This window comes from Enterovibrio gelatinilyticus, assembly GCF_028683095.1.
In the GTDB taxonomy this organism is placed as follows: domain Bacteria; phylum Pseudomonadota; class Gammaproteobacteria; order Enterobacterales; family Vibrionaceae; genus Enterovibrio; species Enterovibrio gelatinilyticus.
This window is the reverse complement of sequence record NZ_JAJUBC010000003.1, coordinates 230,687-288,357: the sequence shown is the minus strand read 5'-3', so window position 1 is coordinate 288,357 and position 57,671 is coordinate 230,687. Positions and strand designations below refer to the sequence as shown.

39 protein-coding genes (2 of these 39 running past the window's edge) are annotated in these 57,671 nt (G+C 45.4%); 19 read left to right on the top strand and 20 right to left on the bottom strand.

The features are described 5' to 3' along the window. The 5 genes from LRP50_RS04355 to doeA form a co-directional block, all read right to left on the bottom strand. Positions 1–841, bottom strand: partial view of an aspartate aminotransferase family protein gene (locus tag LRP50_RS04355; RefSeq protein ID WP_274163266.1) — the 5' portion only. 572 nt of this gene lie to the left of the window's left edge; 841 of the gene's 1,413 nt are visible here — the first part of the coding sequence; it begins with the start codon at positions 839–841; its stop codon lies beyond the left edge, outside the window. 89 nt (positions 842–930) lie between these two features. Next, complete coding sequence (locus LRP50_RS04350; RefSeq protein WP_274163265.1) at positions 931–2,445, bottom strand: NAD-dependent succinate-semialdehyde dehydrogenase; 1,515 nt, start codon at positions 2,443–2,445, stop codon at positions 931–933. Positions 2,446–2,655: 210 nt separating this feature from the next. Then, on the bottom strand, positions 2,656–3,135 hold the full coding sequence (locus tag LRP50_RS04345; protein ID WP_274163264.1) for an Lrp/AsnC family transcriptional regulator: 480 nt from the start codon (positions 3,133–3,135) through the stop codon (positions 2,656–2,658). Positions 3,136–3,259: 124 nt separating this feature from the next. Continuing rightward, entirely contained in the window at positions 3,260–4,267 is a 1,008-nt protein-coding gene (gene doeB, locus LRP50_RS04340) for a N(2)-acetyl-L-2,4-diaminobutanoate deacetylase DoeB (protein ID WP_274163263.1), read from the bottom strand. 78 nt (positions 4,268–4,345) lie between these two features. Next, on the bottom strand, positions 4,346–5,533 hold the full coding sequence (doeA, locus tag LRP50_RS04335; protein WP_274163262.1) for an ectoine hydrolase DoeA: 1,188 nt from the start codon (positions 5,531–5,533) through the stop codon (positions 4,346–4,348). Between the two features lie 348 nt (positions 5,534–5,881). Between doeA and ehuR the strand changes: the two genes are divergently transcribed. Then, positions 5,882–7,294 (top strand): MocR-like ectoine utilization transcription factor EhuR, encoded by a 1,413-nt coding sequence (gene ehuR, locus LRP50_RS04330; RefSeq protein ID WP_274163261.1) that lies wholly within the window; start codon positions 5,882–5,884, stop codon positions 7,292–7,294. 495 nt (positions 7,295–7,789) lie between these two features. Beyond that, positions 7,790–9,820, top strand: coding sequence for an EAL domain-containing protein (locus LRP50_RS04325; protein ID WP_274163260.1), 2,031 nt, complete (start codon positions 7,790–7,792; stop codon positions 9,818–9,820). Positions 9,821–9,941: 121 nt separating this feature from the next. Here LRP50_RS04325 and LRP50_RS04320 read toward each other — a convergent pair whose 3' ends face one another. Beyond that, positions 9,942–10,412 (bottom strand): BamJ family beta-barrel-assembly machinery protein, encoded by a 471-nt coding sequence (locus tag LRP50_RS04320; protein ID WP_274163259.1) that lies wholly within the window; start codon positions 10,410–10,412, stop codon positions 9,942–9,944. Between the two features lie 740 nt (positions 10,413–11,152). Between LRP50_RS04320 and LRP50_RS04315 the strand changes: the two genes are divergently transcribed. Both LRP50_RS04315 and katG read left to right on the top strand, forming a co-directional pair. After that, the gene (locus LRP50_RS04315; RefSeq protein WP_274163258.1) at positions 11,153–13,495 is read left to right on the top strand and encodes a glycosyl hydrolase family 18 protein; all 2,343 of its coding nucleotides are present in this window, start codon (positions 11,153–11,155) and stop codon (positions 13,493–13,495) included. A 359-nt stretch (positions 13,496–13,854) separates the two neighbouring features. Continuing rightward, positions 13,855–16,029 carry a catalase/peroxidase HPI gene (katG, locus tag LRP50_RS04310; RefSeq protein WP_274163257.1) on the top strand — a complete coding sequence of 725 codons (2,175 nt, stop codon included), beginning with the start codon at positions 13,855–13,857 and terminating at the stop codon, positions 16,027–16,029. A 278-nt stretch (positions 16,030–16,307) separates the two neighbouring features. Here katG and LRP50_RS04305 read toward each other — a convergent pair whose 3' ends face one another. Next, entirely contained in the window at positions 16,308–16,481 is a 174-nt protein-coding gene (locus LRP50_RS04305) for an ATPase (protein WP_274163256.1), read from the bottom strand. A gap of 474 nt (positions 16,482–16,955) precedes the next feature. On the opposite strand from LRP50_RS04305, the gene LRP50_RS04300 reads away from it, so the two are divergent. The 6 genes from LRP50_RS04300 to LRP50_RS04275 all read left to right on the top strand — a co-directional run bounded on the left by LRP50_RS04300 (position 16,956) and on the right by LRP50_RS04275 (position 28,039). Then, the gene (locus LRP50_RS04300; RefSeq protein ID WP_274163255.1) at positions 16,956–17,843 is read left to right on the top strand and encodes a PhzF family phenazine biosynthesis protein; all 888 of its coding nucleotides are present in this window, start codon (positions 16,956–16,958) and stop codon (positions 17,841–17,843) included. 176 nt (positions 17,844–18,019) lie between these two features. Further along, positions 18,020–19,228: an EAL and HDOD domain-containing protein gene (locus LRP50_RS04295; protein ID WP_274163254.1), complete on the top strand. Its 1,209-nt coding sequence runs from the start codon at positions 18,020–18,022 to the stop codon at positions 19,226–19,228. Between the two features lie 4 nt (positions 19,229–19,232). Beyond that, positions 19,233–22,574, top strand: coding sequence for an ATP-binding protein (locus tag LRP50_RS04290; protein ID WP_274163253.1), 3,342 nt, complete (start codon positions 19,233–19,235; stop codon positions 22,572–22,574). Between the two features lie 211 nt (positions 22,575–22,785). Beyond that, complete coding sequence (locus LRP50_RS04285) at positions 22,786–23,817, top strand: efflux RND transporter periplasmic adaptor subunit (protein ID WP_274163252.1); 1,032 nt, start codon at positions 22,786–22,788, stop codon at positions 23,815–23,817. 2 nt (positions 23,818–23,819) lie between these two features. Further along, positions 23,820–24,974, top strand: coding sequence for an efflux RND transporter periplasmic adaptor subunit (locus LRP50_RS04280; RefSeq protein WP_274163283.1), 1,155 nt, complete (start codon positions 23,820–23,822; stop codon positions 24,972–24,974). Further along, positions 24,971–28,039 (top strand): efflux RND transporter permease subunit, encoded by a 3,069-nt coding sequence (locus tag LRP50_RS04275; RefSeq protein ID WP_274163251.1) that lies wholly within the window; start codon positions 24,971–24,973, stop codon positions 28,037–28,039. Before LRP50_RS04280 ends, LRP50_RS04275 begins: the two co-directional genes overlap by 4 nt. A gap of 518 nt (positions 28,040–28,557) precedes the next feature. Here LRP50_RS04275 and nhaA read toward each other — a convergent pair. The 3 genes from nhaA to LRP50_RS04260 form a co-directional block, all read right to left on the bottom strand. After that, complete coding sequence (gene nhaA / locus LRP50_RS04270) at positions 28,558–29,763, bottom strand: Na+/H+ antiporter NhaA (protein ID WP_274163250.1); 1,206 nt, start codon at positions 29,761–29,763, stop codon at positions 28,558–28,560. A 132-nt stretch (positions 29,764–29,895) separates the two neighbouring features. Then, the gene (locus LRP50_RS04265; RefSeq protein WP_274163249.1) at positions 29,896–30,372 is read right to left on the bottom strand and encodes a PaaI family thioesterase; all 477 of its coding nucleotides are present in this window, start codon (positions 30,370–30,372) and stop codon (positions 29,896–29,898) included. Between the two features lie 193 nt (positions 30,373–30,565). Next, a complete protein-coding gene (locus LRP50_RS04260; RefSeq protein ID WP_274163248.1) occupies positions 30,566–31,087 on the bottom strand; it encodes an NUDIX hydrolase in 522 nt (173 codons plus the stop codon). 247 nt (positions 31,088–31,334) lie between these two features. Here LRP50_RS04260 and LRP50_RS04255 point away from each other — a divergent pair, with 247 nt between their 5' ends. Together LRP50_RS04255 and LRP50_RS04250 are read left to right on the top strand one after the other, a co-directional pair. Further along, positions 31,335–32,657 (top strand): DEAD/DEAH box helicase, encoded by a 1,323-nt coding sequence (locus tag LRP50_RS04255; protein ID WP_274163247.1) that lies wholly within the window; start codon positions 31,335–31,337, stop codon positions 32,655–32,657. Between the two features lie 321 nt (positions 32,658–32,978). Further along, positions 32,979–36,614 (top strand): glycosyl hydrolase, encoded by a 3,636-nt coding sequence (locus LRP50_RS04250; protein ID WP_274163246.1) that lies wholly within the window; start codon positions 32,979–32,981, stop codon positions 36,612–36,614. A 69-nt stretch (positions 36,615–36,683) separates the two neighbouring features. On the opposite strand, the gene LRP50_RS04245 is transcribed toward LRP50_RS04250, so the two are convergent. The 10 genes from LRP50_RS04245 to aceB all read right to left on the bottom strand — a co-directional run bounded on the left by LRP50_RS04245 (position 36,684) and on the right by aceB (position 48,734). Continuing rightward, entirely contained in the window at positions 36,684–36,905 is a 222-nt protein-coding gene (locus LRP50_RS04245; RefSeq protein WP_274163245.1) for a hypothetical protein, read from the bottom strand. Positions 36,906–37,004: 99 nt separating this feature from the next. Beyond that, complete coding sequence (locus LRP50_RS04240; protein WP_274163244.1) at positions 37,005–37,307, bottom strand: membrane lipoprotein lipid attachment site-containing protein; 303 nt, start codon at positions 37,305–37,307, stop codon at positions 37,005–37,007. Positions 37,308–37,409: 102 nt separating this feature from the next. Beyond that, entirely contained in the window at positions 37,410–38,390 is a 981-nt protein-coding gene (locus tag LRP50_RS04235; protein ID WP_274163243.1) for a hypothetical protein, read from the bottom strand. A gap of 647 nt (positions 38,391–39,037) precedes the next feature. Beyond that, positions 39,038–40,363, bottom strand: a complete 1,326-nt coding sequence (gene guaD, locus LRP50_RS04230; protein WP_274163242.1) for a guanine deaminase — start codon at positions 40,361–40,363, stop codon at positions 39,038–39,040. A 4-nt stretch (positions 40,364–40,367) separates the two neighbouring features. Then, positions 40,368–41,270: a xanthine dehydrogenase accessory protein XdhC gene (gene xdhC, locus LRP50_RS04225; RefSeq protein WP_274163241.1), complete on the bottom strand. Its 903-nt coding sequence runs from the start codon at positions 41,268–41,270 to the stop codon at positions 40,368–40,370. A 35-nt stretch (positions 41,271–41,305) separates the two neighbouring features. Then, on the bottom strand, positions 41,306–43,693 hold the full coding sequence (gene xdhB / locus LRP50_RS04220) for a xanthine dehydrogenase molybdopterin binding subunit (protein WP_274163240.1): 2,388 nt from the start codon (positions 43,691–43,693) through the stop codon (positions 41,306–41,308). Then, a complete protein-coding gene (gene xdhA, locus LRP50_RS04215) occupies positions 43,683–45,137 on the bottom strand; it encodes a xanthine dehydrogenase small subunit (protein WP_274163239.1) in 1,455 nt (484 codons plus the stop codon). The genes xdhB and xdhA overlap by 11 nt, the downstream gene beginning before the upstream one ends. A 388-nt stretch (positions 45,138–45,525) precedes the next feature. After that, positions 45,526–46,260 (bottom strand): GntR family transcriptional regulator, encoded by a 735-nt coding sequence (locus tag LRP50_RS04210; RefSeq protein WP_274163238.1) that lies wholly within the window; start codon positions 46,258–46,260, stop codon positions 45,526–45,528. 331 nt (positions 46,261–46,591) lie between these two features. Next, positions 46,592–47,032, bottom strand: coding sequence for a GlcG/HbpS family heme-binding protein (locus LRP50_RS04205; RefSeq protein WP_274163237.1), 441 nt, complete (start codon positions 47,030–47,032; stop codon positions 46,592–46,594). A 55-nt stretch (positions 47,033–47,087) separates the two neighbouring features. Continuing rightward, positions 47,088–48,734 carry a malate synthase A gene (gene aceB / locus LRP50_RS04200; protein WP_274163236.1) on the bottom strand — a complete coding sequence of 549 codons (1,647 nt, stop codon included), beginning with the start codon at positions 48,732–48,734 and terminating at the stop codon, positions 47,088–47,090. 288 nt (positions 48,735–49,022) lie between these two features. Here aceB and gcl point away from each other — a divergent pair, with 288 nt between their 5' ends. The 7 genes from gcl to LRP50_RS04165 all read left to right on the top strand — a co-directional run. Further along, on the top strand, positions 49,023–50,810 hold the full coding sequence (gcl, locus tag LRP50_RS04195; RefSeq protein ID WP_274163235.1) for a glyoxylate carboligase: 1,788 nt from the start codon (positions 49,023–49,025) through the stop codon (positions 50,808–50,810). Between the two features lie 41 nt (positions 50,811–50,851). Further along, positions 50,852–51,640 carry a hydroxypyruvate isomerase gene (hyi, locus tag LRP50_RS04190; RefSeq protein ID WP_274163234.1) on the top strand — a complete coding sequence of 263 codons (789 nt, stop codon included), beginning with the start codon at positions 50,852–50,854 and terminating at the stop codon, positions 51,638–51,640. Positions 51,641–51,644: 4 nt separating this feature from the next. Further along, positions 51,645–52,535, top strand: coding sequence for a 2-hydroxy-3-oxopropionate reductase (locus LRP50_RS04185; protein ID WP_274163233.1), 891 nt, complete (start codon positions 51,645–51,647; stop codon positions 52,533–52,535). Between the two features lie 182 nt (positions 52,536–52,717). Next, positions 52,718–53,332 (top strand): TetR/AcrR family transcriptional regulator, encoded by a 615-nt coding sequence (locus LRP50_RS04180; RefSeq protein WP_274163232.1) that lies wholly within the window; start codon positions 52,718–52,720, stop codon positions 53,330–53,332. Positions 53,333–53,819: 487 nt separating this feature from the next. After that, entirely contained in the window at positions 53,820–55,892 is a 2,073-nt protein-coding gene (locus LRP50_RS04175) for a hypothetical protein (protein WP_274163231.1), read from the top strand. A gap of 241 nt (positions 55,893–56,133) precedes the next feature. Continuing rightward, positions 56,134–56,715 carry an NAD(P)H-dependent oxidoreductase gene (locus tag LRP50_RS04170; RefSeq protein ID WP_274163230.1) on the top strand — a complete coding sequence of 194 codons (582 nt, stop codon included), beginning with the start codon at positions 56,134–56,136 and terminating at the stop codon, positions 56,713–56,715. A 339-nt stretch (positions 56,716–57,054) separates the two neighbouring features. Beyond that, a protein-coding gene (locus LRP50_RS04165) for an alpha/beta hydrolase (RefSeq protein ID WP_337992899.1) crosses the window boundary here: on the top strand, positions 57,055–57,671 show its 5' portion. It continues 202 nt past the right edge of the window; the window shows 617 of its 819 coding nt (coding positions 1–617); its start codon is at positions 57,055–57,057; the stop codon falls past the right edge of the window.

Below are 57,671 nucleotides of genomic sequence, written 5' to 3'. Positions count from 1 at the left end.
CATACATGATGGAACCAAAGTCAGCACCCAGGCGACCAAAGCCACATACCACTTCATCTGAAATCAATAGCACGTCGTATTTGTCCAACACCTTACGAATTTCCTGCCAGTAACCTTCTGGTGGTGGCACAATGCCGCCTGTGCCTAATACTGGTTCGCCAATCATGGCAGCCACGGTTTCAGGGCCTTCTGCGAGGATCATTTTCTCTAGTTCATCGGCACAGTGTTTGGAAAACTCACGTTCTGTCATGCCGTCGTCTTCGCGTCGATAATAGTACGGAGCAAGAGTGTGTTTGATGCGCTCCAAAGGCAGATCAAAATGAGCATGAAACAGTGGCAAACCTGTCATTGAACCAGACGCGATACTTGAACCGTGGTAACCACGATCACGTGAAATCACTTTCTTCTTCTCAGGTAGACCACGGGCATTGTTGTAGTACCACACCAACTTGAGCTGGGTTTCGTTGGCATCGCTTCCCGACATACCGTAGTACACCTTGCTCATGCCTTGGCCTGCCATTTTTAGAATGCGTTCTGACAGGGAAATCAGGGCTTCATTGGTGTGCCCGACATAGGTGTGGTAGTAGGCAAGTTTCTTGGCTTGTTCGTAAATGGCCTCTGCCATTTCTTCACGTCCGTACCCGATGTTGACGCAATACAGCCCTGCAAAGCCGTCAATCAGTTCAATGCCTTCAGAGTCCTGAATGCGAATCCCTTTTGCACTGGTAATGATCCGGCCAGGAAGGTCACCATCGGCGTATTGCTTTAAATGTGTCGATGCATGGAATACATTCTGGCGATCGACTTCAAGCAGTGCTTTGGTATCAATTTTCTGTGTCATAACAAACTCCTTTTCTGCCATGTGCGTTAAGCGCAGGCTTGATATTCTTAGTCTTCAGATACTTAGTCTTCAGATTCTTAGGCTAAGGCTTAACAGCCGCTGGCTGTCGGTAGCCCGCCGAGGCAGTAGTATTTGATTTCGCTGTATTCATCGAACCCGTGACGGCTACCTTCTCGCCCAAGTCCGGATTGTTTCATCCCACCAAAGGGGATGGGGTGACCTGTCATCTTCACGCTATTTACACTCACCATGCCAAACTCTAATCCGCGCATGAGCTTCCAAATGTCGCGAATGTCGTTGCCATAGATATAAGCGGCCAGGCCATATTCGGTGTCATTGGCGGCGATGATTAGCTCATCCAGATCGTCATAGGCAATCACGCCTGCGACGGGGCAGAAGTTCTCTTCGCGATACACAGACATTTCTGGAGTGACGTCTGCCAATAACACCGGATTGAAGAAGTTGCCCTTCAGGGCATTGTGTGGAGAACCCATCACCAAGGTTGCGCCTTTCTCTAAGGCGTCATCAACGAGTGATTGTGCTTTTTCAACGGCTTGATGATTGATAAGCGGGCCAAGGTCGATACCCTTTCGCATACCATCGCCGACGCGCAATTTCTTCATGCCAGCGGCAAAGGCTGCGATGAATTCATCATGCTTGTCTCGTGGCACAAAGATGCGGTTGGCGGCAAGACAGTCTTGCCCGGAGGTTTGAAACTTGGCATCAATGGCTGCGCTAGCCGCCTCTTGAATGTCCATGTCTGGTAGCACGATGAACGGCGCGTTTCCGCCTAACTCCATGCTGCATTTCTTAACGGTGTCGGCACATTGCGACAGCAATAGCTTTCCGACTCGTGTCGAACCGGTAAACGAAAGGGCTTTGACTTTGTCTGATGCACACAAAGTCGCTGAGATCATCGGCGCATCACCCGTGACGACATTGAAAACGCCTGCTGGGATACCTGCTCGTTCCGCAAGCTCTGCCAAAGCCAATGCTGAAAACGGCGTTTCATTTGCTGGCTTAACAACCACGGTGCAACCGATCGCCAGTGCGGCGGCTGCCTTTCGCGTGATCATTGCATTGGGGAAATTCCAAGGTGTGATTAACGCGGCGACACCAATAGGTTCTCTGAGAGTTGCCAGTTGTGCATTGGGGATATGACTAGGAATGGTATCTCCGTATGCACGACGTGCTTCTTCGGCAAACCAGCGAACAAATGACGCGCCGTAATCAATTTCGCCCTGCGCTTCATTGAGTGTTTTGCCTTGTTCTAGCACCATGAGGCGTGCCAAATCTTCTTTGTTGGCAAGCAGTAAGTCATGCCAAGCCATGAGCAGCGTGGCGCGTTGTTCTGCCGATAAAGCACGCCACTTTGTAAAAGCCTTGTCAGCAGCATTTATTGCATTATCGATTTGAGATTTCTTTAACGAGGTTACATAGCCAATCACGCGATCGTCTGCGGGATTGATAACGGGAATATCTTCGGTGCCTGTCACCCACTTCCCATTGATGTAGGCGAGTTGACGTAGCAGTCGGGCATCTTCAAGGTGCTCAAGTACTGTATCGCTCGCTTTTCCTTCGTAAGGTAGATTTAGTGCGGCCATTTATGACCTCCCATTCAGGTTTTTGTTGTCCTAGTGATAAATGTAAGTCACTTACTGCGAGGGAGTTTTCTGTTAAAGGAGGTGTTGGGTGGTGTTTTTTTCAATTAAACAGCTTAAGACTTGGTGTTTTTTCTGTATCGAGTAAATGGGGTGCGTTCGAAAGAGCAAAACGGAGGAAGGGCATAAAACGTGGCACTGTGAAAGAGTGATTTACCGCAATAGATTTTCATCGATTTCTAACTCATCACCCTGATGCTTAATGGTTTTAGTCACGATGTAGGTGTAATAGCGTTCTATGCAGAGATCTGAAATTAACCAACTGTCGATCAGACGCTGATATTGGTCAATGTCTTGCACCATGACTCGCAAGATGTAGTCGATGCCCCCACCAGTGGCAAAACAGTCTGCTACATCTGGGCATGCTTGCATGGCTTCTTCAAAGCGTTGAAAACTGGCTGCGTCATGCTTACCCAGCGTGACCTCAACCAAAACAGGGGTTTTCTTGTTCAGAAAATGGGGGTTAATTTTTGCGCCATAGCCTTCGATAATGCCCGCTTCTTCGAGACGCTTTACCCGTTCCCAGCAGGGGCTAATTGATAAGTTGATCGCTTCGGCGAGGTGTGACTTTGTGATACGACCTTGCGTGCTGAGGATTTGAAGAATTTTCGTGTCATATCGGTCAAGTCGCATTCATGACTCCATCAAAGAATTGATTCACCCATTAAGCGTGGCACAGAGTTGTCGTGATAGCCTTTTGCGTTTCATTTTTTGTGTAATGGACTTTCAGAGCATCAGGGCTATGTGAGAAGCAGGCTTATGCGATCGCCTTTGCCAACACAGCAAAAGTGTCTCCAAGGGAGATTTTTGATGAGTGACGACGAGCAGCAATGATGCCACTGGTTTCTGCGTGATATTGAGCAGGTTGCTGTCCAGTGCGCTCGGTGGAATATATTCGGGCGATGAGGTCACCTTTCTCAATGGTGTCGCCTAATGCAACGCAGAGTTCTAAAATGCCATTGTGCTCGCTTTGCAGATAACACTCGGCGTGAGGAATCTCCAATTCGATTGGAGAAGAAGATGGGGGGAGGTAATGACTTTTCAATATGCCGCTGTAAACCAGAAAGTTGTGTATCCCACGATCGGCCATTTGTATTGTCTCTGGTGTCGTTGTTCCGCCTCCACGAAGCTCTGTAGTCACAAACACTTTACCTTGGCTTTCTACTGCCGTGTCATAAAGCTGCGTTGGGTCCATTTCTTCCATATAGAAACAAAAGGGCGCACCAAATAACTTCGCGCCTTCGATACAGCGAGATTCTTGGGCTTTGTCGCTCAAGCGATGAGCCGCAGCAAAGGGTAAAATGTCGAGTGTTTTGCCACCGGAGTGGATATCGAGTGCAGTATCACAAAGGGGGATCAAATGGCGAGTAAAGTAATCTGCCATTCGCTCAGTCATGCTGCCGTAAGGATGTCCGGGGAAGGCGCGGTTCATGTTTCCATTATCGATGGGAGAAACGCGACTTCCTGCGTCCACGGCGGGTTGGTTCATCATGGGAATAACGATCACTCTGCCTTGAATGTTTTTTGTTGAAAGCGTGTGGGTGAGTTTCAGTAGCGAAGTTATGCCTTCGTATTCGTCACCATGGTTGCCGCCGGTTAATAATGCCGTTGGACCGTCACCATTTTTTATCACCGTGATAGGGGTCATGACCGCCCCCCATGCGGAAGCATCATGTGAAAACGGCAGTTTTAAGAAACCGTGTTGTATTCCGTCTGCATCAAAATCAACAGTGGCTGATACTGAGCTTGGCGGGAGTTTTTCCATGTGATGCTTTTCCTCGGCTTTGTTGTTATATGTGTAGCTGTGAATGATATGCAAGGCTTAGGCTTAACGATTAGCAGTTCAATGTTTAACAAACAATTGTCGTGGAAAATTACACAAGGTTTCTGCGCCATATTGTGTGATGACAATACTTTCTGTTGTCTCCATACCCCAATTATCCATCCAAAGACCTGGCATGAAATGAAATGTCATGCCTTCTTTCAAGATCGTTGAGTCGGTTTCTCGTAAGCTCATTGTGCGCTCGCCCCAATCGGGAGGGTAACTCATGCCTATCGGGTATCCGCAGCGCGAGCCTCCACGGTCAAAGCCGTACTTTTCCATGATGGCGTTTAACGCACTGGCAATATCGCCGCAGGTGTTACCAGGGCGAGCAACGGCTAAACCCGCTTCTAAGCCTTCGTTGAGCGCTTCATTGGCACGTTTAAAATGATCCGCAGGCTCGCCAAGGTAAATGGTACGAGATAGAGGGCAGTGATAACGTCGATGTACCCCCGCCATCTCGATAAATGTTCCTTCTCCTTTTTTAAAGGGACGATCGTCGTAGGTAAGATGGGGCGCAGAGGCATCGATTCCTGAGGGAAGAAGGGGAACGATCGCGGCGTAGTCGCCAAAGTGTCCATCATGACCAATCACAGAGTGCTTGTTTATTTCTGCAACCAGTATGTGTTTTGGCAGACCGGGTTCAATCAAATCAAAGGCGACGCGGTGCATGTTTTCGACGATACGAGCGGCAGCCCGCATGTAATACAATTCTTGCTCGGATTTCTCTGCTCGACACCAGTTGACCAGCCCTGTTGCATCGACAAAAGACGCAAAGGGAAGATTGTCGCGAAGTGCCTCATAGGCCGTGGCGCTGAAATAGTAATTGTCTTTTTCGACACCGATACGTCCACGATCCCACAGCTTTTCAGTGAGTACTGAAGTGGCAAGAAACTCCATCGGATGAAGTGGCGGATTCATGACATAGTGGTCAGGATAACCCACTACATGGTCATGATGCATGTGGACGGTTCGTCGTGCGCCATTAGCGTCTTGATTACGACCGAACCACAATGGTTCGTCTTCGTGACCAATAACGACACATTGCGGAACATAAAACGACCAGCCGTCATAACCTGTTAGCCACGCCATATTGGAAGGGTCGTGAACGATAAGCAGATCAATCTCGTTTATTTCCATGGCTGCACGGACTTTCGCCAGCCGGACGCCGAACTCTTCGAGCGTAAAATTTAGCACAACGTCACTCATGCCCCTTTCTCCTAAACATACCGCCCAATTGGACGAACGTTGACATCACAAGAGTCATCGCCAGTCATCAGCAAGAGGAATTCGGGGTCGATATTCCGTCTTTAGTGCAAGATGGCTGTTTTGCCTCCCAGCTTTGCTTCATGTTTAGCTCCGAATTAAGGAACGTACATGTCGCGCGTTTTGTTCAGTGGTCTGTCTCCTTTGCATTTCAATTTCGAAGGACTACAGTTTTTATATGACAAGGCAGTTCAATGCAGATCAATGTAAAGCCAATGTCATGAAACCTTTCATTAACATATATTACACATACACCATCGGTTAAATTTTGGTCAATAAAAACTTTGAACTATGACAATTAACTTACACCTCGAATTAGCCTCAGGGCTCCCGAAATATCTAGCGATCTCAAAAGCGATAATCGAACAAATTTCTGCTGGCATATTGGTGTCAGGCACGAAGCTACCGCCTCATCGCGAACTCGCTGATCAACTGTCTGTGAGCGTACAGACGGTGAGCAATGCCTATGCACATGCTGAAAAGCAGGGGGCGGTTGAAGCGTGGGTGGGAAGTGGTACGTTTGTACGCAGTTTTGCGCAGGGTAGGGAGAGCGAATTTTTACTGACACAAGATGTCAAAAGCGAACATTCTGTTGACGATGTGATAGACATGTCGATAGCGCATCCGGTTTACACCAATCAGATAACGCAGTTATTCAACGAAACACTAATGACCATTGCGCAAAGCGGTGATACCGCGCATCTTCTGAATTCACCACGACCCGTACCCGGCCAACGACGTCATATCGAGGCGGCATTGCACTACTTGTCTCAGCAAAAACTCAATGCGGAAGCTGAATGTGTATTGCTCACGAACGGCGCATGTCATGGCTTGGTACTTGCACTGGGTACAGCGATCTCCTCCGGTGATACTGTTGCTTGCGAAAGATTGGTTGATCATGGGTTGATTGCCCGCTCTAAAATTTTCAATTTTAAGTTGTGCGGCATTGATATGGATGAGCAAGGCATCATCCCTGAAGCACTGGAAAAAGCCTGTCAGCAAAGAGATATCAAAGCGCTAGCCTGTACCCCAAGCATGAGTAACCCGACCAATGCACACATGGGTCTTGAGCGTCGCATAGCAATTGCTGACATTGTGCGACGATACAATCTGACTCTCATTGAAGATGATGTGTATGGAGCACTTGAGCCTCATCGCGTACCACCAATTTCGAGCATTATTCCTGATCAAAGCTTCTATGTGACGAGCCTGACAAAGACTGTTGCTCCTGGTTTACGTGTAGGTTATTTGGTGGTGCCTCGTCACCTTAAGCACCATGCGGTAGGCCGCTTAGCGGCAACGAGTTGGATGGCAACGCCTTTGCCATTTGAAATCGCGAGCCATTGGATTGTGAATGGTTCTGTTGAGCGCATTGAAGCGTTTCAAAGGCAGGAATTTGCTGCAAGACAGCGCTTAACTGCAAAGTGCCTTTCGGATCTGTCGTTTTCGGCGCACCCATACGGTCAGCATGTGTGGCTAACATTACCGAGTGAGTGGCAAGCCGACAATTTCTTGGAAGCAGCACGGCAAGCTGGAGTGCAATTGACTGGGTACCAACCCTTTAGTTTGGATGCAGACAGTAAGATAAATCATGTGCGAATTAGTCTGGGCGTGGAAGCAAGTCGGTATCGCATAAAACGCGGTCTGCAGATTGTGTCCGACTTGGTGAAAAGCGAACCACCGCCACCTCATTTCCTCCTGTAATTGACCTAATGTGACATTCACGCCGACGTATTTTTCGATAAAATTGAGATGACGACCCATGTCAATTGAATTGATTGCACTGATTGACGGGTTAACGATCCATATGCAATTGGATTGGTTGGTTGAAATTAGCGCAGGTTTGTTGATGGTTTTACGCTGTTTTGTAGTCTTTTGGTGACTTTTCGTATTGGTGTGATTCTGCTTACAATAAAAAGATATATTTCAATTGAGTGGCGATATTCTCACATATATACTGCGCGAAAAATTTATCAATCATACCGAAACAACGTTTGGAAACAGCCTTTCGTAAGCCGTTGACTGAGTGACACTGAGTTAGCGACGAAAGCCACTAATCTCCCGTTATCATTACTCATAAAGATACGCTTTTCTGGAAACGGAAAATGGCGTTTTCCTTGGGTCTGTCAAAAAAACGGAGTTCGATTAGCTTTCTGATTTCGACGATTGAATCGTATATAACGAGATCCGTCATTATATATGCGAGTATTTCCGTCACTCCGATCTTATTACGACACGTATGTACGTGACATATCGATCGTATTTTTATTGATTCTGCCCTTAACGATTTGTAACGCGATGTCGATATTCGTTGGGCATGCTCTGAATTTTTCAAATTTCCCTTCGGTGGCAAAACAGTTTTTTGATTTCTCCAACATGTTGATAGGGGTATATCCGACTGTCCTGTGCTTGATTTCTACGTATTATTTGTCGTCCAAACATAGTGTTAACCCCATGGTGGTCACGCCCTATGCGCTCGCGATGTTCGTTACTATCTCATTAGCGAATGGCTTGGTCTCTGGACAAAATGGGTTACCAAATAATCCGTTAGTGGCAATATTAACTTCGGGTGTCGCTGCTGCTTCTTGCGTGTCTTTCCGTTTGTATCCGCTGAATCCGTTACGAGTGGATTTCGTTAGTTCTCTTTATAAACAAGTTGCACATTTTTTCGGTTTTTTGCTACTCACAATGGCGTTTTCCGAGCTGACTAGAGCTGTCATCTCGTATTTTGATAAATACCGCGATTTACTGATGATTGACCCGCTCACGTTTGATGGCGGTGTTGTTTATCTCTTTATACTTGGTGCGCTTGGTTCTGTGGGCATAAATGGCCATAATTTCCTATTTAGAGTCAAGCAACAACTGTTTGAAGATACTCAACTCAACCTTTCCGCGTGGGAAGCGGGTGAGGCGAGTCTAAACATTCTAGGGCAAGGATTCTATGATGCGTTTTTGTCTATTGGTGGGTCGGGAAATACCCTGAGCTTACTTTGCTGCATTTTGTTGTTTTCAAAAGATCGACGTCATACTGCGTTGGCGCTATCCGCTTTACCGTTGGTGATTTTTAACATAAACGAGCTACTGCTATTCGGTTTGCCGATTGTGTTTAACCCAATCCTCATTGTGCCTTTTATTCTCGTTCCTATTCTGAGTTTTGTGACTGTTTATGGCGTTATGTCATTAGGGTGGGTAAACCCAGTTAGCACAATAGTAGATTGGATGACGCCCCCATTTTTGAGCGGATATATCGCAACGCAAGACAGCGTGGGTGGGGTGTTACTTCAAGTTGTGGTGGTGGCTCTTGGCGTTATAGTGTATCGCCCTTTTTACTTGCTCTATGCTGGCAATAGTGGCATTGACGATAAGGCGCTTATCCGCAAAAGCGAAATTGAAAATAGCACCATGAAGTCATTTCTCGGCGATGTGAACAATTCGATGGGTAGCTACATCAACATGCATGAGGTTAGTCAGCGTGTTAGTCGCATGCTGAGTAACGGCGAATTTGTGATGTTCTATCAGCCTCAAGTACATCTTAACGACCCTGAGCATCTCTCTTTCGAATCGCTTGTTCGTTATAAAGATGAACATGGTAAGTTGCATCCGCCTACATTTGTTGCTGACTTTCAGCAACTGAGGGCTATGTGGCACCTCGACACCATGGTGATCGACTTAGTGTTGTCCGATATGAAGACCTTCCCGCTGGAAAAGGGATGCAAAATCGGTGTGAATGTATCGGCAGATACGATTTCAAATCCATCAGTGGTTGACTATATCACTGACCGATTGGCTCATTATCAATTGCCCGCTACGGCGTTAGAAATTGAGGTTACCGAAGAAGCAATCTTGGATGACCATACTCACATTGCTCGCAACATTGCGGCACTTCAAGAGATGGGTGTGACAGTGGCGATTGATGATTTTGGTTCTGGTTACGCGTCATTTCCGCACTTGCTTAAGTTTAACTTCGACAAAGTGAAGCTCGATCGTTCATTGTTGCTGAATGTTCAAGAAGAACGCGGGCAAAATCTATATCAATTGTTGGCGAAAATCAGTGAAGTGACAGGGTGTGAAATTGTGGCTGAAGGTGTCGAAACACTTGCTGAAAAACAATTCGTGAAAGGCTGTGATATTGAAATTTGTCAGGGGTACTATTTTGCGAAGCCTTTACCGCTTGAAGAGGCGGTTTGTTGGACCCTTAGTGCAGATGAAATGGCGCCAGAGGTGAAATAGAGTCTGAACTGGTTGATAAGTTGCGCTAGCGCTTTGGTTAATCAGGAACGTTAAAACGGGTAACAAAAAGCCGCATCTAAGGATGCGGCTTTTTTGGCTCTAACACGAGTTATATTTGGTGTTAGCTGAAATCCAATAATTCTACTTCGAAAATCAAGGTTGAACCCGGCCCAATAGAACCTGCAGCTGCATTACCATAAGCCAAGTTTGATGGAATGAAGAATCGTGTTTTTCCACCCTTTTTCATCAACTGGACGCCCTCTGTCCAACCTTTTATCACTTGGTTAAGTCCAAATTCAATAGACTCACCACGTTGTACTGAGCTATCAAACACAGAACCATCTAACAAAGTACCATGGTAGTGAACGCGAACGCGTGATGTGGCTGTTGGATGCATTTCACCTTCGCCTTCTTCTAATACTTTGTATTGAAGCCCAGATTCAGTAGTGATAACCCCTTCTTCTTGCGCATTTTTTTCTAAGAATTCAGCGCCCAATTGCTTGTTCTTTTCTGCCACTTTTTTTGCTTTCTGGCGGATAAGAATGATGAAAACGAATATCACGATGATGATGAGAGGTAACGCAAAATCCATGGTAGCTATCTCACTGTTTGTAATTGGCTGAGCCTAAAATTATACCCATCTAACTCGGAGTGTCTCGGCGTCAACCGATTGAACTGCAAAGGGGTAGGCACTTTCATTATCCTTAAGCATTGCACAGATTGGAATCGTTAAATTCAAACAAGATTACTGGGGTATCAGTATCAGGCCATGGATGCTCTATTTTGGTGCAATCTTTGCGCCATAACGTCTCGTAATCTATTGAATCTAACTGGTTAGAACCATCAAAGAATACGGTTTGACGGGGTTTGATAGCCAATCGAGCTGAATCCGGCCTCTTCAGGTTGTTTGGGTGTATTTATTGGTATGCCATTTGCTTTACCAATATCGTGCTTATACGCACAGCTATACTCACTCTCCCCTGAAACGGGGATAGCTAGTTAGCGCGTACTCCTTTGTAGTTTGTCCCCGCTTGTTTTATACAGGCGGGGATTTTTTCCCCCCCGTTTCATGAAACAAGATACTCTGTGATCCTCGTTCAATCTAATTGATATGTAACAGTTTTTATGAATTTGCGTATCGGCGTGATCTACTTCTATTTCGGTGTGAAATCGATGCTTTGCTGCAAAGAAATGGCGAAAGAAATGTAACTGACTAACTACATTCCGAATCGTAGTGCCAAACTTGAGAATTTATATTCGCGTCGAAAATTAAGTGGTGAAACAGTAAGGGGAGCACACCAACCAACATCCAATACGTGGAGAAAAATAACAATGTATAAAGGACTTAAGTTTACAGCGGTTGCCGCATGTGTTGCAGGAGCTCTCGGTATGAGTGCGTCTGTATACGCTGCACCAACGCATGATAAAGCCGTGATTGGTTACCTAACGCAATGGGAAGCGTGGAAAGGGACTGATGCAGGTTTTAGCGTTAAAGGCGAAGCAACGCATTTGAACGTAGATATGGATATCTACTCCATTCTAAATTTTAGTTTCTTTGGCGTGGCGAAAGATGGCTCCTTGCACAGTGGTGACCTTCGCAACAAAAACATCTATCAAGATGGTTCGGTTCAAGAGCCAGGCCCACTTTTGCACCCAGATGTTTATTCAAGCTGGGATTTCCACATTCTTTGGGGTGAACTCGAGTATATTCACGAGTTCCCAGGGAATGAACCGTGGCAAGCCGATCAGCTAGCTAAAGTGCAAGCTCAAGGCTTTGTAAAAGATGGTCGCGGTTGGAAACATGCACCTTCTGGCGTGACGGGTCAAATGCCTATCCCGTTGAAGAAAGCCGGTGGCGCACCAGGTTTGATTGACTTGGCTAACCAAAAAGACGTGAAAGTCATGGCGTCTATTGGTGGTTGGAGTATGTCAAAACACTTCCCCGAAATGGCCGCAAACCCAGCTATGAAAGAGCGCTTCCTTGCTGATATCGATCGACTGATGGCGCTGGGCTTCCACGGTATCGATATCGACTGGGAATTCCCAGGCTCTGGTGGCATGAACTTTACGGGTACAGACGTTGATTACGCTAACTTTGAGCAATTGATGGATGATATTCGTGCGCGTATTGGTAACGACAAACTTCTAACCGCCGCATTTAAAGCGGTACCTGCTGCACTTGAAGGTTATGACTGGAACCGTCTATCGAACTCGATGGATTACTTCAACATGATGACTTACGACCTTAACGGTGGTTGGTCAAACCTGACAGGTCACAACTCCCCGTTATATCCATACCCAGAAGAAGAGTTTGATGGGTTAACACTGGACGATTTGCGTGTTTGGATGCAAGCACGTGGCATTCCATCAAACAAGATTAACTTCGGTGCTGCTTTCTATGGCCGTGGCGTTCAAACCAAAGAAGCGACAGCTTACTTGGGCGCACCAACCGACAAACGTACGGTGAACTTCTCTGTTGATGGCCCTACGTCTTCATCGGTTGATCTAGATAACTGGAAGGCGTTTGAAGGGCAACCAAATTACAACTACATCATTAAGCAAAATGGTTGGGAGCATTTCTGGGATGCCAACGCTGAAGTCCCTTATGCCGTAAAAGGGAAGTATTTCCTAAGCTACGACGATGAGGAAGCCATTCGCAAGAAAGCCGAGTATGTGGTTAACCATGATCTTGGCGGCATCATTGTTTGGCAGGTACACGGTGACATTCAGTGTGAAGGCACCTTTATCAATCATGGTTCGAAGCTGAAGGAATGTACCAACCTGAAATCGCCATTGGCGCAGCAGATTGACAACGTGTTTAGTGCAAATGTGTTGCCAAATGAAGCGCCAGTCATTTCGGTACCGGGCGCACAAGCGGCGGATTCTGGTCAGGTGATTAGCTTTGTTGTTTCAGCGGTAGACGCAGATGGTGATGCACTTTCATTCACGGCTGCAGGTGCAGATGTCGTTGATAATGGCGATGGCACAGCGACTGTGACTTACAAAGCGCCTAACACCGCAACTGATCTGACAGATACGGTCACTGTCGTTGTTAGTGATGGTCGACGTTCAGATTCTGCTTCGGTTACGGTGAATGTAACTGGTAGCGGCGTAGTTGAAAATACAGCACCTGTGTTAAATGCACCGGCTTCTGTCGATGTAACTGCTGGCGATGCGACTGTAATTTCAGTTTCTGCGACTGATGCTGATGGCGATGCGCTAACGTTTGCCGCTTCTGCAGGTGTTGTTGCACAGAATGGCAACAGCGCGACCATCACGGTTTCAACGGTTGATTCGGATAAAGACAGCGTGATCAGCGTTGTTGTTAGCGTGAACGATGGTGCCGCTAGTGCCGACGCGACGGTTGTCGTCAACGTGAAGGGCAATGCAGGCCCAGTTAACGGTTCATGGGATAAAGACACCATTTATAACACTGGCGACAAGGTGACATACAACGGTGTCGAGTACACAGCGAAATGGTGGACGAAGGGTGAAACTCCTGGGTCATCTTCTGTTTGGGAAGCGTTTGATGACGGTTCTGCACAAACGTGGAGTGCTGGTAAAGTCTACGTGGGTGGTGATTTAACTATCCATAAAGGCAATACTTACAAAGCGAAGTGGTGGACGAAAGGCGATATGCCTGGGTCAGCTTGGGGACCATGGGAGCAGCAATAATCCCATTGTTTCGGAGTGACACTACACTGATATAGATTCTATCAAATCAAGCCTCGCAGTCGCGGGGCTTTTTTCGTCACTATCGTCTGATACATAAACCCCTCAAAATACTTAAAGTGGATGTAGAGCTCAAATTGCACGAGTGCGTTAATCACGAGACATGTGTTTTCATTTTGGTTGGCGGAATTTCGTTTATCTCTTTGATTTTAAAGTAAATAGTAATTCTTCTTTTGTAAGATAGGAAAAACCGATTGGAACCGTAGTAACAACCTATTGGCTGTCGACCTCATATCCATCTATACCTGTTAACGAGCACTGAACAAGCAAAGTAAGACAGGTTTTCATTTGGAGAGATTAATATGTCTGACGTAGGTAAATGCCCTTTTCATAACAGCCCAAGTCGCGGAACCACGAATCGAGACTGGTGGCCAAATCAGCTTCGGATCGATATTTTGCACCAGCACACCCCTGAATCGAATCCATTAGGCGGTGAGTTCAATTATAAAGACGCCTTCAATCAATTAGACCTAGATGCAGTCAAACAAGATATTCATGCTCTGATGACGGATTCTCAAGAATGGTGGCCTGCTGATTTCGGTCACTACGGACCTTTGTTTGTGCGAATGGCATGGCACAGCGCAGGTACTTACCGTACATCTGATGGACGCGGTGGTGCGGGAACAGGCAACCAACGTTTCGCTCCCATTAATAGCTGGCCTGACAACGGTAACCTCGATAAAGCCCGTCGCTTACTTTGGCCTGTTAAACAGAAGTACGGCCAACATATTTCGTGGGCGGATTTATTGATTCTTACCGGTAACGTGGCGTTGGAATCCATGGGCTTCAAAACATTTGGTTTTGCAGGTGGTCGCGAAGACATCTGGGCACCAGAGGAAGATGTGTACTGGGGAACAGAAAAAGAGTGGCTTGATGACTCACGCTACAGCGGCGATCGAGATCTTGAAAATCCACTCGCGGCAGTACAAATGGGCCTGATTTATGTTAACCCAGAAGGTCCTAATGGCGACCCTGATCCGCTTCTTGCAGCCACCGATATTCGTGAAACATTTGCGCGGATGGCAATGGATGACGAGGAAACTGTGGCCTTGATAGCTGGCGGGCACACCTTCGGTAAAACACACGGAGCAGGCGATGCCGGTTTGGTTGGGCCTGCACCCGAAGAAGCGCCAATTGAAGCGCAGGGTTTTGGTTGGAAAAGTGCGCATGGCTCTGGAATGGCTGGGGATGCAATCACTAGTGGTCTTGAAGTGACATGGACACAAGCTCCAACACAATGGAGCAACTATTTCTTTGAAAACCTTTTTGGCTACGAATGGGAGCTTTCAAAAAGCCCTGCTGGTGCTCACCAGTGGGTGGCGAAAGATGCGGATGGTGTGATTCCAGACCCATTTGATAGTTCGAAGAAGCGCTTGCCGACAATGTTAACGACGGATTTATCACTGCGTTTTGATCCTGCTTACGAAAAAATCTCGCGTAACTTCTTAAATAACCCTGATCAATTTGCCGATGCTTTTGCTCGCGCATGGTTCAAGTTAACACACCGTGACCTTGGGCCTCGCTCACGTTACCTTGGTACAGAGATTCCGAGTGAAGTGATGCTTTGGCAAGACCACGTCCCAGAGCGTGATCATGCATTGGTAGATGCAACTGATATTGCGCATTTGAAGTCTAGGATTGATGGAACGGGCTTAACGGTCTCACAACTTGTGTCGACAGCTTGGGCTTCAGCATCAACCTTCCGAGGTTCAGATAAGCGCGGTGGTGCAAATGGGGCGCGTATTGCGTTAGCACCACAAAAAGACTGGGTAGTGAATCATCCTGCTGAACTCGCCAATGTATTGGCAAAATTAGAAGGTGTGCAGCTCGATTTCAACAGTGCTGAGACTGGCGGTAAACGCGTTTCACTTGCGGATATCATTGTTCTTGCAGGTGGTGTTGGTATCGAAAAAGCAGCGAAGCATGCAGGCAAACATGTTGATGTTCCGTTTACGCCAGGAAGAACCGATGCCTCTCAAGATGAAACTGATATTCATGCCTTCGCTGTACTAGAGCCTGAAGCGGATGGGTTCAGGAACTATCAAAAAACCAAGTATGCGGTCTCTGCGGAAGAAATGTTGATCGACAAAGCGCAGCTTCTAACGCTAACCGCACCTGAAATGACCGTGCTAGTGGGTGGACTTCGTGTTCTCAATACCAACGCAGGTGGTCATTGCCACGGAGTATTTACCGATCGCCCTGAAGCGTTAACGAATGACTTCTTTGTGAATCTATTGGACATGGGCGTGGAGTGGCACCCCGTTGATGGCAATGATGTCTTCGAAGGAAAAGATAGGCGAACGGGTGAACTGAAATGGACCGGGTCTCGTGTTGATTTGGTGTTCGGTTCAAACTCTCAATTACGTGCATTGGCAGAGGTATATGCCACGCAAGATGCGACACAAAAGTTCCTTGATGATTTCGTATCAGCTTGGACAAAAGTGATGAATCTAGACCGTTTCGATCTCCTCGCTTAACTGAGCCTGATGGTGCGAAATCGTGCATGTGTTTTGTGCGAGCTGAAATGTTAACCAAAACCGTCTTAGGGCGGTTTTTTCGTTAATGAACGACACTATCCCGAACAAGTGATGGTACGTATTGATAAGCAATGGCTTAGTGGCATCGCTGGCCAATTGTTTAATCGCGCAATAATGATTGAAAGCATATTAAGACCGGAGGTGTCGGCTGAACAACTACTAACAAAAAACGCGCTGGAAAGCGCGTTCTTTGGATATACACATTAATGACAGAACGATTAATGTGTTGATTTGCCGCCGAAGTATTTTTCTAAGACTTCTGGCGTTAGTTCGCCTTTCTCTTCGAGCGCTTTAAGTTCAGCAGCGATGCGTTTTTGATCTTCTAAAGAAGGCAAAGGAAGGTCGGGTTCGCGCTGAGGCGCATCTTTCATCAAGTTTTCTAAGTCGATCATTGTTTGATACCCATAGTCTATTTGTCTCGTATTCTAAGGAAAAGACCCCTGTGCGAGCAACCTCAATATGTGTATCTACAAAGAAATCGTTGCTTGTCCTACCGAACGTGGAAAGCAATATGGGTATTCGAGCATGAACTACGAGTCTCGCGTGATGCAATTGAAGTCAGTGACATAGCGAGGCTACGGTGAAGATAAAGACGTGCTGGTGATAGAGGGAGTGGTATAGGGCATGAGTAATAGCGTCTAGCCTATGCAATATAACCAAAGTACTCAATAAGCCGAGAATTATCGTAGCTGTACCGCTTTTAAACGATTTTGCTTCGGAAAGGGGCTTCATTTCTCGAAAGAGCATCAAATTCTTGTGTTTTTTGTTTTTTTGTAACACTGTAACAAATATACCTAAACGCGCTATGCCAACGTGTCTTAAGGCGCATAGCCGACACACAATAATAAAAAACAAGGAAGGTAGCGATGTCAGAATTTCTTGAAGTCTATGTGGTTAATGCCTTTGTTGCTGATAATCAAGGCGGTAACCCTGCGGGTGTTGTTTTAAATAGCGCCCATCTTTCCCCAACACAAATGCAATCCATCGCCAAAGAGCTTGGTCATTCTGAAACAGCATTTGTATCTCCATCTAAGAAAGCAGACTTTCGCGTTCGTTTTTTCACGCCAACCAATGAAGTCGACTTTTGTGGTCACGCTACTGTTGGGACATTTTCAGTTCTCTTTAAGAATGGCAAGTTGGCCGCGGGAGATTACAAACAGGAAACAGGTGCGGGCATTCTCGGGGTCTCTATTTCTGAAGAAGGACGTGTTTCAATGGAGCAAGCGTTACCAAAATTTGGTAAAGAATTCTCTGTTGAAGACATCGCACCTTTGTTAGGAATTACATCAGAGGATATTTTAGCAACAGGTTTACCCGTCAAAGCGGTGTCAACTGGCTTGGTCGACATTATTGTCCCTGTGACTGATGAAACTGTGCTGAATAAAGTGACTCCGAACTTGGCTGCCATTAAAAAGTTCAACAAAGCCTCTAAAACAGGGGCCGTGCATGTGTTTTCGTTAACCCCTTCAGAGTCAGATATTTCTGCGCGTTGTCGTAACTTCGCTCCGTTGTTGGGTATAGATGAAGAGTCGGCAACGGGAAGTGCTGCGGGTGCGCTGGCATCTTATCTGCATGTATATCAGGGTGGTGGCAAATACCGCTATTTGTTTGAACAAGGTGAGAACCTGAACAAACGCTCATTGATTTGGGCCAGTGTAGAACCTGATGGAGAGAAAATTATCGGCGTTAGTGTGGGGGGGTTTAGCGATAAGCCACAACGTATTCCCTTTCGCATTGAAGAAGTCGCCGAATAGTCGGTAAGCACCTTGAAAGACAAAGAGAAAAGAAGCCGATAGGCTTCTTTTTTTAGTTTCAGGCGATAGAACGTTTATTGTTGTCGTGGATTCATCTATTTCGCGGAAAAAAAAGGAAAAATACACCATTTGGTCTAAATTTTAATAATGAGTTTCATTAATGGGACAATGACTAAGTGACTGAAGTGTTTTTTTCGTGTCAACCAATCTTCGACAACGAATTGAAGCATTGGGGGAGCGAGCTTTTATTCCGAGAAGGGCTGGAGAACAAGTTCCCGTCGGTTGACGAGGATACGGCAACATCTCGGATACTGAGTGCCAATTTCTTAGCGAGTTCGGATCGAAAGGCCGACATCCGATACATCGTCAGTTTTGGTGAATCATCACTGCTGGATGAGATCCCACTAGCACTGCCGCCACAACATCTTATCATTTCGGTAACCGAAGACTGTTTACCCACTCAAGATCTGGTGAGCAAACTTCGAAGCTATCGTACGGAAGGCTACCGTATCCTAATGGATAGTAAAGCCATGAGAAATGAGTGGCGAAGATATCTAGAGTTAGTGGATATTGTCAGTGTCAGTATGGAACGTAGTGACCCTTCCGACTGGGAAGACACCATCATTCAATATTCACAACAAGTGTTTCTTGCTCGAAAAGTGGAGACACAGGAAGAACTGAATGCCGCTCAAGGGTTCGGGTTTGCTTTGTTTCAAGGCTACTTTTTTGAGAAGCCACAAGTCGTTAGGTCGGAAGATGTCGCTCCGTCAGTCATGTCTTTGCTCGATGTTTGTATTGTGATTAATCGAAATCCTGATGACATCGATACGCTGACAAACATCATTTCGAAAGACGTTTCTTTGCTTTACAAAGTGATCGCGAGTTCCAACATTCTCGCCAAGACTAAATCCAATAAGATCTCTAATCCTCGTCAGGCTGTGGTGTACTTGGGCGTACAGGCGTTAAGGCGGTTAGTGTCGTTGTTGATTATGTCGAATTTAAACCATCAGCATGCTGCGCAATTGCAAAGTACGGCATTAACGCGTGCGACACTATTATCCATGCTGACACTTGAATCGAGCGATTTTAATCAAGATGAGGCCTTCATCGTCGGGGCGTTTTCGATGTTGGACATAATGTTAAGTAAACCTATGTCTGAGATCATCAGTCATTTGGATTTATCACCGAATGTAAAAAAAGCGCTCGTGTCGAAAGAAGGGGTGTATGGGAACTTGCTATCCATGTGCAATGATATCGAGCATGCCAATTGGAACGGCTTAGTCCATTGGTGTAATCATCTAAAGCTCAATGACAAAAAGGTATTGGGCGAATTCGAATGTGCACGAACCATGACCGCTGATATCACGGCTAGCATGCAGGTTTGATTTTATGTTGATGATACGAACAAGGCTCGCGGTCATCCTGCTAATTAGCGGGACACTCATTCTCAGTATGTTTGGTGTTTTTAATTATGTGAAAACCCAAGAGCGCTTGCAGAACGAGTTGGAACACGAGATTTCGTCGATTGCAACGCGATTGTCTTATCGCCTACCGAACCAGATGTGGAACTTTGATTTTGAGTCGGTGATTAAAGACCTAGAAAGTGAAGCGCTATCTCGCTTTGTATATCGTGTTGAGGTCATCGCCAATGATGACAGTTTTCGGCACATTACCGCACCCAAAGATGGACGATTTGACAACGAGTTTAGGCTACATCGTTTCCCAATTCTTTATAAAGAGTTGGGGGAGCCTAGGCTAGTTGGAGAGCTGATAGTCTATGAAGATCCCAGACCTATTGAGAGTTCGCTGACATCTGAAATATTGTCAGGTATTGCCCAAGTGTTTTTGCTTGATCTCATGATCATGTTCTTGATTTGGAAATACGCACGAGCGATTCAGGAGATTGAATCTAGCAAAAACTACCTCAACACCATCATTCATAGCTATAAAGATGGTTTATTGGTTCTTGGCGAAGAGCATCAAGTGACCACACTCAATGAAGCCGCGCAGCGGATGTTTGAGCTTGAAGATGTACCACAAGACCAGTTATCTCTGACCAATATTATTTCCAAAATCGTCCCTGATTCACGTGCGTACTTTTCTCAAGCGCTATATGGTCTTAACACTAAAAATCTGAATTATGAGTTAAGTCGAGCAAACGACAAACTCATTGTTCAAGTCCGATCAACAAAAATCGAAGTAAACGAATCAACACTGCAAGTCGCAATTATTCGCGATATCACAGAACAACACCTCGACAAAATAAAAGTGTCTAAGGGTGCTGAATTGTTCTCCGCGGTCAAAACATTGCAAGATAAATTTCTTGTGAGCGACGATTATCACAATAGCTTTAAAGAAGTACTGAAAATATTGCTTCGAATTGGTGAGAGTAACCATGGGTTAATTGTTGAAGTCGATTACAGTGAAAAGAAAAACTATCGACCTTTGGCTCAAACACGTTTGGTTGCAAATGGATATGTGTCCGAAGATTTTGTGAACAGTGTCGTTACTAAGGTGATTGAAACACAAAAAGGCGATAGGAGCCTGCAGGTTGCGGGTTTAACCAATAACAACAATAAGCTCATCATCAACGCCTTGTGCATGCCGCTATTTCTCTCGAATCAGTTAGTGGGTGTTGTATGTTTGTTCGATGAATCAACCAGTTATGATGATGACTTGTTGTCATGGATTGAGCCGGTACTTTCGAGTTTGAGTGCCATGGTTAACTTTGTTCGTCAGAAAAAACTCAATGATTTGATCTCTGAAGAAATGCTTCAAGCGAAAGATGATGCTGAACGTGCCAATGAAGCGAAAACAAATTTCCTCGCGATGATGAGCCATGAAATTAGAACACCGATGAATGGTATTGTCGGTATGTCTAATTTGCTAAAAGATACCCCACTCAATCAACAGCAATCCTACTTTGTCGATACTTTAGTACATTCATCGAATGCCTTGCTAAACATCATCAACGATGTGTTGGATTTGACCAAAATTGAAGCGGGTAAAATGCAGCTGCTTGAACAAGATAGTGAACTCGTTGATCTTGTTCATGATGCTTTGGTGGTGTTTCACGCACGAGCCGTTGAGAAAAACCTCCGTCTCCATTGTTTGATTGACCCCGAGCTACCGCGTTGGGTCAGCATAGACCCTGTGAGATACACTCAGATAATTCTTAATCTTGTTGGTAATGCGGTTAAATTCACTAAGCAAGGTTCTGTGATGGTTCACATTAGCCAAGCAATAGTTGATGGCAACGTATTGCTGCGCTTGAAAGTCAAAGACACAGGGATTGGGATTAGAGAAGAAAATCAAAGAGCCATTTTCGATAACTTTACGCAAGTTGATAGCTCATATTCACGGTCATATCAGGGAACGGGACTTGGGTTACCAGTATGCCTACGTCTGACTGAATTAATGGGCGGGGAATTGAAAGTGGTGAGTAAAGAAGGGGCAGGCACGACCTTCACCGTCGATATCCCTTTTAAAGCGTCTATTGATCACCAAGAAACATTATTTGCGGGAATGACGCTGAAAGAGGAAGTTGCAATTCTGAACGTGGTGATTGCGACGTATGATCCCCAACTATACGCTGTGTTTAATGCTTATCTGAATAATATTGGTCTTTCAGTCTCTCAGTTTATCCCCAGCAAAACATCACCAGATGTCATCACAGAATCAACCCTATTGTTTGTTGATGATAGTGAGATTGGTGAAATGCGTGAATTGATGAATGGGGCTGCTAATAGCATTATGATCAGTCACGACGGAATGATTGATGAGCTGGGTATGCCTTGTCTTATTAACCCAGTGAGTCCAGACACTCTATTTAACGCGCTTACCATAGACGATCCTTTGCCGACTAATATTGCCGATAAACCGTCTGCCGATGTGATGTTTGATGGTCTGAATGTGCTTGTGGCTGAAGACCACTTGGTCAACCAAGATCTTATGATTTTGGTACTTAACAGTTTAGGTTGTACCGCCTCTTTGGCTGAAAATGGGTTGAAAGCCCTTGGAATGCATAGCGAAAAGCAGTATGACCTTATTCTCATGGACTGTCAGATGCCAGAAATGGATGGCTTTGAAGCGACACGTAAAATCCGTGAATTCGACACTTTAACACCTATTATTGCTGTTACTGCCAATGCATTGTCGGGTGATGCTGAACGATGCATTGATTCTGGAATGAATGCTCACTTAGCGAAACCGTTTACCAAAGATCAACTCGTGAAGTTGATGTTGCTCTATGTGGCCAGTGAACATGTTACATCGAGGGATGAGTCTCTACATGGAGGTGATGATGAAGTCGTAAATCAGGAGGATGTCATTGCTCGCAATGAGTATATGGAAGTAGAGAAAAACCCAGTGTCACCTGCGACAGAAAACGCTCAAATATCTTGTTTAGACTTGTCACGAATAAGAGATCAGGTCGGTGACAGTGAAGAACTGATGCAACATATTCTTGGTAAATATGTTTCATCTCAACAAGCGGATATTGATGCGTTTCAGAAGGCGTTAGAAAGTGAAGATATCGATGCTGTTAAAAAGATTGCTCATCGCATGAAGGGTGCCGCGTCAATGATCGGTGCCGATGACTTAGCCGCATTGTGTTTACGGATTGAAAAAACGGACTGTAAGCTCGCAGAAGATTTACAGGCATTTTTGCCGCAACTCAATGATAGAACAGGGGCTATTGAGCGAGAAGTTGAAGCAATTTGCTCCATATAGAATGGAATTAAGATCACATAAACAAATAACTAATAGCGTGATTTCATTCAAGAAATACGTTTTGTCGTGTGAAACATAAGAATATCAAGATATACGACCAATTTCCTCCTGCCATTGTCTACTCTTTCCTTGAGAGTGTTGTGTTGTCTGCTTTGACAACTTAATCGCTTTCGAATTTCCCTATAAAAGTGAGCTCACAAGGAGAGTTACAATGAAAAGAACGCTTTTTTTTGCGTTTTTGTTCAGTTTAGGTGGTTGTAGTGAAGAGCCTCCTGTTCCAGAGCCTGATGCTCGTCCAGCAAAACTCATGACCATTTCAATCGGAGAAGGTGATGTTATGCGCACGTTTCCGGGTATGGTTGAAGCTGACGACAAAGCGGTGCTTGCTTTCCGCGTCGCAGGGCAGATCCTTTCAATGCCTGCATTTTCAGGAGAAGATGTTGCTGAAGGAAAAGTGCTAGCGGAACTGGATAAAGCTGAATACGCATTGCTCTTAGAGAAAGCAAAATCTATTCATGCACTTGCTACGGTCCAATATCAACGTGCTGTGAAGCTCAAAAAGACAAATTTTATCTCTGCTCAAGATTTTGACAAAGCGGTCTCTTCATTAAACGAAGCCAAAGCCGATCTAGAATTAGCGCAATCCAATTTCAACTACACAACATTGAAAGCGCCTTACGGTGGCACGGTGTCGTTAAGAGTGAAAGAAAAATTTGAGTATGTGAATGCGATGGAAGCTGTCATGCATATTCAGACTAACGAAGTGATCAATGTCAGTTTCCAGCTGCCAGAAAGGCTATTTAAATATTTCGCCTCTGGGGGAGAGGCCATGAGGCACTTTCCTTCAGTATCATTTGACGCCTATCCCGATCAGGTTTTCCCCGCTGAATTTAAAGAAGTGGACACAGAAGCTGATTCCACTACCGCTTCATACCGAATTACTGTGTCTTTGCCTCGTCCTGATGGTGTGAACGTTTTGCCTGGCATGGCGGCTGAAGTGTCAACAAGCTTACCCGTCAGTGCTCAGAATACGCTGCCTTCTAGCGCGATTGATAATAGCGGCGGCATGACGTCGGTGTGGCGAGTAGAAGAAGGCGGCAAAGTTAAAAATGTTCCTATTGTGCTTAATGGTGAAGTACTGGAAAGCGGGCTATCTGACGGTGATGTCATTGTCGTTAACGGTATTCAAAGTCTTGAGGATGGTGTGGTTGTCTATCCATGGGTGAAGGAGAGAGGGCTGTAATGATGGAAAATCTTTATACAGAGAAACATCACCTATCCTTCAGCAGAATCCAGGTGAAAGCCAGACCAGTGAAATATGTCGCGCTGTCCTTGACTGCGCTTTTAGTTTTGACCGCTTGTTCAGAGGCTCCAACAACCACACAGATACCCGTACAAAACGTAGAGGTGCTTGACGTCGGTGGGAATGATTCTGAGAGCCAATTGCATTTTCCAGCGATTGCAGCAGCGGCCGACAAAGCTGCCTTGTCATTTTTGGTCGCAGGTGAAGTTGACAAGATTTTTGTTAAACCCGGAGAGGTCGTTAAAAAAGATACGGTGCTCGCAACAATCGATCCCATTAACTACAAGTTGGCTGCTGACAATGCGCAAGCCAAATTTGATGTGGCAGATAGTCAGTATCGTCGCTCCAAACCGCTTGTTGAAAAAGGTTCCTTGGCGAAATCACAGTTTGATGAGTTAGCTGCACAGCGTCAGATTGCAAAAGCGGAATTGGACATTGCAAAACTTAAACTCTCCTACACCACGCTGAAAGCACCTGTTGATGGCGTGGTGAGCCGTGTTCCCGTGGAGCAATTTGAGAATGTAGCCATCGGGCAGACCATACTCAATATTCATGATGCCACACAAGTTGATATTCGGATCCAAGTGCCTGATGTCATGTTTACTCGCCACGGTGACCGAACCCGCGAAGAGAACTCTCGAGTGATCAATCCAAGCGTTCAAACCGATGATGGAAAAACATATACCTCAAAGGTGAAGGAGTTTACGGCTGAACCTGATCCCACCACAGGTTCTTTTATGGTGACCTTAACCATGCCAATGCCTGAAGACAAATTCATTTTGGATGGCATGACCGTCGAAGTCGTGGTTAAGGAAACCGGATTAATTCAAGAGCGCGCGAACATTCTCGAAGTCCCACTGGAAACGATATTTAACGAAGATGGTGATGGGTTGAACAGCAACAATAAGTTTGTGTGGATAGTTAATGAAGATAATCAAGTAGAAAAACGGCACGTTACTGTTGGAGCCCTTACGCCAACAGGTGTTTTAGTCGTTGATGGATTGGAAATGGGTGAAAGAGTGGTGTCTGCAGGTGTGAATAAACTGCGTGCTAACCAGCGCGTCAATGTCTTGATGGAAGAGGACGCCAACAGATGAAACAGACCATTGCGAGCTACTTTATTAAAAATAAAGTCATTAGTTGGATGCTAACACTGATTTTCATTATTGGCGGCACAACGTCTTTCTTTGGATTGGGCCGATTGGAAGATCCTGCCTTCACACTGAAAGATGCCCTTATCGTGACAAGTTACCCGGGCGCAACGCCTCAGCAGGTGGAAGAGGAAGTCACATACCCGATAGAGAAAGCTGTTCAGCAACTGGTGTATGTCGATGAAGTCACGTCCATTTCCAGCCGTGGCTTGTCACAAATCACGGTAACCATGAAGAACAATTATGGCCCGGACGATCTACCCCAAATCTGGGATGAAATGCGACGGAAAGTGAATGATCTTCAAGGAAGCTTGCCTCCTGGAGTCAATACGCCGCAAGTCATCGATGATTTTGGCGACGTATATGGCGTTTTGCTTGCCATAACAGGTGAAGGATACTCGTCAAAAGAACTGACGGATTACGTCGACTTTCTTCGGCGAGATCTCGAGCTAGTTGATGGGGTGGCGAAGGTACAAGTGACGGGCTCACAAAAAGAACAAGTGTTTATCGAAATATCGATGCGGCGCCTGTCGAATTTAGGGATATCCCCGCAGGTTATTTACAACCTTTTGGCGACGCAGAACGTGGTGAGCAATGCAGGTGCATTGCGGGTAGGTGATGAATATATTCGAATTCACCCAACCGGAGAATTCAAAAGCGTAGATGAGCTCGGTAATCTCATCATTAATGAAGCGGGCTCTAGTGGCCTGATTTATTTGAAAGATGTTGCTGATATTACGCGTGGCTACCAAGACGTCCCGAGCAACTTACTCTCTTATAACGGAGAAAGGGCGTTAAATCTTGGCATTTCATTTGCTGAAGGGGTCAATGTTGTAGAGATCGGTCAACGGGTTGAACGCCGCTTGGCTGAACTAAAGGAAAATCAACCTATCGGCATTGATATTGGTGTGGTGTATGCGCAGCCGGTAGAAGTCGACACGTCAGTTAAAGGTTTCGTGGTGAGTCTGGCGCAAGCGGTGGCGATTGTCATCGTGGTGCTGTTGTTGTTTATGGGCCTAAGGTCAGGGCTACTGATCGGCTTGATATTGCTGCTAACCGTGTTGGGTACTTTCATATTCATGAAGTATTTCCAAATCGATTTGCAGCGAATTTCATTGGGCGCTTTGGTTATAGCCTTGGGTATGCTGGTGGATAACGCCATTGTGGTGGTGGAAGGCATACTCATTGGCTTGAAGAAAGGGCGAACGAGAATTGAGGCTGCCTCTGATATCGTCACGCAAACCAAGTGGCCATTATTGGGCGCAACAGTGATTTCAGTCACTGCCTTTGCGCCGATTGGATTGTCAAGTGATTCCACTGGTGAGTATTGCGGAACGTTATTTACTGTATTGCTTATATCATTGATGCTCAGTTGGTTTACTGCAATTACATTGACCCCATTTTTCGCCAACTTGTTTTTTAAAGAGCAAAACGCAGATGAGAGCGGTGACGAAAGCGATCCCTATAACGGTATGTTGTTCGTGGTATATACAAAGTTTTTAGATATTTGTATGCGTCGTGCTTATCTCACCATGTTTGTCTTGTGTGCGGCACTAGCTGCCTCTCTTTATGGTTTTACACTGCTTAAACAGTCATTCTTTCCGTCTTCAACAACCCCTATCTATATGGTGGATGTTTGGATGCCTGAAGGGACAGATATCCGCGCAACCCAGGAAACACTGTCGTCCTTGGAGTCATGGGTGAGTGAACAGTCGTCGGTTGAATATGTTTCAACCAGCACAGGTAAAGGTACGCAGCGATTTATGCTGACCTATGCGCCTGAAAAAAGTTACTCAGCATACGGTGAGTTGATTATCCGGGTGTCAGACTACGATGCGGTATTGCCTTCGATGGCTGATGTAAGATCACACATTGAAAAAGAGTTTCCTGGCATTCAGTACAAGCTAAAGCGCATTGAGTTAGGGCCTTCAAGTGGTTCAAAAATCGAGACTCGAATTGTCGGCTCAGACCCAAGTGTGTTGCGATCGATTGCCGCCCAGGTTGTCGACATACTCAAAAGCGATCCAGACGTAGTGAATGTTCGTCACGACTGGAGAGAAAGAACAAAAATCCTTCAGCCAGAGTTTAATGAGAGTCAGGCAAGGCGTTATGGCATTACTAAGTCAGATGTTGATGACCTTCTGATGATGTCATTCTCTGGATTAAATGTGGGTGTCTATCGCGACGGAACAACGCTAATGCCGATTGTGGCAAGACTGCCAGAACTTGAACGCGTTGATGTTAAAACCATCGAGGGCATCAAGATTTGGAGCCCTGTACTTAATGACTTCATTCCCCTTCAGCAGGTGATTTTAGGCTACGAACTGATTTGGGAAGATCCACTAATTGTACGAGAAAACCGCAAGCGTACATTGACGGTATTCGCTGACCCTGATCCCCTAAAAGACGTGACAGCGACCACCTTGCTTAAAAAAGTAAAACCTGAAATCGAAGCTATTCCCTTGCCTAAAGGTTATAGCATTGAATGGGGGGGAGAATATGAATCATCGGATGATGCGCAAGAAAGCCTGTTCACCACGATGCCACTTGGTTATCTGTTCATGTTCTTGATTACAGTTTTCTTGTTTAACTCGGTAAAAGACTCTTTGATTGTTTGGTTAACCGTGCCTTTGGCTGTCATTGGTGTGACAACTGGCCTATTGGTACTTGATACACCATTTGGTTTTATGGCGTTACTTGGTTTCTTGAGTTTGTCGGGGATGTTGATCAAAAACGGCATTGTGTTAATTGACCAAATCAACATTGAAATGCAGAGCGGAAAAGAACCTTACAATGCCATCGTCGATGCGGCAGTGAGTCGCGTTCGTCCAGTTTGTATGGCTGCAATTACGACTGTCCTTGGTATGCTGCCGCTATTGCCTGATGTATTTTTCAAACCGATGGCGGTAACAATCATGTTTGGGCTCGGCTTCGCTACAGTGCTGACATTGATCGTGGTGCCGGTACTGTATCGCATCTTCTATCGAGTGAAATATTCCTCAGCCCACTAAGGGTAATTTCACCGTCAAAAGGCCTGTATATTTTGCAGGCCTTTTTCATTTCTATTTTTTGCCGAAAATCACATACTAAATTTTCCAGAAAAAAAGCACAGATGACTGTGACTAATTATATTCAATCATAACAATGATTTACGTTTAACTTTTGGGTGTGGATAAATTTATTTTTATCCACAGAAACGGTTGATAACTCGGTAGACTACGTTGCCGAGCATAGATGGCATGCGGGTTCTATAAATGTCAATAGGCGGGGTTTTTGCCAAAAAACTTGGGCCAGGGGACTTGCATAATTTGTGACTTTTCGATGACAAAATGCCTTTTGCTGATGCTTGCTAGGTTTACGTGTTGGTGACTTAAGATTCAGGAAATGTAAAGGAAACCACCGAGTGAAAAAAATCCAAAGTTCTTTCGATTGTATAGGGGAAAGAATCCGCTATACAAGAATATGCCAATGATATGACAATCCTTGTATAGCGGAGGTTTCTTTTAAAGCGAAGGAGAAGGGCGGTAAGTTAGTCTGGCTGACTTTCGTCGATCAATGGACGTGACACTGTCTTAAAGGAATATTTTAATGCGAGATAACCACATACCGCGGCGAGTATTGAACCTATGAAGATGGATATACGTGATAAATCAACCAATGCGTGGTTATCTGTGCCAGGGAAAGCGAGGGTCGTGATAAATATCGACATGGTAAAGCCAATACCACACAAAATGGAGGCTGACATAACATGTATAAATTGAATTCCTTTCGGCATGCTGCCAATACCTAATTTGATCGACATATAGCAAGCGAGAGAAATACCAATGGGTTTGCCGAAAAGCAGACCTAAGGTGATTCCTAGTGGTAGTGGTTCAGCTAGCATGGATAGACTGAAATTATCGAGCGGCACGCCGCTGTTTGCAAAAGCAAAGAGCGGGAGAATGGCAAAACTACTCCATGGGTGAATGCCATGTTCCAAATAGCGTAATGGACTTCGAATGCGATGATGCTTGATTCGTAGTGGAATAGCGAAGCCAAGAATGACACCCGCGACAGTTGCATGCACTCCTGATTTCAGCACGGCAACCCAAAGGATGCCGCCAACAAGCAAATAGCCGGTTAAACGAGCAACGCCTTTCGCGTTCATGTAAAACAGCGTTATGCTGGCTAACACTGCAATTGAAAGTGCAATCACGGACAAGTCGCTACTGAAAAACAGCGCAATAATAATGACCGCACCGAGATCATCTATTACGGCTAACGCGAGTAGAAACACTTTCAAGCTGACAGGAACTTGCTTTCCAAACAGTGCTAACACACCCAAGGTAAAGGCAATATCGGTCGCAGCAGGAATTGCCCAGCCCCCTAGCGCTTGAGGGTCATTCACGTTGAGTACGACAAAAATCAGGACAGGCACAACCATCCCACCGACAGCAGCCATTAGCGGGAACATGGCTCTAGATCGCGTGCGAAGTGCGCCTTGCATTAACTCGCGCTTTACTTCTAAACCAATGAGGAGAAAGAAAATAGCCATCAAACCATCATTGATCCAGAGTAATAAATTCTTCTCTATATCTAGCGAACCTACTTTGAAGTGAATAGGCGTATCGAGAAGCGCGAGGTAATAGGGAGCAAGGGGGGAATTAGCAATGATGAGTGCTAAAAAAGCGGAGGCAATAAGAATGATGCCGGGCGCTGTATCGAGTTGAAAAAAGTCGCTTATTTTTTTGCCCAAAACAGACTCCGCTGAATTCGCTTTAATACTTAAGTCTAATAACGAAAACAATAAAAGGGCAAAGAAATAGTTATTTCATTTTAGAGACTTATTGGATTTTTTTGGCCTATCCAGCAAAGTTGTGTGAAAAAATCAGTTTATTGCTTTTACCGATAACGTTAAATCAAAGATCGCCATCGGTTCATCACCATGTAAAGTAGGGCATGTGGCTGTGATTCTGACGGGTTGATTGACACGCTCGCCACTTGCTATTGTCTGATCTAGCATCTCATCGATGAGTTTTCCGTCGTCACATGTGAAGATTACATCTGCCTCTGGACGCTTTAGGAACTCCGCGGTCACTGATTTGAATGCGAGCGATATTTTCTTTCCTCGAGACTCAGATTTACTCATTGCCATAAAACCGCCTGCCACATCAGCGCCAACAGCCAAAACGCCGAAATACATGCTATTCAGGTGATTTTTGTTTCTACGTTTAAGCGGAATTCGAATTTGAACGCGCTCTTCGTTGAGTACAAGAATCTTAGGGCGGCAATACCAAATCAAAGGGACTTTGAAGAATCCGAATAGCTTTAGCATTCGGTTAGCATGGGCAAGAGTCTTTTTCATTGGTCTTCCTTGAGTTGAAATTGCTCCACTTACGTTAATGGCTCAACTGGTCGGATGTCAATGTTAACACTTTGTTTAAAAGGCACGTTGTGATCGACGTGCCGATTACCTAAGCCATGTAGTTGGCTTAGGTCGCAGGGAAAGCCAGTTGGCCAGGATACAAAGGAGGAAAGAGAAACTGACTAGGCGTTACTCAGCCTATGAGCCCTAAGAGTTGAGCACGACAAAATGCGACGATGGTTTTGCTATCTTGAATTTCGTTGCTGGCGATCATATGCGCCACTTCATCTACAGAAAAATGCACAACTTCAATAATCTCGTCTTCATCTAGCTCACCATCAGTGGCACTGACCTGTTTGGCGACATAGAGGTACTGCGTTTCATCACAAAACCCGGGAGCGGGAAGCGATTCTCCAACACTGTGCCATTCCGAAGCCGCTAACTGTACTTCTTCAGACAGTTCGCGTTTTGCACAAGTTTCAGGATGTTCCCCTGATTCCATGGTGCCCGCCGGAAACTCATAGATCCAGCGGTCAATGGAAGGACGATATTGATGAACCATAACCAATTTACCATCGTTTGCGACAGGCAGAATGAGCACTGCGCCGGGGTGTGTCAGCGTAATGTGTTCCGTAATTATTCCGTTTGGCAGGGTTTGTTCGCGAGCTTCAAGCGTGAAACGTTTCCATGCGTAAATAGGGGTAGGAGCTGTCATTAATCGTGTTCTCGCCTTAGTCTGTGAGTCGTTACGCTACATTTCGAAACGCAAATCACCGAAGATTAGATCGTGAATGGCTATGAAAGTGTGATCAAACACAATAAAAATGTGTGGTGCTCAAGAAATATGGTAAGATTTGCCGCTATTTTTTGTGGGTGTATCAGCGTGCGAAGTATCATGAGTAGTGCGCAGTAACGACCTGTATATAAAGAAACATACTATAAAGAAACATTGGAGTATCACCTTGCAATTTGAAGACCTGGGTTTAGACAAACGCCTACTAAAAACCATTGAACATTGGGGTTTTGATTCGGCTACCGATGTTCAGGCATCAGCCATTCCTGTCGTAAATGCAGGAAAAGATCTGTTGGCGTCGTCTAAAACGGGCTCAGGTAAAACACTGGCCTTTTTGCTCCCAGCGATGCAACGCGTTATGCGCGCCAAAGCGTTAACCCGTCGCGACCCTCGCGTTGTCATTCTTGCGCCAACTCGTGAACTGGCAAAGCAAGTATATGGTGAATTGCGCAAACTGATTGCGGGTACACAATACAAAGCCGTGTTGATCCTTGGTGGTGAGAACTTCAATGATCAAGCAAAAGAATTCCGCAAAGATCCAGTATTTGTTGTTGCAACGCCTGGTCGTTTAGCTGACCACCTAGAGCATCGTCACTTGAGTCTCGAAGGGCTAGAAATGCTGATTCTTGATGAAGCTGACCGCATGCTAGATTTGGGCTTTGCACCACAACTAAAAGCAATCAATGCGGCAGCAGGACATCGTCGTCGTCAAACGCTGATGTTCTCTGCAACACTTGACCACCATCAAGTGAACGACATCGCCGCGGATATGCTGAACGATCCAAAGCGTGTTGCGATTGGCTTCGTCAACGAAGAACACAAAGACATCGAGCAGCGCTTCTACTTGTGTGATCACCTCGATCATAAGCAAGCATTGCTTGACCGCGTATTGGCGGATGAAGAATACCAACAGTTGATGGTGTTCACAGCAACACGTGCTGACACTGACCGTCTAGCAAATATCTTCATTGAACGCGGTATTAAAGCCGTTGCGCTGAGTGGCGAATTGAGCCAAAGCGCACGTAATCGCATCATGAATGAGTTTGAGCGTGGTCTGCACAAAGTATTAGTGACGACTGATCTCGCATCGCGTGGGTTGGATATCTCAAACGTTTCACATGTGGTGAATTTCGATATGCCAAAACACTCGGAAGAGTATGTTCACCGTATTGGCCGTACTGGTCGTGCAGGTAACAAAGGTATTGCGATTTCGTTTGTTGGCCCGAAAGACTGGAATAGCTTCAAAAGCATTGAAGGCTTCCTTGATAAGAAAATGACTTTTGCTACCTTCGAAGGGTTGGCTGGTAAATTTAAAGGTTTGGTACCAAAACGTAAGAAAACGTTTAGTAAGAAACCGACTCAAGCGAAGAAAACTAACAAGCCTGCTGCTAAGAAAGACGCGCCGAAGAAGCGTAACAAAAGCTTCTATCAAGGTGTCTCTGTGGGCGAGCAAGTCTTTATGGTTAAGAAGAAAAAGCCTGCAGAAGAGTAATCTTCAACTGATTGAGAAAGCGCCTTTAAAGGCGCTTTTTTTGTATCCGATTTTACCTAATATCGTTGTTCATTCATTGGAACTATAGAGTCATTCCCAAGCAAACGGCTCCCATTATCTTCAACACGATCTTTATCGTGGCACACGATTAATGTCTTATTTGTTGGAAATAAAGAGTAATAATTTCAGAGGTTTCATTAAGTGTGAGCATCCATAAATTTTTTCTTCCAAGGGGACTTATACTCGAAAAAGAAAGCGCTTTCTTTTCAAAGAGGGCCGAATGAGAAATTCCGAATAGTTGTGTAAATAGGACGTATCCCCTTGAATACCATTAAGTCACTTACTCTTTTATGTTTTGTCTCAATATTGTCCGCCTGTGGCGGAGGAGGAGGCGGTGATGAAGCAAGTGCTGGTAACGTGGTCACTCACGAACTTAACGTCACACTGATGAACAAAGACACAAATCAGGGAGTGTTAAATGCCACCGTGAGTGTGGGGGATAAGACCAAAGAAACTGATACGTCGGGCAATGCGTTGTTCTTTCTTCCCAGTGGTAATCATACGCTTTCGATTTCCCACGATGACTACTTGAATGTTAGACGAAACATCAGTGTTAGTGGTTTGCAAGGCGACGTTGAAATTCTATTGACCAAAAAAAGTGTGTCAGACGATGGCTCTGAAGGCGGAGTTGGCTCAGACGGCGGCGATGGCACAGACAGTGGCGATGGCACAGACGGCGGCGATGGCACAGACAGTGGCGATGGCACAGACGGCGGCGATGGCACAGACAGTGGCGATGGCACAGACAGTGGCGATGGCACAGACAGTGGTGATGGCACAGACGGTGGCGATGGCACAGACAGTGGCGATGGCACAGATGGAGGTGATGGCACAGACGGCGGTGATGGCACAGACGGCGGTGATGGCACAGACAGTGGCGATGGCACAGACAGTGGTGATGGCACAGATGGAGGTGATGGCACAGACGGCGGTGATGGCACTGACGGCGGTGATGGCACAGACAGTGGCGATGGCACAGACGGCGGTGATGGCACCGATGGTGGCGAAACCCCTGAAGATACTAATGGTTACGTTTTCCATTCAGAGAATGCTGATTCATTCGATTTTGCTGAATCTGCTGTATCTTGGGGTTCAAAATCATCTATCAATACAACCCCTTCAGACACCACCTATGAGCGCGTCATTCAGGTAACAAGCGGCACGGGATATGGCGTTCCTTATGCTGAACTTGCGTGGGGCAATCGCAATCCAGCAGATGCTATCGATGCGTCGGCGTATAACCAACTTCGTTTTAAAGTGAAGAGTACTTTTGCCACTCAAGTTGAAGTGTCCATTCAGGGCGTGAATAGCACCGAAGATAAAAAGCCTTACGCGATTAATACTGGCACAGCGCTGAGCAATGGCTGGATCGAGATGCAAATACCGTTTCCTGCATTCAACGATTTGACGTGGATCGGATTACAGTTTTCGGGCAACGGCACTGTGTTAGTGGCAGATGTGTACCTTGAGCAGGCTGAAGGTAATGGAAGCGGCTACGAAGGAGACTATAAGATAACCTCTTATGGCGCTGGCAGCATTTCAGACACCTTTAACCCTGATGGATACGGCTGTGCTGAAGATCATGGCTTTTGGGTGTTTAATGCTGGGGTGGTTAAACCCGGTGTAGAATCTTGCTCGAACATTGGTACGCCAACTAAGATATTTCCTCAGCTAGTGCCAGAACTCTCAAATCAACCCGTACCCACACACAAATGGTGGGGGTCGGTATCCTTTCTTGGTGAAATGCGCATTGGTGATCCCGACAGTGCTGCGTATATCACCCCCGATCCTGTTAGCGCACGCATTTCAGAACGTGGCTTCAGAATGCTCGGCATCCCCAGTGGGTTAAGAGGTGCGGTTGATAAGTTTGAATACACGGTGCCAGCGCCATTTGATGAAGTTTTTGATGGTATTACTATCGCCAACTCGCAGTTCACCGATATGGAAGGCTATCTAAAAGATCACAGTGATGGCGCAATGACGGTCGAATGGCGAAACGGAACAACGCCAATCATGGAAGCCACTTTTGTGCATGGCTCACCTTACGTTTATGTGAAAGCGTATCAAGGTGACATTGTGTTGAAAACGCTGAAATCAAATGGCGGTGAAAAAGGCACATTTTCAGATTCAAACAACATGCTTGGCGTGTGGACTAACGTAGCAGGCAATCGCACGAACTTTCTTATTGTGGGCGAGGGTGAAACCACTTTCACTGAAAAAACGAGCAATAGAATTGCCGTTATAAATAGCGCAAAAGAAGCGACCATTGCATTGCTACCAGGCACTGCTGTGCCAAGTAATGCTGTTAGCAATGAGTTTGCCGCGTTGGCGCGCCAAGTTGTACGTGACGTAGAAATTGATTACGAAGTTAACCGCGCCAATAACCAAGTAACAGTCACGCACACCTATTTGGATAATCAAGGCAATGCGATTGAAACCCTCGCAGGTTTACATCCTTTGCACTGGAAAAACAGCAACGTCGCGACAACCAGTTACAAAATGCGCAGTGCGCGTGGCGTGATCAAATTTAGCCAAACTAATGGATTTTCTTACACCATGCCATTTGTTGGCGTATTGCCTTATCTTCCGAGTACGGTTGGCGATTTTGATACAAATACCCTGAAAAATTTGGTAACAGAGTACGTTAACAAAGGCTCGAATGGTTGGAACCCATACACAGACACGTATTGGTCTGGCAAAAGCTATGGTAAAGCCGCCGAGGTGATTGCGATCGCTCGAAGCATCGGTATGACCACTGAAGCGAATACCCTGACGAGCTGGCTAAAAGCCGAGCTGGAAGATTGGTTCAGCGCTGACACCAATGGTGGCTTAGACACCGTGAAATATTTCGTTTATGACGAAACATGGACAACGTTACTGGGTGTAGAAGAATCGTTTGGGACGCATCAACAACTGAATGACCACCACTTTCATTATGGATACTTCGTTCGTGCGGCAGCAGAAATTTGCCGTACTGACAAAGCATGGTGTGGCGCTGATCAGTATGGCCCGATGGTAGAATTGTTGATCCGCGATTATGCCGCGAGTAAAGACGACGATATGTTCCCGTATCTTCGTAATTTTGACCCAGCCAATGGATTTTCATGGGCATCAGGTCACGCTAACTTTGCACTGGGTAACAACAACGAATCGACATCAGAAGCGGCGAACTCTTATGGCGCGATTGTTCTATATGGCCTGATCACGGGTGACGATGAGTTAGTTGAGAAAGGCATGTATTTGCATGCTTCATCAAGTGCAGCATATTGGGAGTACTGGAACAATCTCGACGGCTACCTTAACAAAGGAGCGGATTTCGATAATTTCCCGTCTGGTTACGACAAGATCACTACTTCTATTATCTGGGGAACGGGCGGCGTGTTTTCAACATGGTTCAGTGGGGCTTACGCGCATATCCTTGGCATTCAGGGGCTACCGCTTAATCCATTGGTTTTCCACGTTGGCCTCCACGCCGACTACATGAAAGACTATGTTGAGCTTGGCCTTGCTGAATCAAGTAATGGAAAGCCGTCTGGTTTAGTTGACGGACAGTGGCGTGATATATGGTGGAACCTATGGGCAATGACAGATGCAGACGCAGCGATTGCTGATTATGAAACACGAGGCTCGAACTATGTCACCGAAGAAGGTGAATCAAAAGCGCATACATATCATTGGATCCATACGTGGAAGGCGTTAGGGCACTTGATGACAGGGACTGGATCGTTAACCGCTGATTCACCCACTGCGGTAGCGTTCAAAAATGGCAATCAAATGACTTACGTGGCATATAACTTCCAAAATACCATCCAACAAGTGCAATTTAGCGATGGCACTTCACTGACGGTGCCAGCCAATAGCTTTGGCATTAACACATCAGGCTCTTCGGGGAACTGATATTTGGTGACTCATTCAGCGAGATTTCTCTCGCTGAATGAGCTTTACACTAGCCTATTGTTTAAGGTGTCAGAATGTATAGTTGACCCCTACATAGCCAGCAGGTGCGCTGATTTTCTCACCTTTGTACTTAACGTTGCTTTCTTCAAGGCCAGCTTTAAAGGTGAAGTTGTCAACAAAACCTGAGTCTTCAATTTTCCCCGTTCCTACCGTGACACCAACAAATGGGTTTGCAAATACACCGAATGAGAAACTAGAAAGGAGCAGCAATGCGACAATTGACTTTTTCATTGTAATAGTCATTCCTGAAAATAAAAATTTGATGCGTACCGAACCAGCTCTTAATAATTTATAAAGAGTGAATGTGTATGTTTAGATAATTATTATTTGTTAGTCTGTTATTTTAATCAGCGTTTTGGTTTCGTTATCGAAAGTGAACGCACGTGATTTAAAAGCCATGGTTGAAAAGAAAAAAGGGACAATATCGACGGTTTCACGGTACTCATACACATAAACTGTCGTGTCACCGTTTTTGATGATTTCATCGGGTTCGCCATGGTATGAAACAACACTGTCGATGGTGGTGACGTGGTTTTTAGGTTCAAAAGCATTAAACTTAGCACTTTCGTCAAACGGTGTTGAACATCCAGCCAGTGCTAAAGATAGGCCAATGGCACAAATTAGTTTCTTCATTTTTACTTCCTAATAAAATGATCGAGCGGTTGAAGATTAAATAACCATCTTGGTTTTTCTGGAGATAACCACTGATTGTTACGTGTTGTTGGTTATTTCTTGTCACTGCTTATAAACAAAAAAGTGTTTGTTTAAGTAATCTACCATTGGAATAAATGCTGGGTTTTCCCAGCTTTTTAGAGTCTGGGTTGGAATAAGGGTAGGCGTATCAGTGCCAATCACACCTTTATTCACGAAGCTGCTACCATCGCTGATTTCTATTTCACCGAGGGGAGATGTTTTAGCGCCTTCAACCATGTATTCGTAGACCGTTCCAGCCACTGCACCAGGGTTCATGTCGACACCTGCAGCCTCGTGAATAGGATCGGGGTCATCGTTACAGCCAGCGACTTGGCCGTTAGAATATGGGCAAGGGTCATATTTTGAAATATGAGGAAGGACGATGGGCTGGGCGTTGGCTTGCGCTGCAATATAGGGAACGGCGATGTTAAAGGCGAGATAAGAGATATCGAGTTCATCACCGGCAACAGTTTGGCTATCAATATAATAGTCAAATAACTGCATCATTTTCTGATAGGCGGTTGGCCCCTCTGTTTCGTTGATTCCGGCGTCTTGCGTAAACAACAGTTCCACGCCGTCGACAACACTTTTCCCATTCATAGCGAGTTCGACCGCGAATTCGCCAGCATCAGTTGGGTTAGCACCCGATGGTGGGTCTACGTCATCTTGAGAAGGAATGATGCCAAGGACCAGAGTTTTGGTGTTGAAAGCACTTTGTACGTCTTTGCTCGCCCATGTCATCATATTTGTCACACGTTGAAGTACGGCTTTATGCTCAGAGTCCGTGATCTGCAAAGGATCAAGGTTAAGCACATAAACGCCATGTTTGAATGGGCAATTGTTAACATCTTGTGCAGCGTTGAATTCACAATTATCAATCGATTGATAAATGCTGACAGAGGTGGTGGGAGCAACTGGACCCGTCGGGGGCGTTGGATTGCTTGGAATGGTGAATGTCTCACTGTTACACCCAGCCATTGATAATCCTAGCGTTACTGCAAGGCTTAAACTTCCTGCTCGCATCTTTAAATCCTATAAATACAAAAACACTAAACGATCCTGTCTTTGTGTTCTGTTAATCCTTTTAAGGTATCCATACCCATTGCATATGTTCTGTGAATTACTGCGTGACCAATAAATTCGGCGGCATTATATGAACGGTATTTTTTATTCTCAAGATTAATTTACCTGTTCAAAGTGTGGGAATTTATTCGTAATTACTTATTAAAGGAGTGGGTATTTCGATAGTTTTCAAACATGCAGCAACAAGCTGGCAACAAGGACGGTTTCTAACAAACCTGTTCGATAATGTTGTTAAATGCATCGATTTGCTGTGAAACGGTAACGATGCTTTGGCGTATGAAACAATGTGCTTGATAAAGAATGACGATCTATCTGCAAATATGGAAGGGGTTGGCCTAGAAACATGCGCTTCGTGTTATCTTGCTGCATGACAATTTTAACAATTTAAGATCATTTAAGTGCTCATTATTTGAACGCACTGGTCGGGTTTATGATTCATTGTTCAAAATGGGATACGCTAAGTGTGACTTGGTTACCAGATTGATTTGTCTGAGAACAAAACCAGATGATTAACGGTTTGGGGGGAAGCCTTGCGTTTCTGCGATTGCAGAAACGCAATAATACTGTTTGTAGATGTGTCGCCGCTGTTAAACGTGGTGAGTGGAATAAATGGATTGTCCATATGAGAAGGTGTCACATACTGTTCGGTCATCACCGAGTGTCATTAGAACAAACAGTTTATCCTCCAGTGAATGCGCGTGCTCTATTCGAAACTTCATAAGTTGAGTGGCATGAAGATCGAGTACGACAAAGTCGGCTTCTTTACCTGATTCGAAATTGCCGATCATGTGATCGAGAGACAAAGCCTTTGCTCCTCCAAGTGTGGCTTGGTAGAGCGATTTTAGCGGATGCAGTTTTTTGCCCTGTAGCTGTAAGACTTTGTATGCTTCGCTCATGGTTTGCAGCAGAGAAAAGCTCGTACCTGCACCAACGTCTGTTCCCATCCCCACTTTGATACCTTTGGCTTCCATTTCAGCAAGTGGAAACAGGCCAGAACCGAGAAATAGATTTGAGGTTGGGCAAAATGCAATAGCTGAATCGGTTTCTTGAAGTCGAGTACATTCACCTTCACAAAGATGAATGCCATGGGCGAATACCGATCGGCTGGAAAGCAGGTTATGTTGATCGTAGACATCCAAATAGTTTTTGCTATCAGGAAACAGAGACTTTACCCATTCGATTTCTTGAAGATTTTCAGATAGGTGAGTGTGCATGTATACATCGGGATATTCTTTGAGTAATTTGCCAGCCAAACGCAGTTGCTCTGAGGTGCTTGTAGGGGCAAAGCGTGGTGTGACAGCATAAAGCAATCTGCCCTTATTGTGCCATTTTTCGATCAGACTTTTGCTGTCCTCATAGCCTGATTCAGGTGTGTCTGTCAGATCTTCTGGGGCATTTCTGTCCATCAGGACTTTGCCTGCGATCATGCGAAGGTTTCGTTTTTCCGCTTCTTGAAAAAACTCATCGACTGAGGCTTTATGCACTGTGCCAAAAACCAGTGCCGTCGTGGTGCCATTGCGCGCAAGTTCATCCAAAAACTGGATAGCGACTTCCCGGGCATAGTCTGTATCCGCAAAACGTTTCTCTTCAGGGAAGGTATAGTTGTTTAACCAATCGAGAAGTTGCTCGCCATAGGCAGCAATCATACCTGTCTGAGGATAGTGAATGTGGGTATCGATAAAACCCGGTGTGATCAATTTATCTTTAAATTCGACAACTTCAATACTGGCATCCAGTGTTGGCAGTATATCTTCTGCATAACCGACACTAACAATATGACCGTCGGCAACGACTAAAATACCGTCTTCAAAGTATTGATAAGAGTCTTCCAAACCCACGTCCGTTGGGTTGGCAAGGCTATGCAGTATGGCAGCGCGAAAGGCTTTCGCCGGATGAGTTTTTGGGTCATTCATTCCTTTATGCCCTTATTTTTTCGTTATTATTCTTATCGTTATGCTCTAGCTCTATATCAAGCTTAGGCTTTGTAGACAGGGTAGAGACTTTTTCAGTCAGTTTCTGTGGTAAGTGATCTCGTTTGCTGGAGATGTGCTCACCTTGATAACAAGCGATCAATTCGCCCGCGACGGAAACTGCAATTTCTGCGGGGTGTTTACCTTTTACCGCCTCGATACCGATAGGGCAGATCATGGTGTTAATCGCTTCATCGTTAAACCCACGTTCTTTCAAGCGAAAATCAAAACGTTTCCGTTTAGACAGCGAACCAATTAAACCGAAATAGCGACTGTCTCCGCGTTTTAGAATGGCTCGGCAAAGGTCAAAATCCAGTTGATGGTTATGGGTTAACACCAAATACATACAGTTGGTTGGTAGGTTAGCCACTTCACCGACTGGGTCGTCACTCAATAGCATTTCAACGTTGTCAGGAATTTGAGCAGGAAATTGCGCTTCACGCTCATCAATCCATATCACCTTGAATGGCAGAGTTGCGAGAATATGAACTAGCGCTTTGGCAACATGGCCAGCACCGAAAAGAGCCAGTATATGTCGTTGTTGTCCAATGGGTTCGAAACTTAGTGTGACAATGCCACCGCAACATTGTCCTAGTCTTGCGCCTAGGTTGAACCGCTCGATTTTCATCTCGCTATCACCGTGCGATAGCATCTCTTGTGCGGCTTTCATTGCAACGTGTTCAAGATGCCCGCCACCAATGGTGGCAATGACCTCGTTCTCTGTCACCAGCATTTTCGTGCCTGCGCCACGTGGCACTGAGCCCTTGTCTTCGAGTACCGTTACCATCACACAGGGCGTGCCTTTGGCTTCAAAGTCAGCCAGTGCCTGGATCCAATTGTCTTTAAACATCACTGTTCTCCAATCCATGGTTCTGGGTTATCTGCTTAGAGCGAAAAATCCGCGGCAGATTTGCCTTTACGAGCCTGCTTGATGGCGTTGTAAACCTGCTCGGGTGTGGCGGGGGCAGGAAGGTGCGGGATTTCCCCGTCTTCAGCAACACTCACAATGGCATCGCGAATCGCGCTCCATACCGAAATCGCCAACATGAAAGGAGGTTCGCCCACGGCTTTGGAGTGGAATACCGTGTCTTCGGCGTTGGTGCGGTTTTCGACCAAACGTGTGTTAAAGATTTCCGGTGTGTCTGCGACAGCTGGGATTTTGTAGCTTGCCGGGCCTGCAGTCATCAACTGGCCTTTATCGTTCCACACTAACTCTTCGGTTGTCAGCCATCCCATGCCTTGAATAAAGCCTCCTTCAACCTGACCAACATCTATCGCTGGGTTAAGTGACGCCCCCACGTCGTGAAGAATGTCAGCACGGAGCACTTTGTATTCCCCTGTTAGGGTATCAATAATCACTTCAGAGCAAGACACGCCATAAGCAAAGTAATAGAAGGGACGTCCACGGGCTTTTTCGTGATCGTAGAAAATCTTCGGTGTGCGATAAAAACCAGACGCCGCTAGCGAGATCTGGTTAAACCAACATAGCTCCGTAAAATCGGCAAACGTTAGGGTTTTCTTGTCGCCAATCGACACAATGCCATTGCTGAAATTTACGTCTTCGGGGGCAACATCAAAATGAGTGGAAGCAAAATTTACCATACGCTCTTTGATGATCAGCGCAGCATTCTGTGCTGCTTTACCATTAAGGTCAGTACCAGACGACGCTGCAGTGGGTGATGTGTTTGGCACTTTTTCAGTATTGGTGGCCGTGACTTGAATGGTGCTGATATCCACATTGAAGGTTTCCGCGACGATTTGGGCGACTTTGGTGTTTAATCCTTGGCCCATCTCCGTGCCGCCGTGGTTAAGTGAAATGCTACCGTCGGTGTACACAGTCACGAGCGCACCCGCTTGATTTAGGAAGGTTGCCGTAAATGAGATACCAAATTTCACTGGCGTAATAGCAATGCCTTTTTTCAGGATTGGGCTATTGGCGTTGAATTCCGCAATCGATTTTCGTCTTGCTTGATAGTCGCACTCTGATTCCAAGTCTGACGTCATGTCATGAATAAAATTATCTTCCACTTTCTGGTAATAGTGGGTTTCATCACGGCCTTCGACTTCTGCGCCGTAGTAGTTGGTTTTGCGTACATCGAGAGGATCTTTGCCAAGATGGTAAGCGATAGTGTCCATCACGTGCTCAATGGTCATCATCCCTTGAGGGCCACCGAATCCACGATAAGCCGTGTTTGAAGCGGTATTGGTTTTTACGCAATGCCCTGTGACAGTGGCGTTGCCAAGATAATACGCGTTGTCTGAGTGGAACATGGCGCGATCGACGATGGAGCGAGATAAATCTGGGGAGTGTCCTGCATTGCCAGATACCACGATCTCAATTCCTTCAATCAAACCATTGTCATCAAAACCGACTTTGTATTGGTTGAAGAAAGGGTGTCGTTTGCCCGTCATCATCATGTCTTCACGACGAGGAAGACGGAATCTCACTGGTTGTCCGGTTTGAATAGCGAAAACCGCTGCAATACAGGCAGGGCCAGCAGCTTGTGTCTCTTTACCACCAAATCCACCACCCATTCGGCGCATATCAATGAGCACTTTGTGCATAGGAACACCAAGAACCGATGACACAAGCTTTTGTACTTCAGTCGGGTTTTGGGTGGAGCAATAGACAATCACACCACCATCTTCGGTCGGAACAACACTAGAAACCTGCGTCTCTAAATAGAAGTGCTCCTGACCGCCAACATGCAGTGCCCCTTCTAAGACATGATCAGCGTTGGCGATAGCAGCGGCAGAATCACCACGTTTTTGAGTGTGGCTGTCAGTAACAAACAGTTCTTGAGCCAATGCTTCTTCTACATCTAGCGCGGCTGGCAAGAGTTCGTATTCAACAATGGCGGCTTCTGCACCTTTGCGGGCGTTGTCGAGACTGTCAGCAGCTACGGCAATCACAGGTTGTCCAACATACACCACTTTGCCGTCTGCTAGCATTGGGTCGCCAGGAAGGATCGGGCCGATATCTAGCTCACCAGGCACATCTTCTGAAGTTATAACACTTCGTACACCAGCAACATGATAGCAAGGGGACACATCAAGCTTGGTGATGTTTGCATGTGCATGTGGGCTCATCAATGCATAAACGTGCAGTTGATTTGGAAATTCGTTGCGGTCATCAATATACAGAGCTTCACCGGAAACCTGCTTCTCAGCACTTTCATGCTTCACGGATTTACCGACACCTGTCATTAGTCCGGCTTTGGCCTGAGTGGTCATTTCTTCCATTGTCATGGAGGGAATTGTTTTACGAGACATAATGAATAACCCTCGTTTCTATCGTGTTACCAGCCGCGGTATAAGTGAGTTCGGTATATAAGCGATAAAGTAAATTAGCGGCCGTTTCCGCTCGATATTCTTTGGTGGCTCTTACATCCGATATTGGTGAAAAGTCACTAGCCAATGCTGTCATCGCCGCTTGGATCGTGGTTAAGGAGAGCGGCTTGCCGATCAATGCTTGTTCACAGTGAGTGGCGCGAGCTGGAATGGCAGCCATACCGCCAAACGCCACACGCACTTCTGTGACAGTGTCACTATCGAATTTCAGGTGAAATGCAGCACACACCGCCGAAATATCATCATCAAAGCGCTTGGAGATCTTGTACGCTTTGAATACTTGGTCTGGCAACGGTTTGGGTACACGAATCGTTTGGATAAACTCAGACGCTTGCAACGCAGTGACTTTGTAGTCTTTGAAGAAATCTTCCAGCGCGATCTCACGTGCTGTTTCTCCACGTCTAAGCGTGATTGTCGCACCCAGCGCAATCAACAACGGCGGCCCATCACCAATCGGAGAAGCATTGGCAATATTTCCGCCAATCGTGCCTTGGTTGCGGATTTGCAGAGAAGCAAAACGCTGGATCAGTGCACCGAAATCAGGGTAGTGCGGTTCAAGCGAACGATACACATCGGTTAACGGGACATTGGCACCGATTTCAATGTGCGTGTCAGTCTCGTTCACGGTTTTGATGTCTTCGACATGCCCGAGGTAAATCAACTTATCAATGTCACGATGAAATTGCGTGACTTCTAACGCCAAATCAGTGCCACCTGCTAACAGTTTGGCATTGGGGTGCGCCATCAAGGTTTTGGCTAGTTCGTCACTGTTGGTCGGGGTGAAAGCCGTCTTGCCATCAGCATGATGTTCAAGTTCGGGTTTACCAATGGCATTGAGCTTTTCAACTGTTTCTCGCTCGTAATCGGAGAACTGATCGCGGATGGGCGCTTCTTGACTGAGTGATAACGCCGCTTCAACGATAGGTCGATAACCCGTGCAACGACAAAGATTGCCAGCGAGCGCTTCATAGGTATCTTCTTTATTGGCGTTCGGCGTGTTTTTGGTGAGCGCGAACATCGACATGATAAAACCCGGAGTGCAGTACCCGCACTGGCTACCATGAAAATCGACAATGGCCTTTTGAACGGGATGAAGCGACTCTTTGGTTCGTAGATCTTCCACGGTAATTAGTTGTTTTCCGTGAAGTGCCGAAACAAAGGTGAGGCAGGAGTTCAGGCTGCGGTATTCAAGCTTGCCATCTACCACCTCGCCCAACACGACGGTGCATGCCCCGCAATCACCGGAACCACACCCTTCCTTTGTGCCTGTCTTGCGCACATGTTCGCGAAGGTAATTCAATACAGTTAGGTTTGGAGAAATATCCTTTTCTTCCTGCAAGGTCTGATTTAAGAGAAAACGGATCACATGGCCTCCATGACAGTTAGCATCCACTGATTACAAATTAGTCATTTCTGACCGTTCGGTCAACTTTATGTTAACAGTGTGTTTACATGCCTGTAGTGTCGGAAAAGACTGAAAAATCAATCAGTACCTTACTTATTTGGTAATAATTAACGAAAATGGTAAACAATAATTGTATACAATCTGTGATGGTGATCGTCTGTAAGTATTGAAAATTACAGTGAGACCCACTGTGTTATAGAGAGGAAAATAGGAAAAGCTTACTTTGAAAGGTGAGGTCATGACCGCATAAGGGACGATGAGGAGAATAGCAGAATCGATAAATAATATGATTAACCATTGCTCAATATTCCCCACCATACAGTAGGTTCAGCAGGGCAATGGCTAAGGGTTATGCTTTCTTCTTTAGGACATTAGAGAAAACAGCGTGAAGATCTTGTGTACTGATTTCGTCATGAAGGTTGAGTTTTGATTTGATGTGTTCAAGGTGCGTTCTCATCAAAGAAACTGCTTTATCTTTATCTCGAGCTTCTATGGCGTCTAGCAGTTGCGTGTGTTCATCATAAGAGCAGTTATGCTGTTTGCTTGATTCATATAGTGCAATGATCAGTGAACATTGAGACACCAAACTACGCTGGAAGCTCATCAATGGCAGGTTGTCTGCCATGGCTGCTAGCTCTATATGAAACTCTCCAGAAAGACGAATGCTTCGTCCGGTATCGTTCAGTGCAATGGCTTCGTGTTCTTCTGCAACCATGGCTCGACACTTTGCGATTTGTTCGCCAGTGGCGTGTTCCGCGGCGAGTTCAACAATGGCTAATTCCATCACTTCGCGTGCTTTCAGTATTTGCATGGCTTCATCAACAGAAGGAGAAGCAACGATGGAGCCACGGTTGGGACGAGTGCTAACAACTTGCTCAACAGATAGACGCAGCAATGCGCGTCGGATGATGGTGCGGCTGACACCAAAAATCTCGCCTAAAGCTTCTTCGCTTAGTTTGGTGCCAGGTGGGAGACGTTGTTCAAGAATGGCATCAAATATATGGCCGTATACAACGTCATCTTGCGTCATCTTAGGGGACGCCGATTTACTCTTTTTTGAGGTTGCTTTGAGAAGCCCTGTCATGCCGTTTTCCCTATTACGACTCGTCGTCTGTCACGAGTCTGCTGTCAACTAACGTTCTAAAAGCGAACGTAAAAAACTGAAGTTTATGATTATTAGGTTTTGTATAAGAATAGCCGAAGTGATTGTACAATATCGACGCAATTATTGTATTGGTGAGATTTATCTTTGCGGGATGGGTTCTATTTAGTCATACCGCACGTGAAGCGCAGAATCATGACTTATGAATAGCCACAGAAGTGACAGGGAATAGCTGAGGGAGGTGTAGTGCACTCAGTCATGCATGTATGTTTGGGTATACCTAACTCCCGGAAACGAGAGTTAGGCGAGGTTTCTATGAGTTTAACGCGTGGTCAGTACTGAAGTGCGCAGCAATAATTCCAGCGATGGCGACTTCTTCGTCGGTGTCTGAGATATCACCTGAAACCCCTACAGCACCAAGCAGAGTGGATTGCTGATCACGGATAAGTACACCTCCGGGTACTGGCACGAGATTGCCATGTGCGAGCGTCGAAACTGACGATATAAAACTGGGTCTTGCTTGTGCATCATCAGCGATTTTCCTAGATGAACAGCCCAGCGCTAAGGCGCCCCATGCTTTACCAATTGCAATTTCAGGACGCATCATGCTCGAACCATCTTGTCGCTGAAGAGAAATCAACGCGCCTCCTTTGTCCAAAATAGCAACGGTGAGTGGGGCGGTATTTCGGTTTTGCGCGGCAAGAAATACCTGGTCGGTAATATCCAGTGCGTTTGTCATCGTCAGATTTTCCATTGAGCTCTCCTAGAAGTGAACGGAGGCAGCATGATCCTGCTGCCGCCAATACGTGTTATTCGAGTTCTGCGTAGCAAGGAATGGTTAGGAAGTCCGCAAATTGGGTGTTAGTTGACAGGGCGAAGAGCAGTGCTGATGCATGATCAAATTTCCTACTCTGATCATGGCCAACTGACGCTTTCATTTCGTCCACTTCTTGATCAAGCCACGTTCTAAAAATCTCGGTGGTGAACGGACGATCATCATCAAGTGATACTTGATGCTTCAACCACTGCCAAATATTTGCACGGGAGATTTCTGCGGTGGCAGCATCTTCCATCAAGCCGTAAATTGGCACACAGCCTATGCCGCGTAACCAAGACTCCATATATAGCACCGCAATGCGGATGTTCTTTCTTACGCCTTGCTCGTCTTTTGGTCCTTTGCTCGGTTGCAGCAGAAGGTCTTTGCCGTATGTGCCGTCAGGGATGAAGTGACGCTGGTGGGTCGAACCGTTGAGATACTCATCGAAAACTTCTCGAGCTAGAGAGACCAAGTGCGGATGAGCTACCCAAGTGCCGTCATGGCCATTGGTGGCTTCTCGGCGTTTGTCGGCGATCACTTTCTGGGTGACACTCGCCATTTCTGCCGGATCTTTTGAAGGTATAAATGCAGACATACCCCCAATGGCTAATGCGCCGCGGCGGTGACAGGTTTGGATCAGTCGCTTGCTATAGGCTTCTAAAAATGGTTGATCCATGCCAATAGCATGGCGATCAGGCAAAATGCGGTCAGTATGATTCTTGAGGGTTTTGATGTAGCTGAAAATGTAATCCCAACGTCCGCAATTCATGCCAACGATATGCTTGCGCATGGCATACAGCATTTCATCCATCTGAAATACAGCGGGAAGCGTTTCCAACAATACGGTGGCCCTAATCGTCCCTGTCTCTGCACCAAAGTAATCCTCAGTAAAGTCGAAAATTGATTCCCACCATGCTGCTTCTTCCATTGACTCGAGCTTAGGTAAATAGAAATACACCCCTTGCCCTGATTCTTTTCTGCTTTGGTGGTTATGGAAAAAGTACAAGCCGAAATCCATTAAACTGGCAGGCATTGCTTTGCCATCAAATAGAATGTGTGCCTCTTCTAGGTGCAAACCACGAGGGCGATGGATCAAGGTAGCGGGGCTGTCTGCAAGTTGATAGTGCTTGCCGTTTTTAGGGTCAGTAAACGCAATCGTGCCAGTATTGGCATCGCGCATGTTGATTTGGCCATTGATCATGTTTTCCCATGTCGGCGACGTTGCATCTTCGAAGCAGCACATGAAAACATTGGCGCCAGAGTTTAGTGCGTTAATAACCATCTTTCGATCGATCGGACCTGTAATCTCAACACGACGGTCGAGCAGGGCATTTGGCACTGTATCCACTCTCCAATTCGGGTCATCACGAATATGCTGTGTATCGGCTCGAAAATCTGGCAGTGAGCCGCTGTCATATTCAGCCTGTTTTGCTTTTCGTGTATTGAGCAGTGCGTAAAGATCATCCGCAAAATTCACACATAGGGCTTCCAAAAATGCTAATGCCTTCTCGTCGAGGATCATTTTGGCTTCATCGCTAAAAAGCGAACCAATGACTTCTAGCCTTGATGCAGTCGTGTTGAGTCGATGTGTTTGGCGTTGTTTTTGCTGGTGTTCTGGGTTGCTCTGAATGTCATGCATCGGCAAGGTCCTTCACTAATGTATACAATAAATCTAATTATGGTGTTTTATTATTTGTTTTATAGTGAACAATAAAAGCACAATGTTAATGCGATGTGAATAGCAATCTTTCCTAATCTCTGATATTTCGTGAGTTGTCAGACCACACTGTCTATGCCCAGCCTGATGCCACATAAGCTGGATCTCAATCTTCTCTTGTTGGCAAAATGTTAAAAAAGCCTTGCGGTTAAAATTTATTCGATCTAAAAATACAACAACGTTAAAAATTGTATACAAAAGGAGTTTTGCATGGCAAAGATGAGAGCGATTGATGCAGCCATAGAAGTGTTAAAGCGTGAAGGGGTGGTGAAAGCATTTGGTGTTCCAGGGGCTGCCATTAACCCTTTTTATTCAGCATTGAAGAAGGTAGGAGGGATTGATCATGTGTTAGCGCGTCATGTTGAAGGAGCTTCACACATGGCGGAAGGGTATACGCGAGCAAATGCGGGAAATATTGGTGTTTGTATTGGGACATCTGGCCCAGCAGGCACCGATATGATCACAGGGCTATATTCCGCACAAGCAGACTCAATTCCTATTCTTTGTATCACAGGGCAGGCGCCAAGAGCGCGTCTTCATAAAGAAGATTTTCAAGCTGTTGATATTGAGTCAATAGCGCGTCCAGTCACCAAATGGTGTTCAACCGTGATGGAGCCAGCACAAGTCCCACGGGCGATTCAGCATGCTTTTCAGGTGATGCGTTCTGGTCGTCCGGGTCCTGTGTTGATAGACCTGCCTTTGGATGTTCAGCTTGCTGAGATCGAATTCGATATTGATAGCTATGAGCCTCTTGAACCCTACAAACCCGCGATGACACGATACCAAGCGGAAATGGCGTTGAAAATGCTCAATGAGGCAGAACGTCCGTTAATCGTTTCAGGCGGCGGTGTGATTAATGCCAATGCATCCGAGCTGCTGCAAGCGTTCGCGGAAATTCTCGGCGTACCGGTTATTCCTACTTTGATGGGATGGGGGAGTATCGCGGATGATCACGAACTTATGGCGGGCATGGTGGGGCTTCAAACGTCTCATCGCTACGGCAATGCATCCATGCTGGCTTCTGACTTGGTATTTGGCGTTGGCAACCGTTGGGCGAATCGCCACACGGGATCGGTTGATGTTTATACCGAAGGCAGAAAATTTGTTCACATCGACATTGAACCGACTCAAATTGGGCGTGTTTTCTGTCCGGACCTCGGCATCGTGTCTGACGCCCATGCAGCTTTGTCACAACTCGTTGAGGTCGCCAAAGAATGGAAATCACAAGGTCGCCTGAAAGATCACAGCGATTGGGTGAGTGATTGTCAGCAGCGTAAAGCCACCATGCTGCGCAAAACCCACTACACCGAGCAGCCAGTGAAACCGATGCGCGTATACGAAGAAATGAATCGAATTTTTGACCGTGATACTTGCTACGTGAGCACCATAGGTCTTTCACAAATTGCCGCCGCGCAGTTTCTGCATGTCTATAAGCCTCGTCATTGGATCAACTGCGGGCAGGCTGGTCCATTAGGTTGGACAGTGCCTGCCGCATTGGGCGTTCGTGCTGCGGATCCAAAACGCCAAATTGTTGCGATATCGGGTGATTATGATTTCCAGTTCATGATTGAAGAGCTCGCTGTTGGGGCGCAATTTAAGCTGCCGTATATCCACGTATTGGTGAATAACTCTTACCTTGGCTTAATCCGTCAGGCTCAGCGTCAATTCGATATTGATTACTGCGTGCAACTGGCATTTGAAAATCAGAATGCCCCTGAATTGGCAGACTATGGTGTCGATCATGTAGCTGTCGTGGAGGGTTTAGGTTGTAAGGCAATCAGGGTTAGAGAGCCAGATCAAATTGCGTCAGCCTTTAAGAAAGCCAAAGTGCTAATGGAAAAACATCAAGTGCCCGTGGTGGTAGAAATCATCTTAGAAAAAGTCACTAACATCTCGATGGGTGTGGAAATTAATGCCGTGAATGAATTTGAATCGATTGCTGAATCTATTGCCGATGCCCCTACCGCTTTGTCGGCACAAAACCGAGATGCTGTATAGCCAAAGGCTGCTCAGAAAAGCTTGATGATAAGGAGATAACGATGCCAAAACTTGCTGCCAATTTATCCATGCTATTTACCGAATTGCCATTCATTGAACGCTTCAGCGCCGCTGCTAAAAGTGGGTTCAAGGGAGTTGAGTATCTATTTCCCTATGCGTTTAACGCGCAGGAACTTAAAGCGGAACTTGATAAAAACCAACTGAAACAAGTGCTGTTCAACCTCCCATCGGGCGATTGGGACAACGGTGACCGAGGTATTGCTGCTGATCCTTCCCGAGTCGAAGAGTTTCGTGCAGGTGTGCCGACGGCGATTGAATACGCCAAGGTACTTGCATGCGACCAAGTAAACTGTCTGGCAGGCATTGTGCCACAGGGCGTCACTCAAGAAGACGCAGAAGCGACCCTGATTGAGAACCTGAAATTTGCCAATGAACAGTTGGAAAATGCGGGAATAAGGCTTGTGATTGAGGCTATCAACACCCGTGACATTCCGGGCTTTTCGCTCACCAATACCCAACAGGCATTGAGAATTTGTGATGTGGTGGGCAGTGACAACATTTCGCTGCAATACGACATCTACCACATGCAAATTATGGAAGGCGATATCGCCCAAACGATGGCTTCCTCACTCAACCGCATTGGTCATATTCAAATTGCCGATAACCCAGGTCGACATGAACCAGGGACGGGTGAATTGAACTACCACTTCCTGTTTAAACATATTGACAGCATGGGTTATCAAGGTTGGGTGGGCTGTGAGTACAAACCTGCGACGACAACACAAGAAGGTCTGACATGGCTATCTGATCATAACCAGAATGAGGAGTAAACAAATGACGACAATTGCGTTTATTGGTACAGGCATTATGGGCAAGCCTATGGCAGAGAACCTGCAAAAGGCAGGTTATCAACTTCATCTTTCTGAACGTCGTTCTTCAGCACCAAACACCTTGAAAGAAGGTGGCGCTAAAACCTTCGCCACCCATCGAGAAGCCGTTCAGGATGCAGACTTCATCATCATTATGGTGCCTGATACGCCGCAGGTTGATGAGGTACTGTTCGGCGCAGAAGGGATTGAAGCCGCGTTAGATGCATCGAAAACCGTGATCGACATGAGCTCAATTTCTCCGATTGAAACTAAGCAGTTTGCTGCTCGCGTAAAAGAAAGCGGCGCAGCGTATTTAGATGCGCCCGTGTCTGGCGGAGAAGTGGGGGCAATCAATGCCACGCTGACTATCATGGTGGGTGGCGCTGAAACTGATTTCGAGAAAGCATTTCCTTTGTTCGGTGCCATGGGTCAAAACATCAATTTGGTGGGTGACTGCGGCGCTGGGCAAGTGTGTAAAGTAGCAAACCAAATCATTGTCGCGTTGAACATAGAGGCGGTGTCGGAAGCATTGGTATTTGCTTCCAAAGCAGGTGCCGATCCAGCACGTATTCGCAACGCCTTGCTTGGCGGTTTTGCCAATTCCAAAGTGCTGGAAGTACACGGGGAGCGCATGGTGAAAGGTACTTTTGACCCCGGATTTAGAATTCGCCTTCACCAGAAAGATTTGAATCTCGCTTTAACGGGAGCCAAGGCTCTGGGTGTCGCATTGCCCAATACCCAATCAGCCCAAGATCTCTTTGGCTTGTGCGCAGAGCAAGGCGGTCAGGATTGGGATCATTCCGCGCTGATTAAAGCCATTGAATCCCTTTCAGACCATAATATTCGCGGCGAGTAGCACGGTTTAAGCTTTACCGAGTTTTGTTTTAGATATCATATCGGTCCTTTGATATTTGCCCGCTTCTTTCACGACGGGCTTTTTTTTGTTTCATTTATCGTGAATTCCACCAGTGTGACTGGATGATTCGCCGTTGATTCATTAGAGTTGAGCTAAGCACTTAATGAATCCATGGACGGTCAATGTCACGCATCAGGGCGAAAAATCAGGAAAAGATCATCGACGTTGCCAGCCAACTGTTCGCTGAAAAAGGCTATGCTGCCACGACAACCGCCGAAATTGCCCAACGCGCTGAAATCCCCAAGCCCAACCTCTATTACTACTTCAACACCAAAGATAACCTCTACCGCGCCGTATTGGAGAGCGTCACCTTGCCGTTGCTCGAAGCCTCATTGCCGATTGAGCAATTGGATGACCCAAGAGAAGCGCTGACCCAATACATTCGCACCAAACTTCGAATTTCCCGTGACCACGCCTCCGCATCAAAAACCTTTGCTGCCGAAGTCATGGCCGGTGCGCCGCATTTACCGAGAGACATTGCAGAAGCCTTGATCGATCAATCCAAAATGATCCTCAACAAGTTTGATTATTGGATTACCCAAGGCTGGATGGACCCTGTTCCCGCCAAGCATTTGATGTTTATGCTTTGGTCTTCCACCCAAACCTACGCTGACTTCAACTGGCAGATTTGCCAAGTGAGCGGACAATATGAACTCGACGACGAAGACTTCGAACAAGCCGCAGAGTTTTTGGTCAATCTGGTATTGAAAGGGTGCGGGGTGAAGCATGCGGATTGAAGGATTATTTCAGGAAACTGAGCTATCTCATAACTGACCTGTTTCGCAACCGTGAAAATTGCTAAATTGAAATGCATATTTCACGTTTAACTGCGATGTGAATCATGCTGCTATTTATGCGGCTTGTGGTAATTTTATGGCCAAATTTTAGGCTGTAACACCTACGTTAATTATCAATAAATATATGGTGGAAGAACCAGTGTTATAGATAGATATGCAATTACATTTCTATCTGAGTGTAAGGTTTCTCATTATTGTCACATTTTCATTGGTGAGTGTTCTTTATAATGCCGTGGCCGTAGTTGGCACGAAATTCAAAATGGTGTCAGTGCATAAATTTGTCTTTGTGGGGTGGGTGATTTTAAACGGCTTTGAGATCGCTAGTTAATTTACTCCATGATGTGATTTAATTATTTAAATATAATAAAAAAATAAATGTTAATGTCAGAGGTTATGGGTAATGAGATGTTTAGTGTGTGTCTTTTACTTGGCTATTGCTGGTAGTGCGAGTGCTGAAATTGTTGGTGGTGATGGCTTCATTAGTAGAGTGGATGAGATTGAAGTTAATCAAACTGCAATCGGATCTCGTATGCAATTGCTACGAGTTGAAGAAATAACATTTTCCGATGCTACGATATGTGGAGACCAAACGATAGCGGTTAACAATGATTCTTTAGAAATAGAGAATGTTGATGATTATCATTCTGCTATTAGAAATGTTTGGTATGATGCTGCAGAAGGTGGATATTTTCTTGTAACGACTAATGGGTGTGAAAGTAAAGGCACCGAAATGATTACTAGTATATCACTATGTAGTCTGGATATTTGTGACGAAAAATACGTCATTAAATCTGATAAAGTGTGGCTGGATAGCGACTACCTAAAAGTGCGTAAGCTACAAGCGTCAATGTATATGGAAAAGACCTTACCATATGACGAATCATCAAAAAGCTATAAGGTGAAGGGCGTATATATTGAAAGTGATTCGGTTGCATTCGAATCTTCAATACTAGATGAGAGTCAATTAGGGCTTTCATTTTATGGGGCTTATACAGGGTATTACCCTAACGGCGAGTTTAAAGAAAAGTATACCTATGATGTGGATGGGCGTAAGCAGGGTAAAGGGGAGGAGTTCCATGAGAATGGCAAGATTAAAAGATCAGCCTCCTTTAATGATGACCAACTGCATGGTGAAGTGTTCTCCTATCATGGTAATGGTCAAATTCAAAGCAAGTTATTGTATGAATTGGGTGAGTTAAAAGATGGAAAATATACTCACTATAGTGAAGATGGTAGTGTCTTTACTTCTTACGAAAAGCGCAATGGAAGTTATGTGGGTACACAAAAGTACTTCTACTCCAATGGGGTATTGGCAAATGAAAAAGTGTATGAAAACGGAGAGATTGTACTCAATGTAAGCTTTGATAAATCTGGAGCCAAATCATCTGAAAGTACAGTTGATGGCGCACTGACTACTGTAAATTTTTACAAAGCATCTGGATTTTTAAGGCAAAGAGAAATTTTCAAGAATACTGGAAATAGCGAGGTTATGATACTTAGGGAGTCTTGGTATGATAATGGGAATAAAAAGTATGTGGCAAATTACAACGAAAACCTTCGTATGCATGGAGAGCAAAAGGAATGGTATGAGAACGGTAAATTGAGTTCGATTTATGGCTATTCATCCGGAGAGAAAATATCAAGTAAAGAATGGTCTAAGAATGGCTTTCTTATAGAGGAGTCTTATTTTAAAGGTTATAAAGAAGACAAGAATCATAAGAAGTGGGATGCAAATACTGGCCGACTGATCTATGAAGTTGAATATGATAATGGCATGGTGATAAGTGCTGAGAAAACGTACGACGGTGAAACTGGTAGCCTGATCAAAGAGCAGTATCCATCTGATGATGGAAGCTTTCCAAGATATAATTTCTTCAACGGTGAGCCGCCAATTAAGTACTACGAGAATGGAGAGTTGGTGAAAATTGTATGTGGCTATTCGACATCAATTGAAAATCCTGTCGTCGTTTTCCAAAGCGCAGAAAATGAAGATGTTGACTCTCAACTCATGTTGGCGGATTTTTATCGAGGGTGCGGTGAAGGACAGCGCTCAATTAGTTGGTACGAAAGAGCTGCAAAGAATAACAACTTGGAAGCAGCAAGATCATTAGTTTATATCTACAAGTATGGAGAAGAGCACTATCAGCAAAAACCCGATGCAAATATGGCTCTAAAGTATGTTTTACAGTCCGCAGAACTAGATGAGGATGGTTTTAACTTATATATTGCAGGGGTTGAGTATCTTCCTGATGACTTTGTGAAAGAAATCCTTCCTAGTTATGATTCTTACACAAAAGTAGATACTGATTTTGTTACCGCAAAAGAGAATCTTATTGCTTCGTCTGAAAAAGGCTTCACCTCTGCGAAGTATGTTTTGGGCTTGATGTTTCAACATGGTGTAGGTGTTGATAAATCAAAGGCAAGTGCATTAAGTTACTTTGAAGACATTCGAAGTGATGACGAGAAGTTAGCTGATCGCCTAATATCAGGTATCAATTAATCATTTGTGAGGTGAGTTTAACTCACCTCAATCTTTGGCCATGATGGCTCTCTTTGAGAGAGGTATCATGACGAAAAACGTTCCAATCCAGCATTTTGCACTTCTTTTCTCTCATTCATCACAAAATGTGTTGAGAGAGAGATGTAATCCTCCTGTCGTTTGAATGCCACATGCCAATGTGGCAGATTCCTATCTAGGGTAACTCACTCTGGCTCATCGTTATTACTCAAGGAGCAACATCATGAAATGCTTGGTCGTTGTGTCACATCCCGTCGAGGAAAGTCTGTGTCAGTATTTGAGTGCACAGACTGTCGAGCACCTTAAAAACAAAGGCTACGACGTTAACGTGATTGATCTGTATCAGCGTGGATTTGAGCCCTCTTTAACCTCAGCAGAGCGAAGTAGCTACTATGCATCTGAATATGATAAAAGCCGTGTCGATGACGATATAGCGTTGCTTCTTGAGGCTCAATGTTTGGTGTTGATATTCCCTACATGGTGGTTTGGATTTCCTGCCATTCTGAAAGGGTGGATAGATCGGGTCTGGGCACCTGGCTATGCGTATGATCATGATAAAGATCTTGGTGCGCTGAAACCACGCCTCCACAATCTGAAAGAGGTAAAGGTGATAACAACGCTTGGCTCTCCTTGGTGGGTTGATACCTTTGTGATGTGGAAGCCAGTAAAAAGGGTGCTTAAAATCGCAATATTGGGTGCTTGTGTCCCAAAATGTGATTTTAAATATTTATCACTCTATGAAAGCGAGAAGGTGACAAAGGCACAAGTTGAGTTATTTGTTGAGAAGATCAAAGCAAAATTCTGAGCACTGAGTGCAACACACGGCCTGCTTTTACCGCCAAAGTTGAGAGCATTTTCGTTGATTTTCTAGGTGCTATAATGCGGAGTGTTTGAGAATACGATCGCATTGTCGCCTACGGGTTTAGACATTGATTGCAATACAAAAAACCGAGGGATAAAACTTTCTTTTGTGACCGTTACGTTAACGATTCAGGAGAATGTATATGCAAAAGTTATTAGCTCTATATTTGATAATATTAGGTGTATTTGTTTGCAGTACGAGTTATGCAAATCAGTCTCGAACGCAATATTTGAAGATTGATGCGCCTACGTTAAAAAACAGTAAACTGCAACTGAACAATTTATCTACATCTATCTACCCTCTAGCTATTTCACCTCAGATAAAAAATACCCCGTTGTTTACTATTTGCATGGCTTCCAAGCTGGCCCTTTTGAAGCGCGTTCAATTTCCGGAAGAACATTAGATCGCTATTCCGAACAAAACAATATTCAGGAAATGATCATTGTGGGCATCAATGGTGCCAATCAATTTGGGGGAAGTTTTTATACCAACTCACCCGTTACGGGAAATTGGGAAGATTTTGTCACATCAGATGTTGTTAGCTATCTCGACAATAATTATAGAACGCTTCCTGTTCCCGAAAAAAGAGGGATTGTCGGTTTCTCTATGGGTGGTTTTGCGGCGATCAACATTGCTTTTCGTCATCCCGATAAGTTTAAGCATGTTTTCACATTAAGCCCCGGTTTGTTTGATGAAAATGGCCTAGAAAAAGCAATCAAACAATGGAATGAACTAGAGTGGGGACCAGTTCTTGACGCATATGGGGCGGCTTTTGCTCCAAATCCTCAGGCGCTTGACGATAACCTTTGGCATGAGTGGGATCCAACTAATCCCTCTGTCGTTGAAATGTGGGAGTCGGGTTACGGCAATGTTGAAAGCAAAGTAGACGCGTATCTCAA

Coding starts and splice junctions, on each gene's coding strand:
- LRP50_RS04275 (WP_274163251.1), top strand. CDS start 24,971: ATGAAACAGACCATTGCGAGCTACTTTATTAAAAATAAAGTCATTAGT.
- LRP50_RS04300 (WP_274163255.1), top strand. CDS start 16,956: ATGTCAGAATTTCTTGAAGTCTATGTGGTTAATGCCTTTGTTGCTGAT.
- LRP50_RS04305 (WP_274163256.1), bottom strand. CDS start 16,481: ATGATCGACTTAGAAAACTTGATGAAAGATGCGCCTCAGCGCGAACCC.
- guaD (WP_274163242.1), bottom strand. CDS start 40,363: ATGAATGACCCAAAAACTCATCCGGCGAAAGCCTTTCGCGCTGCCATA.
- LRP50_RS04240 (WP_274163244.1), bottom strand. CDS start 37,307: ATGAAGAAACTAATTTGTGCCATTGGCCTATCTTTAGCACTGGCTGGA.
- LRP50_RS04245 (WP_274163245.1), bottom strand. CDS start 36,905: ATGAAAAAGTCAATTGTCGCATTGCTGCTCCTTTCTAGTTTCTCATTC.
- LRP50_RS04325 (WP_274163260.1), top strand. CDS start 7,790: ATGCGAGTATTTCCGTCACTCCGATCTTATTACGACACGTATGTACGT.
- LRP50_RS04285 (WP_274163252.1), top strand. CDS start 22,786: ATGAAAAGAACGCTTTTTTTTGCGTTTTTGTTCAGTTTAGGTGGTTGT.
- hyi (WP_274163234.1), top strand. CDS start 50,852: ATGCCAAAACTTGCTGCCAATTTATCCATGCTATTTACCGAATTGCCA.
- LRP50_RS04180 (WP_274163232.1), top strand. CDS start 52,718: ATGTCACGCATCAGGGCGAAAAATCAGGAAAAGATCATCGACGTTGCC.
- xdhC (WP_274163241.1), bottom strand. CDS start 41,270: ATGTTTAAAGACAATTGGATCCAGGCACTGGCTGACTTTGAAGCCAAA.
- aceB (WP_274163236.1), bottom strand. CDS start 48,734: ATGCATGACATTCAGAGCAACCCAGAACACCAGCAAAAACAACGCCAA.
- katG (WP_274163257.1), top strand. CDS start 13,855: ATGTCTGACGTAGGTAAATGCCCTTTTCATAACAGCCCAAGTCGCGGA.
- LRP50_RS04210 (WP_274163238.1), bottom strand. CDS start 46,260: ATGACAGGGCTTCTCAAAGCAACCTCAAAAAAGAGTAAATCGGCGTCC.
- LRP50_RS04235 (WP_274163243.1), bottom strand. CDS start 38,390: ATGCGAGCAGGAAGTTTAAGCCTTGCAGTAACGCTAGGATTATCAATG.
- LRP50_RS04280 (WP_274163283.1), top strand. CDS start 23,820: ATGGAAAATCTTTATACAGAGAAACATCACCTATCCTTCAGCAGAATC.
- LRP50_RS04345 (WP_274163264.1), bottom strand. CDS start 3,135: ATGCGACTTGACCGATATGACACGAAAATTCTTCAAATCCTCAGCACG.
- LRP50_RS04320 (WP_274163259.1), bottom strand. CDS start 10,412: ATGGATTTTGCGTTACCTCTCATCATCATCGTGATATTCGTTTTCATC.
- LRP50_RS04265 (WP_274163249.1), bottom strand. CDS start 30,372: ATGAAAAAGACTCTTGCCCATGCTAACCGAATGCTAAAGCTATTCGGA.
- ehuR (WP_274163261.1), top strand. CDS start 5,882: ATGACAATTAACTTACACCTCGAATTAGCCTCAGGGCTCCCGAAATAT.
- LRP50_RS04290 (WP_274163253.1), top strand. CDS start 19,233: ATGTTGATGATACGAACAAGGCTCGCGGTCATCCTGCTAATTAGCGGG.
- LRP50_RS04350 (WP_274163265.1), bottom strand. CDS start 2,445: ATGGCCGCACTAAATCTACCTTACGAAGGAAAAGCGAGCGATACAGTA.
- doeB (WP_274163263.1), bottom strand. CDS start 4,267: ATGGAAAAACTCCCGCCAAGCTCAGTATCAGCCACTGTTGATTTTGAT.
- LRP50_RS04260 (WP_274163248.1), bottom strand. CDS start 31,087: ATGACAGCTCCTACCCCTATTTACGCATGGAAACGTTTCACGCTTGAA.
- gcl (WP_274163235.1), top strand. CDS start 49,023: ATGGCAAAGATGAGAGCGATTGATGCAGCCATAGAAGTGTTAAAGCGT.
- LRP50_RS04170 (WP_274163230.1), top strand. CDS start 56,134: ATGAAATGCTTGGTCGTTGTGTCACATCCCGTCGAGGAAAGTCTGTGT.
- LRP50_RS04185 (WP_274163233.1), top strand. CDS start 51,645: ATGACGACAATTGCGTTTATTGGTACAGGCATTATGGGCAAGCCTATG.
- LRP50_RS04205 (WP_274163237.1), bottom strand. CDS start 47,032: ATGGAAAATCTGACGATGACAAACGCACTGGATATTACCGACCAGGTA.
- xdhB (WP_274163240.1), bottom strand. CDS start 43,693: ATGTCTCGTAAAACAATTCCCTCCATGACAATGGAAGAAATGACCACT.
- LRP50_RS04315 (WP_274163258.1), top strand. CDS start 11,153: ATGTATAAAGGACTTAAGTTTACAGCGGTTGCCGCATGTGTTGCAGGA.
- doeA (WP_274163262.1), bottom strand. CDS start 5,533: ATGAGTGACGTTGTGCTAAATTTTACGCTCGAAGAGTTCGGCGTCCGG.